Source organism: Streptomyces sp. NPDC028991, assembly GCF_055564775.1.
On the sequence record NZ_JBVHVP010000002.1, the window covers coordinates 111,737 to 168,164 of the forward strand.

Here is a 56,428-nt window from a genome sequence, read left to right on the forward strand (position 1 = left end):
GAAGCCCAGGACGTGCGGATACGTCACCGGAAGCGCGTCCGCCCCGGTCGGGAACCCGCACACTCTCTCGTAGGCGGCCAGCCGGGCGAGGTCCACGCGCAGGCCGGGCAGGACCAGCCGGGTGCGGGGGAACTCCGCGTCCGGGCGGGGGCGTTTGAGGGGGGAGAGAAGGGCGCCGCGCAGGAGCAGCGGCGGGAGGGCGGGGACGCCGGTCAGGGTGTGCGCCGTGGGCGCCGTGGCGGTCATCAGGCCCCCAGCAGGCTCTGGCCGCAGACCCGTACGACCTGGCCGTTGACCGCACCCGAGGCCGGGTGCGCGAGCCAGGCGGTGGTCTCGGCGACGTCGACCGGCAGGCCGCCCTGGGCGAGGGAGTTCATGCGGCGGCCGGCCTCGCGGATGAGCAGTGGGACCGCCGCGGTCATCCTCGTCTCGATGAACCCCGGCGCGACCGCGTTCACCGTCACCTCGTGCCCGGCGAGCGCGCGCGGGGCGAGGGAGCGGACCAGACCGACGATCCCGGCCTTGCTGGCGCCGTAGTTGGTCTGGCCCGAGTTCCCGGCGAGGCCCGCGATCGAGGCCGTCGCGACGATCCGGCCGCCCCGGTGCAGCGTGCCGGCCGCGAGCAGCGCGTCCGTGGTGCGCAGGACGCTCGCCAGGTTGACGTCCAGAACCGAATTCCAGCGTTCGGCGGGCATGTTGACCAGGCGCCGGTCTCGGGTGATGCCCGCGTTGTGGATCAGGATGTCGAGTCCGCCGGGCAGGGCGGCGGCGATGCGTTCGCCCGCGTCGGCGGCGGTGATGTCGAGGGCGAGGGCGGAGCCGCCGAGGCGCTCGGCGACCTTGCGTGCCTCCTCCTCGGCCGGTGGCACGTCGAGGACGACGACGTGGGCGCCCTGCCCGGCCAGCGTCTCCGCGACCGCCGCGCCGATGCCGCGCGCGGCGCCGGTGACCAGCGCGGTGCGGCCGGCGAGGGGGAGCCCCCAGTCGTCGGGGGCGGTGGCCGGGGTACGGGCGGCCCCGACCTCGATGACCTGGCCGCTGACGTAGGCGGAGGCGGGGGAGAGGAGGAAGCGCAGGGTGGACTCGGCGGCGCCGGCGTCGGTGAGCCGGACGAGGTTGACCGTCCTGCCCCGCCCGATCTCCTTGCCGAGCGAGCGGGTGAAGCCCTCCAGTGCCTGCTGGGCGGCGGCCTGATGGTGGTCGGCCGGGTCGAGCGGGGCGCCGAGCACCACCACCCGGCCGCTCGCGGCGACGGACCGGACGACGGGGTGCAGTGCGGTGTGGACCTCGGTGAGCGAGTCGACGTCCCGGACGCCGGTGGCGTCGAGGACGACGGCGGCGGGACGGCCGGTGCCGTCCGGGCCGAGCCCCGTGCGGGCCAGTACGGGGGCGAGGCCGAGGTCCGTCTTGCCGGCCGTGAGGTGGAGCAGGCCGCCGGTGAGTGAGCGGCGTTCGAGGGGGGCGGGCTGCGGCAGTCCCAGCCGGCGGGTGAGGAAACGGCCGGGCGCGGTGCCGGTGAAGCTCAGATAGCGGTCGGCCATGTCCTGTCTCCCCAACGACTCTGTCGTGTCCACAAGTGCTTACTCTCGAGTAAGGTTACCGGAGGTAAGCCTATGTCACGGTTGAGGAGCAGGTCGAGATGAGCCCTCTGGCGCCGCAGCCGGCGCGCCGCGTCGCGGTCATCGGCGGCGTACGCGTCCCCTTCGCCCGCTCGGACGGGCCCTACGCCACCGCCTCCAACCAGGAGATGCTCACCGCGGCCCTCGACGGCCTGGTCGAGCGCCACGGCCTCCAGGATCCGGGCGCCGTCGGCGAGTTCGTCGCGGGCGCGGTCCTCAAGCACAGCCGTGACTTCAACCTCGCCCGCGAGACGGTCCTCGGCTCGGCCCTGGACCCCCGCACTCCCGCGTACGACATCCAGCAGGCCTGCGGCACCGGCCTCCAGGCCGTGATCGCCGCCGCCAACAAGATCGCCCTCGGCCAGACCGAGTCGGCCGTCGCGGGCGGCGCGGACACGGCGAGCGACGCGCCCCTGGGCGTCAACGACACCCTGCGCCGCGTCCTGTTGGAGGCCCGCCGGGCGAAGTCCCTCGGCGGCCGGATGAAGGCGCTGGCCAAGGCCCGCCCGGGACACCTGGTCCCCGACATCCCGCGCAACGCCGAACCGCGCACCGGCCTGTCGATGGGCGAGCACGCCGCGGTCACCGCCCGGGCCTGGGGTGTCACCCGCGAGGCCCAGGACGAACTGGCCGCCACGAGCCACCGGCGGCTGGCGGAGGCGTACGAACGCGGCTTCTTCCAGGACCTGGTGATCCCCTTCCGAGGCCTGGCCCGCGACCAGAACCTGCGTCCCGGTTCGACGGCGGGGAAACTGGCCGAGCTCAGGCCGGTGTTCGGCCTCTCCGGCCCCGGCCCCACGATGACGGCGGGCAACTCGACGCCCCTGACGGACGGCGCGGCGACGGTGCTGCTGGCGAGCGAGGAGTGGGCCGAGGCTCGCGGACTGGAGCCCCTCGCCCACCTGACGGCGTACGAGACGGCGGCCGTGGACTTCGTCGGCGGCGATGCCGCGGGCGGCGAGGACGGGCTGCTGATGGCGCCGGCCTACGCGGTCCCGCGCATGCTGGAGCGCGCCGGGCTCGGGATGGAGGACTTCGACCTGGTCGAGATCCACGAGGCGTTCGCGTCCCAGGTGCTGGCCACGCTGGCGGCCTGGGAGAAGCGGGGGCTGACCCCGGTGGACCGGGCCCGCCTGAACGTGGCCGGGTCCTCACTCGCCACCGGCCACCCCTTCGCGGCGACCGGCGCCCGCATCGTGGCGACGCTGGCCAAGCTGCTCGCCGAGCGGGAGGGTCCGGGACGCGGACTGATCTCGGTCTGCGCGGCGGGCGGCCAGGGCGTCACGGCCATACTGGAACGAACGTGACTTACTGGCAGGTAACCCCCGAGACTGCACACCCCCGACGCGGGACCATCCCGGAACCCGCACCAACTCCCCACGTGGGCCCCGTACGATCCCGGGACTGACCGCCGGTAGCCCATGTCCGCGGAACCCGGCGATGAACGCCTCGGCGCGCGAGGCACGTACGTCATGCAGTCACGTCACGCGGTCACGTCACGCGGCAAGCAGCGCCGGCCGAGCAGCGCCGGCCGAGCAGCGCCGGCAGAGCAGCGCCGGCAGAGCAGTGACAGCACAGCAGTGACAGCACAGCAGTGACAGAGCACAGCAGTGACAGCACAGCGGTCTCGTCGCTGCACGTCCCAGGAGCCGCCCGTGTCCACCCCGCTTCCCTCCTTCGCCGCATCCGCCGCCTACGCCGACTCGCCCGGCCCCACCCTGGTGGCGCCCGAGACGCGGCGGCTGGACGGGGCCGTGCGGGAGGCGTACGTACCGCCCCTCGCCCCGCCGGTACGGCGCGGCTCGCTCGCCGACCTGCCCTTCGACAACGCGGCCGCGGTCGGGAGCCAGGTGGTCCTCAGCCGCAGGTCGCCGGACGGGCACTGGTCCGACGTGACGGCGGCCGGGTTCGCCGAACAGGTGCTGGCCGTGGCCAAGGGCCTGATCGCCGAGGGCCTGACGCCGGGCGACCGCATCGCGATCATGGCCCGGACGACGTACGAGTGGACACTGCTGGACTTCGCCGCGTGGGCGGCCGGGCTGGTCACGGTCCCCGTCTACCCGACCTCCTCCCTCTTCCAGACCCGCTGGATCCTCCAGGACTCCAGCGCCGTCACCCTGGTCACCGAGACCACCGCGCAGGCCGCGGCCCTCGGCCCCGAGCTGGACCGCATCCCCGACCTCAAGCACCTGTGGGTCATGGAGAAGGGACACGTCGAGCGGCTGGCGGAGCTGGGCGCGCGGGTGCCGGACGCCGAGGTGGAGGTCCGGCGGGGCATGCTGAGCCCGAGCACGATCGCCACCCTCGTCTACACCTCGGGCACCACCGGCCGCCCGAAGGGCTGCGCGCTGACCCACGGCAACTTCTTCGCCGAGGTCGACAACGCGATCGAGCTGCTCTACCCCGTCTTCAAGGCGAAGACGGGCGAGGAGCCCTCGATCCTGCTCTTCCTCCCGATGTCCCACGTCTTCGGCCGCATGGTCGCCGTGGCCTGCGTCCGCGCCCGGGTCCGCCTCGGCCACGCGCCGAGCCTGAAACCGGAGGACCTGCTCCCGGACCTGGCGGCCTTCCGCCCGACCTGCCTCCTCACCATCCCGTACATGCTGGAGAAGGTCTTCAACAGCGCCCGCGCCAAGGCGGAGTCGGGCGGCCGGGCCGCCGTCTTCGACCGCGCCGTCTCGGTGGCCGTGCGCTACGGCGAAGCCAGGGAGGCCCGCCAGACGGGCGCGGGCGGCGGCCCGGGCCGCGCCCTGAAGACCGCCCGCTCCTTCTACGACCCCCTCGTCTACCGCAAGATCCGGGCCGCCATGGGCGGCCGGGTCCGATACGTCATCTGCGGCGGCTCCCCGCTCGGCCGCCGTCTGGCCGCCTTCTACGCCGGGGCCGGCATCGAGGTCTTCGAGGGCTACGGGCTCACCGAGACCACGGCCGCCGCGACGGTGACGCCCCCGCTGAAGCCACGCCTGGGCACCGTCGGCTGGCCGCTGCCCGGCACCCGCATCCGGATCGCCGCCGACGGCGAGATCCTGGTCGCCGGCGACCAGGTCCTGCACGGCTACTGGGACCCGCAGGCGGGCGGCGTCGTCCAGGCCGCGCCGGACGGCTGGTTCGCCACCGGCGACCTGGGCAGCCTGGACGACGAGGGGTACCTGACGATCACCGGCCGCAAGAAGGAGCTGCTGATCACCGCGGGCGGCAAGAGCGTGGCCCCGGCCCCGCTGGAGAACTGGCTGCGCTCCCACCCCCTGATCTCCCAGTGCGTCGTCCTGGGCGACCGCCGCCCCTACGTGTCCGCCCTGTTCACCCTCGACCCCGACGGGGTCACCCACTGGCGCCGCATGAACGGCAAGCACCCGGTGCCGCCGGAGCTGCTGACCGACGACGAAGAGGTACTGGCGGTGCTCCAGCGCGCGGTCGACGAGGCCAACAAGCTCGTCTCCCGCCCGGAGTCCATCCGCCGCTTCGCCGTCCTGCCGAGGGACTTCACCGAGTGGGAGGGCCACCTGACCCCCTCGATGAAGCTCCGGCGGGACGTGATCATGCGGGACTTCGCGGAAGCCGTGGAGGGGTTGTACGGGGGGTAGGCGGGAGCGGACGGCGCGGGGCGGAGCGGGGGACGGGGCGAGGGCGGAGCGGGGGACGGCGCGAGGGGACGGCCGGTCTCAGCGGCGGGCGATCAGGCACGCCTGCGGGACCTTCGTGGAGGTGTCCTCTTCCTGCACGCGCACCGTCCGCGACAGCACGGTGAGGCCCGCCTGCTCCAGCAGCTCCGCCATCGGCCCGGGCCGCCGCCGTTCGAAGTCCAGGGCCACCGGGTGGCCGAACGGGCGGTCGGGGCGGTGGGGCTCGTCGCCGACCTGGAAGGCGAGAAGCAGATGCCCGCCCGGGGCCAGCACGCGCCGCACCTCGCCGAAGAGGTCCGGCAGTCGCTGCCACGGCGTGTGGATCGACGAGTACCAGGAGACGGCGCCCGCGAGGGAGCCGTCGGGCAGGTCGAGCTCCAGCATGGAGCCGTGCTCGAACCGCAGGCCCGGGTTCTCGCGGCGGGCGACCGCGAGCATCGAGGCGGAGAGGTCGAGGCCGAAGACCCGCAGGCCGAGCGAGGCGAGGTGCGCGGTGACCCGGCCGGGCCCGCAGCCGAGGTCGGCCACCTCTCCCTCCGTCCCCACCAGCTCGGCGAAGGCGCTCATCAGCGCCCGGTCCAGCGGGGTGCCGGCGCCCGCGGAGCGGAAGTGGTCCGCGTAGTCCTCGGCGATGGTGTCGTAGAAGGTCCGGGTGGTGTCCAGGAAACCGGTGTCGTGGGCCATGGCCGGGACCCTAGTGGCCGACACCGACAACGGGATTCACCAGGAACATTCACCGGGAACGCGGAAAGGGCAGGAGCCCCGTCGCCGAAACCGGCGCGGGGCTCCTTGGGTACTGCTGTCAATCAGACAGGAGTGACATTCTCCGCCTGCGGGCCCTTCGGACCCTGCGTGACGTCGAAGGACACCTGCTGGTTCTCCTCGAGGGAACGGAATCCCTGAGCGTTGATCGCGGAGTAGTGGACGAAGACGTCCGGGCCGCCGCCTTCCTGGGCGATGAAACCAAAGCCCTTTTCGGCGTTGAACCACTTCACGGTTCCGGTAGCCATAAGCCCTCCTTGGGCCCAAAGGGTTGCCCTGCTCCAGAACCAGCAAGTGTGAAGACTGGAATGCTGCACAACTGCATACGTCTGAGAACGACGAGAGCCCGCGGTCACATGCTCCGCAGGCTCTGTACTGCAAGGGAAACCAAACTGCAACTTGCTGTGAGCCTAGCACGCAGGCACCCGCGCGCAACAGAGGCCAAGATCACTTCACCCGAATGTTTGAACGCCTCCGCCGTTCGGCTGACGCCGGGGTCGGCGGCGGGTGGACAGCGGGGGAGGGCTAGCCTCGCGATGTGGACAATTCTCGCACCCGGCCGCGCGTCGGCCACATCCAGTTCCTGAACTGCCTGCCCCTGTACTGGGGGCTCGCGAGAACAGGCACGCTCCTCGACTTCGAGCTGACGAAGGACACCCCGGAGAAGCTCAGCGAGCAGCTGGTGCGGGGCGATCTCGACATCGGTCCCGTCACCCTGGTCGAATTCCTCAAGAACGCCGACGATCTCGTCGCCTTCCCCGACATCGCCGTCGGCTGCGACGGCCCGGTGATGTCGTGCGTGATCGTCTCGCAGGTCCCGCTGGAGAAACTGGACGGCGCCCGCGTCGCCCTCGGCTCCACCTCGCGCACCTCCGTCCGCCTCGCCCAGCTCCTGCTGGCCGACCGCTACGGCGTCACGCCCGACTACTACACCTGCCCGCCCGACCTGAGCCTGATGATGCAGGAGGCCGACGCGGCCGTCCTCATCGGCGACGCGGCCCTGCGCGCGAACATGATCGACGGCCCGCGCTACGGCCTCCAGGTGCACGACCTGGGCGCGTTGTGGAAGGAGTGGACGGGCCTGCCGTTCGTCTTCGCGGTCTGGGCGGCCCGGCGCGACTACGCGGAGCGCGAGCCGGTCATCACCCGCAAGGTCCACGAGGCCTTCCTCGCCTCCCGCAACCTCTCCCTGGAGGAGGTCGGCAAGGTCGCCGAGCAGGCGGCCCGCTGGGAGGCCTTCGACGAGGAGACCCTCGCGAAGTACTTCACCACCCTCGACTTCCGCTTCGGCACCCCGCAGCTGGAGGCGGTCACCGAGTTCGCCCGCCGAGTGGGCCCGGCCACCGGCTTCCCGGCCGACGTGAAGGTGGAGCTGCTCCAGCCCTGATTCCACCGGGGCCCCGGTGCGGGCGGCCCACTACCCTGCTCTCAGGCACCGGTGCACGGGGGAGGGGTGGGCGCCATGCGGCCGCTCGACATCGACGAACCCACCGTCGTGGGGCCCTACCGGCTGCTCGGCCGGCTGGGCTCCGGCGGTATGGGCCGGGTCTACCTCGGCCGCAGCGCCGGCGGCCGCACGGTCGCCGTGAAGATCGTGCACCCGCACTTCGCGCTCGACGAGGAGTTCCGGACCCGGTTCCGGCGCGAGGTGGCCGCCGCGCGGCGGGTGGGCGGCGCCTGGACCGCGCCCGTACTGGACGCGGACCCCGAGGCCCGCGTGCCCTGGGTCGCCACCGCTTACGCCGCCGGCCCGTCCCTGACGGCGGCCGTCGCGGACGGCGGCCCGCTGCCGGCCCACTCGGTACGGGCGCTCGGCGCGGGTCTCGGCGAGGCGCTGGCCGCGGTGCACGAGCTGGGCCTCGTCCACCGGGACGTGAAGCCGTCCAACGTCCTCCTCACCCTCGACGGCCCCCTCCTGATCGACTTCGGCATCGCCCGCGCCACGGAAGGCACCGCCTCCCTGACCTCGACGGGCGTCTCGATCGGTTCGCCCGGCTACATGTCCCCCGAGCAGATCCTCGGCAAGGGCGTCACGGGCGCGGCCGATGTCTTCTCGCTGGGCGCCGTCCTCGCCTTCGCGGCGACGGGCACGCCGCCCTTCCCGGGGGACTCCTCGGCCGCCCTCCTCTACAAGGTCGTCCACGAGGAGCCGCAGCTCGGCGCGCTGGACGGGGAGCCGAACACGGAGCTACGGGACCTGGTGGCGGCGTGCCTGGCCAAGGACCCGGCGGCCCGGCCGGCCCCCGGGGAAGTGGCCCGACGCCTCGCCCCCGAGGGCGCGGCACGCCTGGTGACCGGCGGCTGGCTCCCCGGAGCGCTGGTGGAGCGGGTCAGCCGGAGCGCCGTACAGCTGCTGAACCTGGAGGCGGCGGAGTCGTCGGCGGGTGCGGGACCGGGGCCCGTGTCGGGTCCGGGGCCCGTGTCGGGTCCGGGGCCCGTGTCGGGTCCGGGGCCCGTGTCGGGTCCGGGGCCCGTGTCGGGTCCGGTGGGCTTCAGCCGGCCGTCGGTGGGAGCGCCGGACTCGGGCGGCGGGGCGGGCTCGGGTGGCGGGGTGGACTTGCGCGGCGGGGCGGGCTCCGGCGGCGGGGTGGCGCCCGGCGCCTTCGGGCCCCCGCCGGTGATGCCCGCGCCGGTCACGCCCCTCCCCGGGCCGAGGGACGGCGATCCCCCGGCCCGGGGACCGAGGGACGGTGCCCCCTCGCCGGGCAAGTTGGCCCTGTCCGTCGCGGCGACCTCCACGCGCGGCGTCGGCGGACGCGGCCGGCGGCTCAGCTGCACCGTGGCGCTCGCGGTGGCGGGAGCACTGGCGGCGGTGACGGTCGGGTCGGTGTTCGTCCTGGACCTGCTGCCGGGCGAGGGCGGCAAGAACAGTTCGGGCGGTCGGGACACCGCCACCCAGACGCCCGCCGCCCCCCGCGCCGTCCCCGAGCGCTACGTCGGCACCTGGGAGGGCCAGGCCGTCGCCGTCGAGGGCAACCTGCCCCTCGGCACCTTCCGCCTCACCGTCCGCGAGGCCGCGGTCGGCGACAAACTGGGCACCCTGCGCCACACCGACATCTTCGGCGGCACCTGCGACGACGTACTGACCCTGAAGAAGGTGACGGAAAAGCAGATCGTCACGAGCGCCGTGGGAGCCGAGGGCAACCGCGACGTCTGCAACCAGGCCCTCCACACCGTCCGCCTCACGCCCGTCGGCGACGACCTCCGCTACGAGTCCGACAGCGAGGACTCGGGGCGGCCGAAGGCGCGGTTGTCCAAGGTCGAGTAGCCGCCGCCCTCACCCCGGCACCACGACCGTACGCAGCTCACCGTCCCCGAGGTGCAGCATGCCCTTGCCCGGCGCGACCTGGCCACCGACCATCCCGCGGGAGACGCGCAGGCCGATGAGGTCCCCGCTGGAGGACTCCTGCGGACAGAGCAGGATGCCGCGGCGGGCCTTCTTGGCGTCGACCTGCCAGCCGGAGAAGCCGCTGCACACGTCCTCCTCGTCACCGGCGATGACGAGCGCGAGACCGCGTTCGGCGCCCCGGGAGACGATCTTCTTCATCTGGCTCTCGGCGTCGCAGTCCTCGAGGATCTCGCCGTCGTCCACGAGGACGGCGATCGGCTCCTCCAGGCTCGCCTGGTCGATGAGCTCCTCGAACTCGTCCTCGTCGATGTCGTCCCCGGTGAAGACCTTCAGCACACCCTCCACACCGTCCAGTCGACGCAACGGCGACTGGCGGGGCGCCGCGACGACGAGGCGGGTGCCCTGGGCGAGGAAGGAGTTCGCGACGTTCATCAGCACCGTGGAGCGGCCCGACTTGGCCGGCCCCGCGATGACGAACGCCGGCACACCCTCCGCGAGATCGGGGCCGAAGCCGACGATCTCGTCGCCGCCGATACCGACCATCGCCCACAGCTTGGAACGGGACGCCTCCGGGTCACGCAGCTCCCACGCCTCGGTGAAGGAGATACGGCTGGGCAGGCTGTCGACGCGGAACGGCCGCCGGGCGCGCGGCACCTCCGCGTCCCGGGCCGCGGCCGCCTCACCGATCGCGGTGATCGCCGCCGCCTGTCCCTGACCGGTGGTGTCCTCGGCGAGCAGCGCGAACTGCGTCTCCGTACCGGCCTCGTTGCGGAAGGCGCGGCCCGGCGGGATCTCCTCGGGCACCTTGCGGGCCGGGATGCCGAGCGAGGAGAAGTCGCTGCGGTCGGCGAGACGCAGGCCGTACTTGTCCTCGGTGAGCGTCGCGATACGCCCGACGAGGAGCGTGCGGTCACCGGTGAGCACCAGGTGGATGCCGACGCTGGCACCCTCCCGCATCATCGTCTGCAACTCGTCGGTTAGCGAGCCGTGGTCGACCTCGCCGAGGGTGGGCACCCAGCCCTCCCAGCGGTCCAGCAGTACGACGATGTGCGGCAGCCGCTCGTCCTCCGCCACCGCCGCCCGCTGCTCACCGATGTCGGCGAAGCCCTTGTCGGCCAGCAGGTCCTGCCGCCGGGACAGCTCGCCCTTGAGCCGGTTGACGAGCCGCACCACCCGCTCGGTCTGGTTGCGGCCGACGACCGCGCCGCAGTGCGGCAGCCGGGTCAGCGCGTTGAGGGCGCCGTTGCCGCAGTCGATGCCGTACAGGTGCACGTCGGCGACGGAGTGCGTACGGGCCAGTGAACCCGCGATGGTGCGCAGCACCTGGGACCGGCCGCTGCGCGGGGCGCCGCCGATCATCAGGTGGCCGAAGCTCGCGAAGTCGACGACGACCGGGCGGCGCGCCTGGTCGGAGGGCAGGTCCTCGATGCCGAACGGGGCCGGCGGCAGCTTGCCCGGGGCGGTGCCGGCGAGGGCCGGGGCCTCGATCTCGTCCAGCAGCAGCGTCTCGTCGAGTGCCGGCAGCCAGGGGCTGTGCTGCGCGGGGATGCCGAGCGACCGGTTGGCGTCACGCACCGCGTCGACCAGCACCTTGAGGTCGGTGATCTCGTCGTCCTCGCGGGACTCGGTCTTCGGCTTGGCCAGCGCCGCCCGGCCCAGGTCCTCCCAGCTCAGCGGCCCGACCCAGGGCGCGAGCGCGGCCGGGTCCGCGGCGCCCGGCCGACGGCCTCCCACCCGCCCCGACTGGAAGGGAACGAGGGAGGAGTGACCCAGCCGCACATAGGCGCGGCCCGGGGTGCTCTTGGAGATGTGCCCGGCCTCCGGGGAGTCGATGACGTCGCTCGACTCGCCCCCGTCGGTCACGCGCAGCGCGATACGGAGGTTGGTGTTGGCGCGGATCTCGGGCGAGACGACACCGCTCGGCCGCTGCGTGGCGAGCAGCAGGTGAATGCCGAGGGAGCGCCCTCGCTGGGCGATGTTCACCAGGCCGGTGACGAAATCGGGCAGGTCCCGCACCATGGACGCGAACTCGTCGATGACGATGAGCAGCCGCGGCACGGGAGCGTGCGAGGGGTCTCGTTTGACGAGGTCCTGATAGTCCTCGATGTCCTTGGCGTCGGCGGCGGCGAGGATGTGCTCGCGCCGCTTCAGCTCGGCGCCCAGCGACTCCAGGGCACGCTCGACGAGATGGGCGTCGAGGTCGGTGACCATGCCGACGGTGTGCGGCAGCTTCACGCAGTCCTTGAACGCGGACCCGCCCTTGTAGTCGACGAGGACGAACGTCATGTTCTCGGGCGTGTTCGCGACGGCCAGCGCGGCGACGATCGTCTGCAACAGTTCGGACTTGCCGGATCCGGTCGTACCGGCGATGAGCCCGTGCGGTCCGTCCTTGCGCATGTCGATGCCGAAGGGGCCGTCGTACGACTCACCGATGACGGCCATCGTCGACTGTCCGCCCATCCGCCAGCGCGCGCTGATCGCGTCGGCCGTCGGCGGCTCCAGTTGCAGCACGTCGAGGAGCCGGCTGGAGCCGGGCAGCGCGGAGTCCTCGGTCTCGCCGCTGATGTCCCGCAGCGCGGACAGCGACCGCGTGAGCCGCAGACACCAGGCGGGCGTGACGAAGTCGGGCCGCACGTCCGCGATGCGCTCGGCACCCGCCTCCTCGACCCTGAGCCGCAGCTTCTCGGTCCGGGCCCGCTGTTCGGGCTGGGCGGCGGCGCCGGTGTGCCAGGCCTGGAAGGACGGAAACCCACCGGCGACCGGCTGCGCCTGCCGCTGCTCGTCGTTCTCGCGCCCGGTCTCCTCGGTCTTGGGCTCGGCGACGACGAACGCCTGGCACTCACCGGGCAGGAACCGCTCCTCGGCGTCGAGGCAGAGGGCGTACATGGACACGGACGGCCCCTCGCGCAGCAGCCGTACGACCCCCGGCAGGGACCGCAGCCGCCGCGACCCGTCCCACACCACGACGATGTCCGGATCGCTGAACGTCGACGCCTGCCCGCTGCCACCCTTCTGCTGGGCGGCCTTCTTGCGCGCGTCGAGGATCTGCGTCAGCTCGCCGATGCGGGCGCCGACGGTCTCGGCGTCGGTGCCGATGAGGATGTTGACGTCCTGGCCGCCGGAGGGCCGGGAGTGCGGCAGCCAGCGCACCCAGTCCCACTCGGCCTGCGCGGAGTTCTCGCTCAGCACGTAGAACTGCACGTCCATCGGGCTGTGCAGCGCGGCGGTCTGCGCGACGGCCCAACGCCCCAGCGACCGGGCGGAGTCCCCGGGCCCCGCGATGCCGATGACCCCGAGGCCGCGCAGGGAGAGCGCGACGGGAGCGTCCTCGATCTTCCAGGTGACCTGCCGGCGGTGGTCGTCCTGCTCGGGATCGTCGAGCACGACCTCGGAGGGCAGTCGCCCCGTACCGACCCTCAGCAGCAGATGATCACGGTCCGTCCGCCGCCGCTCCCACAACCGCGTCCGAGGCCCCGTCCCCACCGACAGCACGACCGCCGGATCGGGGATGGCGTGCCGCCGGTCGTTCCGCTCGGTGACGAGCGCGTCCTGCGCGTCCTTCTCGATCCGCGCCTTCTGCTCCTCGTACTCCTTGACCTGCTTGGCGTGGGACTTGCGCCCGTGCTTCTTGTCGTTGAAGTAGTTGGCGAAGAGCAGGATGGGACTGAGTCCCGCCATGATCAGGTAGTACCAGCGCCCGAAGATCGCCACGGCCACGACGGCGCCGACGATCGGCGTGAACGCCATCAGCCAGGGCAGCGGCCGGGGTTCGTACTCGCGGGGCGGCGACGGCAGCCGGAAATTCGTCTGCCGCTCCGGCGGACGCAGCCGAGGCGGCCGGTTGTAGTCCAGCCCGATGCCGTCCTCGGACCACTTGAGGGCGGCGTTGGGCGGCGAGTACCGGGCGAGTTCGACGAGCGAGTTCCCCACCGCTATCTGCGCACCGAGCGGCCAGTCGTCACCGTCCCGGTCCTTCACCGGCTCACCGTCGAGGGTGACCCCCTCCTCGTCGGCGTGCACGGCGACCTTGCAGGTGCCGTCGGTGGCCACGGAGAGGGTGAGGGCACGCGCGTCGACCTCGGGATCGTCGATACGGACGTACGACGCCGCCCCGCTGCCGATGTCGTACTTCCCCACGCCGAGCCGGTGCACGAACCCGGCGCCCGGCCCGCCGACCACACGCAACTCGACCAGCCCGCTGGGCTCCCCGGGCAGGCACCCCGACGGATCCTGGAGCGAGACGACCGCCCCTTCGCGAAGGGGCGACCCGATGACCGTGGCCGAGGGATCGACGGGATACCCGTCGACGTAGACGATCGGCGCGTTGCCCGCGCCCCCCTGCCGCTGATGCCCGATGGGAATGACCTGCGCACCCGCGACGCCGACCTGCTTGGCCAGCTCCTCGGCGATGTCCCCCACGGTGGACTCGGGATCGGCATCGAGCACGACGTCGGCGGTGCCCCCGCCGAACGGGTCGACGACGGTCAGGCTCAGTCGCACGCTTGTCCTCCCCAAACGGCCCCCGCGGCCGCTTCCGCGACACGGCTCACAGTGCAAGCGACGATATCCGCTGCGTGTCGCGGTGCGGCAACAGGGAGGTGACCGAACGTTCCCGAAGGCAACGCAGGGATGTGACACCACAAGCCGCCCCCGTAAGCTGCTGCCTCAAGAGCGGAAGATCACACCGGTCGTCTCATGCGACACATGCGACCGGTTCGACCGGTGCGCCGGTCCGGTCCGCAAACAAGGAGCCACGGGGGTTGGCCCTGCGGCGTTGTGAGAGGAAGCGGCTTCATGGCCAAAGACCTTGACATCACATACCAGGACATGCGGGATGCGGCCAAGCATGTCGTGAAGGAGAAGGAAAAGCTCCAGGAGAAGCTCGACGGCCTCCGCAAGTACATCGCCAACCTGGTCGAGTCGGGCTACGTCACGAAGTCCTCCTCGAAGGCCTTCGACGAGAACTTCGACGAGTTCACCAAGGGCGCCAAGACCACCCTCGACGGCCTCGACGGCATGGGCGACTACCTGACCATGGCCGCCGACAAGTTCGAGCAGATCGACGAGGAACTGGCGAAGCAAGCGCGGAAGTGACGTTCGCCTGAAGCGTTGTACGCCGGTGTGGCGAGGCACGACGCGTGCTTCGCCGCACCGGAGTCGGTAGGCCTCAACCGTGAGCCAATACGCGACTCAGGGCCCCAGCACCTGCACACCGGCACCGGCACCGGCAAGTGTGTCGACGATGGACCCCGCCCGCGGAGACCGGAACTCGATCGCCTCTCCTGAGCGAGGAGGACGTCCACCGAGTCCGCGGCCCACGCCACGCCGCTGGGGGCAGGGATCACACCCTCCACTTCGCCGAGCGGAACGTCGAGAGCCGCCCCGTCCGTACCCCGCAGGCGCAGCGCTCCGCCGTCGACCGCCAGGGCACCCGTAGGGGAAGGCCCGGCGTCCCAACTGGACGGCCTGGCAGTGTCGGCTGCCTCGGGCTGCGTCTCCGCCAGTCCGTCCTGATGCCGGCTACAGGCTTCTCATCGTCGGCGGAGGACTCATGGCGGCAGGAGGGCGGAGGACTCATGGCGGCAGGAGGTGTGCTCCTGCGGATGTGGTGGAGCTTCCGTTGACGAGCACCTGCAAGGCCGGCGGCTGGCCGCGGGCAATACGGTACATACTCGACGCACGTGGCTGTTGCCACTCTCCCTGAGGCCCGCACCAGGTCCGCCCGGCGAGAACCTTCGAGGTCGGAGTCAGCTCACCGCTTGCATCCCCCCCAGGCGGCGCCGGTCAATGGAGCGCCTCACATGGGGAGCCGAAGCGTTCGCGCGAAGGCGTCCATGGGCTCCATGGCTGCGGCAATCATTTCCGGGTCGTCGTGGTGCGTGCGGAGAAGGACGTCGGGGAGGCCGGGCGAGGTGTGCCAGTGGTACGTCACCGAGGTCATCATGATGGTGCTGTCCGCCGGGTAGGAGCGGGTGACGCGGATCCCGTCCGGGCCCAGGTGCGGAGATGTGAAAGCAACGCTGCCGGTTCGTTGCTGCCACTCGGGGATGTCCGGGTGCGGCACGGTGAGCGCGGTGATGCCCTCGCAGGAGGCCGCGTCAGGGGCTTCGCAGTGGAAGCGGGTGGCGTGCATCACCAGGGGCATGTAGGTGAGCGGAACGGGGTGGTAGATGAACGCCTCGTCGACCTGGAGTTTGTCCCGGAGCGTGACGATCGTCTGCTCGTAGAAGGTCTTGTGGAAGCGACGGAGTTTGCGGGTGAGTTCGATGTCGTGGATGGCGGCCAGGCCGGTCAGGTGCAGCTCCAGCCATTCCTTGAAGTTCTTCTTGTCGATCTGGAGGTGAAGGTAGCCCCAGAGGTCTGGGTTGGCATCCGTGTCGATGTGGAGCGGGGCGCCAAGGTCGGTGCTCCACAGGGTGCCTTCGGACATGAGTGGTCTCTTTCTTCGGGGGCACGGCGGAAGGGAGCCTCAGGCGTAGCTCCAGCGGAAGGTGCCCATCACGGCATCGAACAACTCCACGAGGGCGTCGTGGAAGGCGGGATCCGATCCGGGCGTGACCAGGGCGCTGAAGGAGAAGGTGACGTACTGGTCGGGAACACTGTTCGGGACCGGAACGAAGTACTCGACGCGGCGGTGAGCGACCTCGACGCCCTGGGCCGCGTCGGCGGGTACGTCCCGCTCCGAGCGCAGGACCGCGGTGTCGTCGAGCTCCCGCGCCTCGGCGCCGGGAGACACGGAGGCGAGCGCGGCCAGAACCGCTTCCGGGCCGCTGTCGGGCCGCACCCGCGGAATCTCGATCGGCTCCGAAGCCACGATCGAGACGGGCAGCGCGATGCCGTGGAGGCGTTCGGTGGGGAGATAGAGGGTCATACCCCCTTTGGCGCTGGCTCGGCGGACGACCTTCTTCATCTCCTGGGTGAGCTTCAGCCGGGCCTTCGGAATGTCGTCCTTGGGAAAGGCGACGGGCAGCTGTGCGACGGCCTTGCGGACCACACGGTCCATCGCTTCCTTGGTGCCCGTGCGTAGCGGAATCACGTCCCAGCCGGGCGGCGGCACCAGGTTGAAACCGTTCGGGGACGGGCGGTGCTCAGCGGTGCTCATTTCGCCCCCGCGCCACTTCCACGGCATAGGCGACGCCTACGAAGAGCGCCCACGCCGGAGCGGCGATCATGCCCGGCCAGAAACCGAAGAACAGCGAGGGCAGGAAGAAGCCGCCGCCCATGGCGAGATCCCGGGTGAGGTAGGGCGGGCGGCCCGCGTACCGGGGATACTTCGCGAAGACCCAGACGTAGTGCAGGAGGCAACCGATGATCCCGGCCTCAAAGACGTAGAGCACGTCGTTCATGAGCGACTTCGGCACCAGGATCATGATGCCCAATACCGGCAGGAACAGTGGCATTCCGATGATCAGCGTCAGCCGGAGCCGCCGGTTGGGGCCGGTGCCGAGCCCCGTGCGGGCGGCTTCGGCCTCGGCAATGCGTTGCGCCGAGTTCAGGTCCAAGATCATTCCTTACCAGTGGGTGTCGGGGGCGGGCTTCAGAGTGTTGTCCTTCCAGTCCGAGTACGCCGCGTTGTACGGCTTCTCGCCGGTTCCGAACTGCTCCTTGGTCCAGCTTGTCAGGTCGCTCTTTCCCAGCGCCTTGTCCATGACGTCCATCCCCATGCCGGTCCAGGCGATGCCGAGACCGACCTGGTAGGACTTGTAAGCCTTGTCCGCCGCGGCTCCCGCGGCCTCCGGGAAGGCAGCCTTGTTCGCCTGCAGCATCTTCGCCATGCCGGCCATCTCCTTGTCGCCGAGGTGCACCAGTGTCGACAACGGGCTGACCCTCAGCGGATTCTTGGCGACCAGGCCGACGTTCTGGGAGATGGATTTGCGCATCGCGTTACGGGCCGCCCCGAGGGCCTGCCGCCCCGGACCTGCCGGCATTTTGGTCATCATCCGCCCCGTGTCGTCCAGGATGCCCTTGACGCCCCTGAGCCCTCGGCTCAGGCCGGCGGTCCGGGCGGCCTGAGCGGCGCCCACGGTGGCTTTGGCGCCGCTGGCGAGCTTAGCGGCGGCCCCGAGGCCACCCACGACGAGCAGTCCACCCACGACGTCGAAGATGACATCCGTCCAGGTGGCGTCGCCGGATGCCACCAGCAGGAGTCTGAGTCCGATCGTGAGCGCCGCGATGCCAAGGACAAGAAGGTTCAAGCCGGGAATGGCGAGTGCCAGGAAGCCTGCCACCGTCGCGACCCAGCCGAGAGCATCGATGAAGGCCTTGATCCCATTCGCATTCTCATGGGCCCAGCCCTTGACGTCGTCCCACCACGAGTCTTCGATGACATCTTCGATCTCGTCGCGGATCTTCCCGGCGTAGTGGTTGGCGCGAGTGCTCCGGTTGCCGGTGAGGGTGTGCAGGGTGATTCGGTACGGCTGGATGGGGTCGTCGGCGGGGCTGGTGCCGCTGGGGGACGTCTGCGGGACGTCCTTGTCCTCCGAGGCGGCCTTCTTGGCCTTGTCGGCCTCGACCTCCTCCTGCTTCTCCTTGGCCTGGCGCAGGAGCTTGTCGGCGTCGCCCTGGAAGTCCTCCAGCTCGTTCGACCACTTGGTCAGATGGCCGTGAACACGCTCGTATCGTCCGGCCACCTCCCGCATGTGCTTCTCCAGCGTGGAGGACTCGTCGCGCAGGGTCTTTACGTACTTGCCCTTGAGGGTCTCGTCGTCGCTGATCGCCTTGAGGTTCTTGGCCTGGTCCCGGAGCTTCTTGGCCACCGAGATCATGTGCTTGACCTCGGCGCGGATCTCTTCCGGATCGCCGGGGACGGGATCTGATTCGCACAGCGGCTGCCAGTCCACCGGACGGCGCTTGGATGTCGGTGTCATGGCGTCACTTCTTCTGCTTCTTCTTGTTCGCCTTGGCCAGCTCGTCGTCGAGATCCTCGAACGCCTTCTTGCTGCCGGCCACGAGCTTGCCGACCGATTCGATGGACTCGACGAGCCTGGTGCGGTAGTCGTCCCAGTTGTCGACGAACTTCTCCATGGCTCCGGCCACGGCACCGGAGCCCCAGTGCTCCTTCATGTCGTCCCGGCGGTTCTCGATGTCCTCGAAGGTCTTCTTGAGCTGGCCGAGCTTGCGCTCGCAGTCTGCGAGGAAGTCGTAGTCGACCGTCAGGTCCGGCTCACCCATGCAGTTCTCTTCCCCCGTGTTTGATCATGCGGCCGTGATGGCCATCTTCCGCTTCTCGTCGTCCCGGTCCCGGGCGCGCTCTTGGGAGCTCAGGAGCCACGCCACAAAGTTCTCAAGGCAGCGAGTAACGTACGGGCGTTCTGCCCACAGCCTTGCGCACTTCCCGGGGCGGATCCGGGATTCTACTCAGCCGGCACCAGGCGGGGCAGCCGGCCTCAACTCCGAGTCTCGTCTTCGCGGTCTTCGCGAGGCCTGCGGCTCTCATCAGCGATTGACCGCCTGGATCTCCTGGACGGTGACCGCCTGGTCGTTGCCGAAGGTCCCGTCGGGCAGATCGCCGCCGGCGCCGCCGCTGCCTGTCCAGGTGACGTCCCAGGTGACCGTGGCCTGGAGCTTGAAGGTGCCGTCTCCCGAGGAGCGGAGGTACTTGATGCCGCAGGGCGGGTTCTGGTCCGCCTTGCCCTTGGCGTACGGTTCCCCGATCGAATCGTCATCGTTGATCGTGCACTCGCCGGAGGCGGGGTAGGTCTCGGCGTCCGGTGTGCCCGGCTCCAGCTTGAGCGAGACGGGGGTGGCGGTGGTGGTGGCCTGGATGTTCACGCCGCCGACGTCGAGCGACGCCGTGACCGACACCTCCTTGAACGTGGCCTGGTCCAGCCACGCCCAGGTCGGGAGGTTCACCTTGGTGGTTTCGGCGGGGGCGAGCGACACCTCGGTGGTCGGCAAGCGGACGCGGTTGTAGGCGAGTTCGGCGAGTACCTCCGGCGTCACGGCGTTCTCGACCGGCGGAGCATCCCCGTTCTCGACCCAGAAGGGCTCCTCGTCGCAGAGCTGTGCCTCGGGCTCCATCCAGCGGTCCTCGTCCTGGACGGCGACCCACCAGTTGCCCTCGTCCTTCACGTCCAGGTTGTAGTTCTCGTACTCGCCCTCCTTGTACTTTTCCCGGAACATGCCAACGGAGGTCTTGGCGTAGCTGTGCTGGCCCGGCGTGTTCACCGTCTCGCTGTACATGTCCTCCACGTACTGCGAGAACTCCTTGGCCGAGCGGGGCTCGTACCAACAGGCAGGCGGCGTCCAGTCGCCGACGGGGGTGACGTTGCCGCCGGTGTCCCCGCCGCCCGGGGAAGTGGTGGTGTAGGTGATCCTGGAGACCAGGTCGCCACCGGATCTGGTGCCCTCGGTGTCGATCTCGGACTCGGAGGCGCCAGGCCCCTTCGCCTGCGCGGTTCCGGCGGCCAGTGCCAACGCCGTGACGAGAGCGCTCGTCACGGCTATGCCTCGGGTCAGGGCGCGCACGTCTTGTCCCCCCTCTTCGACTGCACTTCCGTGGTCTGCCAGACGCCCTTGTCGTTCTTCTTCAACTGCGTGCTGTAAGTGACGTACGGACTCTCGTCGGAGGGCGTCTTGTCCACCTTGCCGGTCTCGCGGTTCTTGTTGTACGCCTTGCTCTCGTCGGCGCAGTACACGACCGCGGCCGTGTCCTTGTCGGCCACCTTGATGTCGGGCTTGAAGTACCGGGTGACGCCTGTCCAGGTGAGGCCCTCGTCCAGCCAGGCCTGGATCCACTTCTGGGCACTTACCAGGGCGTCGCCCTGGCGGTAGTACGCGACGGTCGCCGAGTCCGCGTTGCCCCGGAGGATGGCGTCGTCGACCGCGTTCACGGTCTGGGCCACGTCGGCGAGCACCGCGTCCTCGGTGGGCTCGCCCGTCTCCCAGTTCTCGAACTTGTTCTCCACGCCCTTGGGGAACGTGATCTTCGGCCGGTCGGCCGGTCCGGGAGGAGTGCTCTTGTCCGGCGAAGCCGGCTCTGTCGACTTGTCCGTGTCCGCACCAGCGATCTTGTCGTTCTCCTCGGACTTGCCGTCCCCGCCGCCGCAGGCGGTGAGGAGCAGCGCTGCCGTTGCAGCTAGCGCGGTGGCAACGGGCAAAGAACGGCGCTTCACAGTGGGCTCCCCGTGAGACAAAGATTCGGTCAAGGGATCTGACGGTAGTGGTGGGGTTACTGGTTTCGCCAGAGCGAACTTCCGCGAAAACACGGACAATGCCGGGCGCACCGTGCGCTCGGGGGAGTGGTCGTGTCCTGTCCGTGTCCCGATCGGTGACGGTTCAGGAGACGGTGAGCTCTGTCCGGGACAGGGATAGGGGGGAAGCGGGCCGACGGAGGAGAACTCACTTCGATGGGAGCAAATCCGACACCAGGGCCAACCGCTTCTTCGGGGGGTGCGGCGGAGGGGGCCTTCAGGCGTAGGTCCAGCGGAAGGTGCTCATGACGGTGTCGAACAGGTCCGCGAGGGTGACACTGCACAGTGTTGTCGCCGTCGTTCAGTCGCCGGCGAGGCTGGGGGGCTGGGCGTCGGTGCTGCCGAGGCGGGGCAGTTCCATCAGGTGCTTGTGGATCTCGCGGGGGCGGGTCCCAGCTGACATCGGCGGACGTGACGTTTCCCGCGCTGCCGTCCTTGGTCACGGATCCGGGTTCGGTCACCTTGATGTCGGAGCCGTACGCCTCGGGGTATGGGCGAGTCGTCGAGATCCCGTACGGCGAGCCGGTCTGCTTCACGCTGGCCACCGGGGAGCGGATTGAGATCGACACGGGGGCCTTCCGAGGCGCGAAGCGGGTCGAGCGTGATCTCTGACTGACGCCTCTGTTCCCGCTGGCAATTGCCGCGACGTCGTGCTCGTTAGGGTGGGCCCCCGGACGCGCGCGGTGCGACTGAGGGGCGAGGGGCCACGTGGCAGACGACATATCCGGGGCCGGGGCTACTGTTCGGCCGGAGCGGGGCGGTACGGGCGTGTGGTGGCGGGCGGATTGGGCCCGGTGGCTGCTGTTCAGTCTGGTATGCGCCGGCGGTTCGCTGGGGCTTTCCTGGCTGGGGCCCGTGGTGCCGCTCCCGTCTCTGCTGCGGGGCATAGGGCTCCTCCTCGCCGTCCTGGTGCTCCCACTGGCGTCGCTGCTGGTTCCGGTGTTCTTGTTGCGGCGGGTGCCGCGCAAGAAGAGGAGGGTCGCGTGGCAGCTCGCCGTGCCCCTGATCGCCGGGGTGGCCATGGGGGTGTTCGGCACGAGCGCTGGTGATCGGGCCGCCCTGGCGGACCGGGGTGAGTGGACCGACGCAGTGGTCGTACGCATGGACGACAGCGGAACGAACCACTGCGACCTGCGCTCGGTCGACGGGCGGGCGATATCCCCCTCGCTCTCGGAGGGTGACGGCTGCGAAGACTGGGTGTCGAAGGGCGACAAGCTGCGCGTGCGCTACGACCCGGAAGGTCTCGCCAGTCCGACCGAAGACCGGGACGGCGGCTCGTACGGAGGACTCCTCACGACGCTCTTCGGGGCGGCCGTCGTGATGGGCACGTGGGGTGGTGTACGTCAGAACAGGTGGGACCGGGAGTATGACGAGGGCCGGCCGAGAGTGGGGCGACGCGGGTGAAGGCACGCGACGTTCCGTTTCGGGCGCGGGACGGGGTCGGGCTTCTGCTGTTCGTCGTGATCGCCGGAGCCACGCTTGTCTATGCCGTCGGGAGCACGAGGTGGTTCGCGCGCGAGAGTGCTCCCGTCTTCTACGACCTGTCCGGAGGGTCCTGGGCAGTGGGCGGTGCTCTCGGACTGGTCAGCGTGCTCGGGTGGGCCGGCGCCGTGTCGGACCGGCTCCAGTGTTCTTCCGCAGTACGCACTGGCAGGCTGCCGCGTGTGGCTCGTACGGTTGCCCGTGGTGTCTGCTGGGTGGCCGCGATCGGGCCGGTCGCGTTCCTATTCAGTGGCCTGCGGGGCAAGAACTGCCGCTCGTACGAATCGGGTTGTGCCTACGTTCCGGGGGCCGGTCCGGCGTTGCTCGCGTACGTCGGCTGTGTGGTCCTCCTGGGTTGGCTCTGTTACCGGTGGCGCAGTGCCGCTGTGGCCGAGCGCAACGCTCGGGAGCGGGAGCGGGAGCGGCTGCGGAAGCTGCGCAAGAAGGGCAAGGGGAAGAGCCGCGCCGCCCGGCAGCGGTAGGTAGGCCTGGGCCTGTCGGGTCTCAGGCGAACGCCCCCTCCTCAGTGGACATGCGCCGACTCCCTCACCCTGTCTGCCATCCGGGAGATGCCGTCGCCGAGTGCCGAGAGCGGGCTGCCCTCCGGCTCCTCGTACGGCACCCGGGGGCCCGCCGGGCCGGGCAGTGTCAGCCACTGCTCGCGCAGCTCGCGGGGCGCGGCCACGGCAGCGTCGAGGCAAAGCGGGCAGAGCGACAGCATGCGCCGGGCGTTGCCCTCGGCGGAGACCCGTACGTGGCGGCGGCCGGCCGCGGGACCGTGCAGCGGGTTCACGCCGCAGCAACGCTCGTTGGCGTCGCCGTCGAGTGCCGCGCGGGCCGCACGGGCGAGGACGACGACCGCGAGGAGGGTCGCCGGGTCCGTGCCGGGTCGGCGCAGGCCGTCGACGTCGCCGCCGACGAGGAGCATCGCGGCGTCGAAACGGTTGCCGGCGGGGCCCGTCCGGGACGGCGGGGCGGGCTCGCCCGCGTCGGCGGTGGACGTGAACGCGCGTGCCGCCGCCCGGAGCTCGGTACGTGCCGTGCGGCGCAGGTACGCCTCCGACGGCTCCGTCGGGGACACCATCGGCAGCACCTGTGTCGGCAGCGGTGCCGGACTGCGTCGGCGCAGCACCGTGCCGACGATGGCCAGGGCGCCCGTCACCAGCGCGAGCAGCGTCAGGGCCGCCACGGCGCCGACGAACAGGCCCGGCCAGAAGTCGGTGGCGAAGAGCGGCGGGAGCGTGTCCTCGGCCTCGGCGTCGGCCGCGCGGGCGGGTTCGCCGGAACTGGTCGGTTCCTCGGTGCGCGGCGCCTTGTCGAGATACGTCATGAAGGCGTCGAGACGCTCGCCCATGAGGTGGTCTTCGGCCTCGTCCGCCTTGTCGTTCCCGTAGGTGATGGATTCGGGGATGTCGTAGAGGAGGCGGTAACTGTCCAGGCGCAGGCCGTGATTGAAGACGTCGATGTAGCCGCTCAGCGGATCGGCGACGACGTACACGCCGTCCTTTCCGTCCAGTTCCGCCCGTACCGCGGCTGCGAACAGTTCCGGGTCGCCGGCGGACTCGTCCTCCGGCAGGTGCGGGACGACGGAGACGAAGACAGGGCCGCCGCCCTCCGCACGCGCGAACCGCTCGATGCGGTCGTGGAGGCTGGTCAACTGGGCCGAATCCAGAACCCGGGGGCTCTCCGGATCGACGTAGACCGGGTCCCCGGCCAGGCCCGTCGCGACCCGCTCGACGCGTGCTGTCAGGTCGGCACTGGTCGGCGGGGGAGCGGCGCCGCTCCTCGTCTGGTCGAAGACGAGCGGGGCGGTGACGGCGACAGTGGCCGCCGTGATGAGTGCGAGGCCGGGAAAGAGGAAACGGCGCCAGGCCGGGCGGCCGGAGGCCGGTCGACGGCGCGGCGCGGCCCCGGGGAACCGGCGCAGCACCCGCCGTACGCACGGGACCAGCAGCAGGATCGTCAGAGGTACGCCGGTGAGCAGGATGCCCGTGAGGAAGGACTGGTTGCGGCGGTCGGTCGGGCCGATGTAAAGCTCCGCGGGCTCATCGTCCCCCCGGTACTTCTCGAGTGCGGCCTCCGCCCTCGCCGTCGCCTTCTCGGCGCCCTGTGCCACGACGTCCACGAAGCGCTCGAGGCTGCGCAGCGGTCCGGCGTCGTAGGGCAGTTCGTAGAGTGAGACGGTCACGGCCGCGTCGGCCGGGGCGTGCACCCCGTAGGCCGCGGCCTCCGTCACTCCCGACTCGTTTAGGCGCACGTACAGCCCGTCCCGCCCGAGCCGGTCGTGCACCGCGCTCAGCAGGCCGTCGTCGGAGGCGCTCTGGCTGGGCAGGACCAGCACGTACGTCGGTACGCCGGTGCGCTCGGTGAGCCGGGCGAAGTCGGGGGCCATGGAACGCGGGATCTCGCGGGGGAGCTGGTCGGTGACGTGCACCGGGCTCTCGCGGAGGCGGTCGGCCAGGTAGGCCGCCTGGGTGGCGGGCCGGTCCGCCGAGGTCTGGTCGGCCGAGGGCTCGGCGGCCCGGGCCGGGGCGGGCGCCAGGGCCGAGGCGGCGAGGAACAGGGCGGTGAGACCGCAGAGGGTGAGAAGCAGGCGGACGACCCCGGGGGCGGTGCGGTCGGTCGGTGGCCGTTCGTCCGTCATGGCGTCCGTCACGCACTCCGTCACGTCGTCCGTCATGAGCGTTGTCACCCGCGCATCCCCCGTCTTCCGGTCCCGTGTCCCCGGTGCCTGATCCCCGTCTTTCTCGCTCGCGGCACTCTAGTGTCGGCTTCGCTGCCGTGAAACCGCCCGCTCCCTCACCCCAGCTTCCCGTTCTGCGCCTTCACCACCGCCGCCGGCAGCTTCGCGTCGCTCGGCTTGGAGTTCGCGATGGCGCCGCCGTCGACCGAGAAGTACACGGCGAGGACGTCGCCGCTGCGCACGGCCTGGGTGTGCACGGTGTGGGTGACGCCACGGAATGTCAGCGTGGAACGGAACCCGAGGGGCTCGTCGCCGGCTGCCGCCACGGGCTTCTCGGCGGTCACCGAGTCGTACGCGCTCGTGTTCTCGTCGGACTTGGCCGTGAAGCCGCCACCGCAGGCGTCCACCGCCTTCGACAGACCGGACATCGCGGACTCGGCGCCGCCGGACTCGTGCGCCGTGAGCGTTACGTACGTGAACGCGCCGATGTTCGCGCCACCGCTGTCGATGACGCGCGTGAGGTCGGCCTGGGGTTCTCCGAGGGGGAGTTGGTTCATGGCCAGGGCCAGCGGGGCGCAGACGGGCTTGTCCACCGTGACCTCCTTCGCCGACTTGGCGAACACGAACTCGTCGTCGGGCTCCGTGACCTTCCTGTCGCCGGGGGCGTCCGCCTGCGTGATGGCGAGCTGCTTCAGCCGCTCCTCCGGCGTCGCCTGCTGTTCCTGCTGTTCCTGCGACGCGGTCGCCGCCGGCTTGTCCGCATCCGAACTGGAGCCGGAGTCCCCGCCGCAGGCGGTGAGCGCGGCGAGGGAGAGCAGGGAGAGGACGGAGAGGGCTGCCGTGGTGGGTCGGTTCATGGGGGTTCCTCGATGGGGGAGAGGGGGGTGCCGGCCGGTCGACCGGGGACGACGGTCGACCAGGAACTGTCCGGGTCCGGGCGGGGTGACTGTCAGAGGCCCGAGCTCCTCCCCCGGGTGGTGTCCTCGTGCTGCTGCCCCGGGTCACTGATCCGAGCGAAGATCATGGCATGGGGGATCCGGTCGGATCCGGTCCCCCGTGGGTTCTCTCGTGAGTGAATCGTGCAGGCATCATGGCCGCGCCGTGACGAACAGCACCCCGAGGGTGTCCCGCCGTATCGGTTTTGGATTCGCACGCGCACAGTTGAGGTGCTTGGTCACGGGGCGGTACTCAAAGGGGTTGTTGGGGCGTGAAGTTGCAGATGAATAATGGTGGGAGGGTGAGGGGGTAGAGGGCGGGCGCGCCTTGAGGGGCTTATGTGCTGCTGATACGGTGCGATGGCTTGACACTCGCCTCGCTGCTGGTTATTCGCCCAGGTCGGGCGGGTGCGTCAGGGGATGTCCCTGGACGCCACCGGTCGGGCGGGCACGGGTGAAGTGTCCTAATTGGCAATTGATTCTGCGCACTTGAGCAATATGTGCTCGAGAGTAGTTGCGTGGCAGACGATTTCTTGGGTGTACGGGGAGCGGTTGCGTGAAGATCCAGGAGCGTACGGGGGCGGGCGCGGGACGTTCCGCGGCTCCGGCTCAGCCGTCGGTCGGTGACCGGCTTCCCAGCCCTCCTCGCGAGCGCAAACCGGCGCTGGCCGCGCTGGCGGTGCTGCTGATCCTGCTGGGCGCGCTGGGCGCGACGATGCTGGTGCTGCGGGTCGGGGACCGGGTCGAGGCGATCCAGGTGACGGCCGACATCAGGGCCGGTGAGTCCATCACCAAGGACAACATCAAGGTCGTCATGGTGAATGACGACTCGGGCGCCGATTTCGTGCCGTGGGACCAGCGTGCGGGACTCATGAAGCTCCAGGCCAAGTCCACGATCTACGGGGGCACCGTGGTGGTCGGCCAGATGTTCGCCGACAAGACCGGCATGGAGCAGGGCAAGGCGACGGTCGGTGTGGCCCTCAAGGAGGGCCAGTACCCGTCCGGTCTGGGCTCCGGGGACAACGTCGCCGTCTACCGCGTCGGCAGCAAGTCCGCCGGGAGCGACGAGGACGGCTCCTCCGGGTCAACCGGTGCCGACAGCTCGCTGCTGGTCGAGCGCGCGGTGGTCGAGTCCGCCAAGCCGGCATCCGGTGACGCCATCAGCAGCACCAGCCTGCCCGTCACACTGACCGTCGACTCCGCCGACGCGGCGGCGGTCGCACAGGCCGCGGCCGCCGGCGAGGTCGCCGTCGTTCTGATCCCCGGCAAGTAGAAGGCGACCCCCGCAGCCATGGCCCTCATCGCCCTCGCCGCCGACAAGGGTTCCCCCGGCGTCACCACCGCGGCCGTCGCCCTCGCGGCGGTCTGGCCGCGCCGCGTCCTGCTCGCCGAGACCGACCCGGCGGGCGGCGACCTGGTGTACCGGTCCGCCGCAGCGCACGGCGGCCCGCTCAACCCGAACACCGGGATGCTGTCGATCGCCGCCACGGCGCGCCGTGGGCTGGTCCCCGACCAGCTCTGGGACCACGTGCAGCCGCTCAGCGGCGGCCTCGAAGTCCTCGTCGGCCTCGGCATCTCCGAGCAGGCCGCCGGTCTCGCGGGCCTGTGGCCCACCCTCGGCCGGGCCTTCGCCTCGCTCGCCGAGTCCCCGAACGCGCCCGCCGACGTCATCGCCGACTGCGGCCGCATCAGCGGGGACACCCCGGCCGCGGAACTGTTCCCGCACGCCGCGCTCGTACTCCTCATCTCCCGCACCGAGCCGGAGGCCATCGCCCGCGTCCGCGACCGCGCCGCCGCCCTGTCCGCCAGGCTGCACGGCGGCCCGCGCGGCGCGGCGAGCCTCGGCATGCCGATGATCGGCGTCGTCCTGGTCGCCGACACGAACAACGCGGCGAAGATCTCCGGCCAGGTCAACGACATGCTCGTGCACGCCCAGACCGGCGCCCGTGTGGTCGGCACGATCGCGGACGACCCGGCCGGTGCCGACCAGCTGGCCGGACGCAGGCGCGGGCGGCTGGAGAAGTCGCTGCTCATCCGCTCCGCCCGCAAGGTCACCTCGGACCTGTACCAGCAGTTCGGCGCCGCCTGGTCCATGCCCACCGGACCCGCCGGCGCCGACATGACCGGCCACGCGGGGGCCGGCCGATGACCGCTGTCGACCACTCGTTGGTCAAGCGGTTCCGGCAGGACGCCGGCGACCGCATCTCCGAGCAGCGCCGCCAGGACCAGGTCAGCGGCGTCACGCCGATGTCGACCGAGGACGAGCGGCAGTACGCCCGCGCCGTCATCGCGCAGATCCTGGAGGAGTACGCCCGCGCCGAGATCAACGCCGGGCGTACGCCGCTGGACGCGGAGACGGAGGAGCAGTACGCCGCCGCCGTGCACGCCGCGCTGTTCGGCGTCGGGCGGCTCCAGCCGCTCCTCGACGACCCCGAGGTCGAGAACATCGACATCAACGGCTGCGACCACGTCTTCGTCGGCTACTCCGACGGGCGCGAGGAGCGCGGCGAACCGGTCGCCGAGACCGACGAGGAGCTCATCGAGCTGATCCAGATCCTCGGCGCCTACTCGGGTCTGTCGTCCCGCCCCTTCGACTCCGCCAACCCGCAGCTGGACCTCAGGCTGCCCGACGGTTCGCGTCTGTCGGCGGTCATGGACGTCGCCCGGCGCCCGGCACTGTCCATCCGCCGCGCGCGCATGGGCAAGGTCTTCATCTCCGACCTGGTGGGCAACGGCACCCTCGCCCCCGAGCTGGGCCACTTCCTGGCCTGCGCGGTGCGCGCCCGCAAGAACATCATGATCGCGGGCGCGACGAACGCCGGCAAGACGACGCTGCTGCGCGCCCTCGCCAACGAGATCCCCCCGCACGAGCGGCTGATCACGGTGGAGCGGGCCCTGGAACTCGGCCTGGACACCTTCCCCGACCTGCACCCCAACGTGGTGGCGTTCGAGGAGCGGCTGCCCAACTCCGAGGGGCAGGGCTCGATCAGCATGGCGGAACTCGTCCGCCGCTCCCTCCGTATGAACCCCTCCCGCGTCATCGTCGGTGAGGTGCTCGGCGACGAGATCGTGACCATGCTCAACGCGATGTCGCAGGGCAACGACGGCTCGCTCTCCACGATCCACGCCAACAGCTCGCACGAGGTCTTCAACCGCATCTCCACGTACGCCCTCCAGGCCACCGAGCGGCTGCCGATCGAGGCCAGCCAGATGCTGGTCGCCGGCGCCGTCAACTTCGTCGTCTTCATCCAGCGGCGCAACAACTTCCAGAGCGGCGGACGCCTCCAGCGCGTGGTCACCTCGGTCCGTGAGGTGAACGGCGTCGACGGCCGCGTGCTGTCCAGCGAGGTCTTCGCCGAAGCGCCCGACGGCCGGGTCGTACCGCACGCCCCCATAGCCTGCCTGGAGGAACTCATCGCCTACGGATACCGGCCCAACGGAACGTGGGGGTGAGACGGAGATGACGACGGTCATGACGACGACCCCCACGACCACTCTGGCGGCACTGGACTCCCTCGGGTCCATGGGCGGCCTGTTCTCCACCACGGTCCTGTACGCGCTCGGCTGCGGCGTCGCCGTCGGCGGCGGACTCGCCCTCTTCCTGGTCGCCGTACGCGGACTGCCCGCCAAGCCCGAGCACGAGAAGCGCCAGGCCAGCGAACGGGCAAGCGAACTGATCCGCTGGGCGGGCCGGCGCGGCTCCCTCGCGGCCATCGTCGGCCTCGTCGTCCTGCTCCTCACCCGCTGGGCGGTACTGGGCATCGCGGCCGGCATCCTCGTCTTCTTCTGGGACCGCCTCTTCGGCGGCGCCGCCGAAGAACGCGCCGCCATGAAGCGGGTGGAGGCCCTCGCCTCCTGGACGGAGTCGCTGCGCGACACCATCGCGGGTGCGGTCGGACTGGAGCAGGCCATCCCGGCCTCGGCACGCGCCGCCGCCCCGGTCCTGCGCTCGCACCTGGACGCCCTGGTCGACCGGCTGCGCTCCCGCACTCCGCTGCCCGAGGCACTCCAGCACCTCGCCGACGAGATCGACGACGCGTCCGCCGACATCATCGTCGCGGCGCTGATCCTCAACGCGCGGCTGCGCGGCCCGGGGCTGCGCCAGGTGCTCGGCGCGCTCGCCAAGTCGGCGCGCGAGGAGGTCGACATGCGCCAGCGCGTGATGGCGCAGCGCGCCTCGACCCGCCGCTCCGTCCAGATCGTCGTGGCGGTGTCGGTGCTCTTCGTCCTGGGCCTGTCCATCTTCAACCGGGACTTCGTCGAGCCGTACGGCTCGCCCGTCGGCCAGCTCGTCCTGGCCTGCGTGTGCGGCCTGTTCGCGCTGGGCTTCTGGTGGATGCGCAAGCTGTCGACCATCGAGACACCCGACCGCTTCCTGGTCCGGGACGGCTCCGACGTCCAGTTCGTGCGCCCCCGCTCGCCGGGCCAGCCGGGCCACCCGGGTCAGCCCGTGCAGCGGCTGCCGCAACCGTCACAGCCGTCGCGGGCGTCTGGTGACGAGGGGGTACGACGATGAACCTGACCATGCCGGTACTGGTGGGCGCCGTCATCGGCCTGGGCGTGTACGCCCTGGTCCGCGCCCTCATGCCGAGCAGACGGAGCCCGATCCAGCAGGTCGCGCGGATCGACGCGATGCGAGCACGCGGGGCCGCGTACGAGTCGGCCCGCGCGGCGAAGGACACCAGCCGTCTCGGCTCGCTGCGCGCCCAGGTCGGCGCACGTGTCGCCGAGTTGTACCTGCAGCAGGGCTGGGAGCTGCGGTCGCTGCGTGCGGACCTGGCGGTGCTGGACCGCAGCTGGGAGAAGTTCCTGGCGACGAAGGCGCTGCTGAGCGTGGGCGGCCTGTTCTTCGGCCCGTTCCTGTTCGCGATCGTCTGGACGCTGGGCTTCGGCAGCAGCCCGGTCATCCCGGTCTGGCTGGCCCTGCTCTGCGCGGTGCTCTTCTTCTTCCTCCCCGACCTGGAGGTACGCCGGGACGCCGCCGACAAGCGCCGTGACCTGCGGCGCGTGATCGGTGCGTACCTGGACCTGGTGTCCATGAGCCTGGCCGGCGGGCGCGGCCTGCCCGAGGCCCTGATGGCGGCGGCGGAGGTGTCGGACGGCTGGGCGACCCACCGCATCCGCAACGCCCTGTCCGACGCGCGCATCACGGGCATCAGCCAGTGGCAGGCGCTGGGGCAGCTGGGTGAGGACCTGGGTGTCGAGGAGCTCAAGGACCTCTCCGCCTCGCTCGCCCTGGTGGCGGACGACGGCGCCAAGGTCCGCGAGTCCCTCTCCTCCCGCGCCGAGACCATGCGGCATCGCGAACTCGCCGAGATCGAGGGCAGCGCGGGTGAGAAGTCCCAGTCGATGCTCGTGGCCCAGCTCCTGCTGTGCGCCGGGTTCCTGGTGTTCCTGATCTATCCGGCGGCGATGCGGGTGTTTCAGGTGTGACGCAGCTTTCTCAGCTTCTATTCAGCAGCTCCGAGCCGCTTCGCTCCCAGAACTGATACGAGAGGACAGAACCCACCATGAACGGACGGAACCTCCGAACCGGCACCACGGGCGTCGTGCCCGTGGACTTCCTGATCACTTTCCTGCGGGCTCGCGTGGACCGCGCCCGCTCCGGCGAACTGGACCGCGGTGCTTCCGCGGTCGAGTGGGTCATCATCTCCGCGGTCGTCGTGGCGATCGTCGGTGTCGTGGCCGCCATCATCAACGCCGCGCTCAGCGAGGGCGCCAACAAGGTCGGCGACTGCATCAAGGGTGCGGACGCGGGCAGCACCTGCTGATCGCACGAACGGGGTTGACGGGGATGCCGGGCACCATGCTGAGACGGGTGCGCCGCAGGACGGAGGCCGCCCGCGAGGCGGCGGCCACCCGCGGCGACTCCGGCATGACCGCGATCGAGTTCGTGTTTCTCACGCCGGTCCTGTTCTTCATGATCTTCGCGACGGTGCAGTTCGGGCTGTACTTCTTCGCCGATCACGTGGCGCAGGCGGCGGCCCAGGCGGGGGCGCGCAAGGCCCGCGCGACGGCGCACGACCAGCCCGGCGGCTGGCGGGGCGAGGCGCGGGACGTGGTGGACAGCTACATCCGCCAGCTGGGCCCCCAGCTGGTCCTGTCACCGGACGTGAAGCTGCTCCAGCCGGAACAGGACACGGTCGGCGTGGAGATCACGGCACGCGTCCCGACGGTGTTCCCGGGCCTGGACCTGACGGTGCACGCGGAGTCGATGGGCCCGGTGGAACGGTTCGTGCAGGAGGGGGAGAACTAGATGGAACCCTCCCGTCCGACGCGGGACGGCCGCGGCGGTCCTGCCCGGGCGCCCGGCGACGACACGGGCCTGTCCACCATCGAAGTGGTCATCCTGGCCCCGGTGATGATCCTCTTCATCCTGGTTCTGGTGGCCTTCGGCCAGTTGGTGGACGGCCGTGGCGCCCTCGACGGCGCGGCCCGGGACGCGGCCCGCGCGGGTTCGATCCAGAAGGACCACGGTACGGCGATGGCCGAGGCGAGGAAGGCGGCCGAGGCCAACCTGGAGGACGTCTGCTCCGGCCCGGTCACCGTCGTCCAGAAGAGCGCGGGCTTCGAACCCGACACGCTCTTCACGGTCGAGGTGAGCTGCGAGGTGCGGGGCCTGGCCACGATCGGCCTGAACATCCCGACGACACTGTCGGCGAGCTTCAGCTCCCCGCTGGACCCGTACCGGAGGACGGCGTGAAGGCCCTCGTACGCGGCTGGCTCGCGGACCGGCGGACGCGGATGGACGACCGAGGCTCGGGCGCCGGCGCGGTCATCATCTTCGCCCTGGTCTTCCTCTCCCTGTCGGCCTTCGTCATCGACGGCGGCATGTCCATCTCCAAGCGGGAACGCGCCGCGGACATCGCCGAACAGGCCGCCCGCTACGCCGCCCAGGACATCGACCGCGAGGCCCTCTACGACGACGTGGGCGGCCCCGCCCCCATCAACTACGAGAACTGCGACGCGAGGGTCAAGGCCTTCGCCGCGGAGATGGACATGACCGGCCAGGACATCGCCGCGACGCACTGCGTGACGGCCGACGCCGCGCAGGTGCAGGTCGAGGTCCGGCTCACCTACTCCCCGGTCTTCACGGGGATGTTCTATGGCGGCGACGTGGTCGTCCACGGTCAGGCGGTGGCGGAGAACGAGGTGGGCTGACTCCACCGGTTTTCCAGCCGTGACTCATCCCCCCACCAACGGAGGTACTACTTCCATGCGCACACGTACGACGGCGGCTGCTGCCACCCTGACTACAGCGGTGGCGCTGCTGCTGTCCGGCTGCGGCGGATCCGAGACCGGCGACTCGGCCAAGGACGAGATCGCGGGAGCGGAAACGGGGGCTTCGGCATCCGCGTCTCCGTCTCCGTCTCCGAGCAAGGACAGCATCGAGCGGCCAGAGATCAAGCTGCCGTCCGACGTCAAGAACGTCTTCGAGGGTGGCAAGACGGGAGACGCGGTCAAGGACGCGGTGCTGGCGGACAACGAGCGGATGATCAACTCGATCGACGAGGCGATCACCGTGGACGCCAAGGAGCACCCGGCGCTGAAGTTCTACAGCAAGGACAACGCGCTGATGGCGGCCGCGTCATACGTCCAGTCCTTCTACGAGGCCGGCACGACCTGGACGGGATCCACGCGGTATTACGACCGTGAGGTGACTTTGAGCGGGCAGAGCGCGGCCACTGTGACCTATTGCGGTGACGAGACGAAGTCGTACAGCAAGGACCGTAAGACCAAGAAGGTCAAGAAGACGCCGGGCGACGCGGACGACTACGTCTCCTACAGCGCGCGTATGAAGAAGAGCGCCGAGGGTGTCTGGCAGACCGTCAACGTCGTGTCGGAGCGAGGAGCGGAGAAATGCCAGCCGTGAACCGTAGGCGTCGACGGATTCCCGTGATCGCCGCCCTGGTTCTACCGATGGCCCTGATGCCGACGGCCGCTCAGGCCGGTGGCAAGACGGACGACGGAAGCAGCCTGGGTGATGCCCAGGGGAACCGGCAGGGCCGGAACATCACGGTGGAGACCAAGGTCCGCACGACGGTCAAGGGTTCCTCCGACTCGGGCAAGACCGGCAGCCTCTCCTCGACCGACGGTGATTGGACGCCTCCGGCGTGCTGGTACGAGCCCGCTTTCTCGCCCGAGGAAATCCAGGCCACCGTCAAGACGTGGCGGGGCATCAGCGGACTGCCGTTCATCGGGAGTGTCGGCGAGCTTGTCGGCGACATGCTGGATCAGCGCTACAAGGACGGCAAGCCGTACAAGAACTACAACCTCGACAAGCAGGGTGAGGGCATGTTCTGGGCCGCTGCCATCAACCCGAATCGGAAGGACGATCCGGAGGCCATGGCGTGCGACAAGCCGCCATTCTGGGTGGACAACGGAGTCACGCCGCCCGAGCCGCTCGCGGTGTCTCCCCGGATCCTCGCCGAATACGCCTACGACGAACTCCCGGTCCCCGGCACCGAGATCGAGATGAGGCCGACCGAGGCCACGAAGGTGAACCTCCCCACCTGGATCTGGCTGGACAAGGCCAAGTTCAAGAAGATCTCGGTCACGGCCAGCCTCCCCGGTACGGGTCTCTCCGCGACCACCACCGCCGAACCCGTCTCCCTGCACATCGACCCGGGTACGAGCGACGCCCAGACGTACCCCGCCTCGGGCGACTGCGAGATCAACGCCGACGGCAGCATCGGCGAGCCGTACGCGAAGGGCAAGGCGAACGACACCCCACCCTGCGGCGTCACCTACCTCCGCGCCTCCGGCTCGGACGGCTCGTACCCCTTGCAGGCGACCGTCACCTGGAACATCTCGTGGACCAGCACCACGGGCGAGGGCGGCGACCTCCCGGAGGGCACGTTCGGCGCGACGCAGGACGTGACGGTGCAGGAGATCCAGGCGGTGAACCGCTGACACGACGGCAAGGGAGGGAACAGCCATGGGTGACCAGGAAGCGGACATCGACCGGATCCGGGAGAGCGCCCGGGCGCTGAAGCGGATCCGGGGCACCTTCGCCGAGCGCGCCAACCCGGCCGAGGGATACGGAGTGGGCGAGATCGGGTCGGAGAAGATCCTGGACGCCTTCGAGAAGTTCGGCAGTAATTGGAAGATCCACCGTAGACAGCTGACCGACGAGTTGGAGAAGCTCCACGGGATCACCAAGGGCGCGGCGGATTCGTACGACAAGATCGACCACGAACTGGCCGAGGCGCTGCGCCGGGCGGACGAGAAGGCCAAGGGCGGCAAGAAGGGGGACGGGAAGTGACGCGTCCCGCAAGCCACCGCTGGGCCGTTCTCGACGAGGGCTCCGACCCGATACCGGGCGACCCGGAAGAGGTGGCGCGGCTCGGTCGGCAGCTGCGCAAGACCGCCGAGGCCATCGACAAGGAGGCCCGCGAGATCAAGGAGTTGGCCTCCGTCGAGAACTGGAAGGGCAAGGCCGCCACCGAGTTCCGGGGAGCGGCCGAAGGCGCCGGGGACAAGCTCCGCAAGGCGTTCAAGCGGTACGACGAGGCAGCCGACGTGCTCGGCATGCGTGTCGTGGACGGGGTGTGCAGCACCGAGTACGCCTCCGAACTCCACCGCGCGCAGCAGATGGCCGACAAGGCGCTGCGCGACGCGGAGGCCGCGGACGGCGACCTCGGAGCCGCCCAGCGCTCGCTCGACGGGCAGCCCGACGACACGCCGAAGGACGACCCGGACACCAAGAAGTACAAGGAGCAGAAGGAGAACGCGTCGTCGGCTCTGTCGGCGGCCAAGGACGCTCTGCGGACCGCCAAGGAGGTCCGTGACACGGCAGCGCGCCGGGCGGCGGACGCGATCCACGACGTCATCGAGAACGACGGGCTCAAGGACGGCTGGACGGACAAGTTCAAGAACTGGGTCCACGAGAACGCGGGCTGGCTCACCCAGATCTCCAAATGGGCGGGACGTATCGCACTGTGGGCGGGGGTGGCGGCGCTCGCTCTGGGCTGGATCCCGGTGATCGGGCAGGCCATCGCGGTCGTCGCGAACGCCGTGGCGCTCCTGGCCGGCGTCGTCGCGCTCGCCACCGACCTGGTGCTGGCACTGGGCGGAGAGGGCAGCTGGAAGTCCGTGATGCTGGACGCCGTCGGGGTCGCCACCTTCGGCCTCGGCCGGGCGGCGATGGCGGGAGCCAAGGGGGTGGCCGCCGGCAGCAAGGCGCTCGCCCGGAGCAACCTCTACAAGAACGCCGTCGCCTCCGGAATGAAGTCCAACAAGGCGTGGAACCTCGCCAACCGGGGAGCCCAGGGGTCCGTCCGGGGCAAGGACGCCGCACGGGCGATGGCCGACATGCCGAAGGGGAAGTTGCCCAGCTGGAGCAACCTCAAGGAGGGGTTCAGCCCCGTCTCCATGTACCGCGATAGCGTCGACGGCGTGAAGTCCATCGCCAACGCGTTCTCCAAGCAGGGCTGGCGGGACGGTCTCCGGGGGATGGCCGCGCCCCGTTCGGCGGGCACCCTCGATCCCGACCTGGCCAGGGCCGCCGCCGGCCTCGACGGCATCGCGCCTGCCGCGACGCAGATGCCGGCGGTCAGCAGTGCGCTGGGTAACTTCTCCGGCCAGACCAACGTCTGGGCGGGGGCGACCGCCACCGGCGTGGCCGCCGGTTCCGAGGGCGCCTACGGCGCCGTCACTTCCCTGTACGACGGAGCCACGGGATGACGGCCCCCGAGCCCGCGCTCAGACCCGCGGCATCGCGCGGCCCCGGCCTCGAGCGGTGCCATGTCTCCCGGCTCTTCGCACACGACGGCGAGCTGGTGCTGCGTACCCGCCGTCGCACCACCCGCTGTCCGGTGGGCGGGAACGGCATCGCGCGAGCGGTGTTCGTCGACGCTCCCGGCGAGGACGGGGAACGCATGGGGCCGACTCTCCCGGGCTCCTGGGGAGAGGTGCAGCTGCAGGACGCGGAGGGAGCGTTGATCGGCCGGTTCGACGTCGAGGACTGGCTGCCCGAGTCGCCCGTGCTGCCCAAACGGTCCGTCCAGGGCGAGCAGCTCCTCAGCCGCTCGGGTGTGACCGGCCTGCTCAAGGCGGCGGGCATCCCCCTGCACGTGGTGCGGGACAGAAACGATCCGCTGGTGGCCTCGGGCGGAAGGGGCACGGTGCTTGGACCGGGTGGCGCCTTCCCGTCCTGGTACTGGGGTGTGCGTGCCGCCGCGGGAGGCCTGTGGTTCGCCGCGTTCACGGTCGTCGTCTTCTCCGGCACCACGGCGCCCTGGGCCGTCCTGCTGCTGGCCGCCACTGCCTTCGTCGCCCCCGTGGCACGGCTGGCGCTGCGCGCATGGTCCCGGCTGCGCCTCGGAGGTCACGATCCCGTGGTCCGTGAGCGCGTCAGTCCCTCGCCCGGCAAGGGCGTCGGCGCGACGGTCAGGTTCTGCCGGGACAGCGAGCTGCGGGTCCAGGACCACGACCTCGTCCTGCGCGACCTGGGCGGGCAGGAGTACTGGTTCCCCCTGACCGGCTCGCACGCGGTGACGTCGCTGGTCCGGGTGAGCGACCGCTTCGGCGCCGTGATCGGGGTGGAACTGCGGGGTCCGGGTGATCAGGTGCGGGCCGTGCTCCCGTGGGCTGCCTGGTTCGGCGGCGAGACGGGACCCGACGGGTGGGCACGGTTGCGCCGCGCCGCCGGGCTGGCGGTGTCCGAACGCCGACTGAGCGGAAAGGCCGTCTGGCCCAAGGGGCCGGTGCTGGGCCTGCGCCTGCTGCCCGAGTCGACCCGGGCGGCCCGCCGCATGTCGCGGTTCCCTGGGACCATCGCAGGAATGTCGTCCACCGCCGTCATGGCCTTCGGTTCCGTGTTCTCCGTGGTCCAGGGACTGCGGATCACGGACTCGCACCCCGGTGCGTCGCTCGCCGCGGTGCTCATGGGAGCGGTCGGCCTGGTCCTGCAGGGCACGCCGTACGCGGCCCACCAACTACGCAGTCGCCTCCGCCTCGACCGGAAGGCCCGGGAACGGACATCCAAGGAGGGTGCAACGTGACCTCTAGCGAGAAGCCCGTGAACTCCTCCGAGAACCCCGCGGCTCCTGCCGACTACCGACTGCTCCTGCCCGAGGGCTGGTTCCGGATCCTGCTCGACCCCGACCGGCGGGACAGGTCCGTCGACGCGCTGGTGGAGCGCCAGTTCCACGGCATCGACAACGCTCCGCACCTCAAGGAAGAGCTGCGTGCCGACCTGCGCCGCCGTGCGGCCAAGGCGCACCGCAGCGGTGGGATCGAGCTCTACCTGAGCCTCCAGGAGGTGGGCCCGTTCACCATCCCCGCCTCGCTGCTGGTCAGCCTGGCACCGCTGCGTCACGCCGAGCCGTTGCCCGCGGAGGACCTGGCGCGAGCCTTCGCCGAGGAAGCGAAAGAGGAGGATCCGGGCGAGGCACCGGAAATCACTGTCGAAGAACTGGCCGCGGGAACCGCAGTACGGGTCCGCAGACTGTCTCGGCAACCCGGCGAGAACGGGCCGGACAGGGACCACGTCTCCGTCTCGGTGGAGTACCACCTGCCCGTCCCCGGCACGACGGCTTTCCTGCTGCTCACCTTCTCCACGCCCCTCGAGCCGATCGCCGACGCCATGGCCGGCCTCTTCGACGCGATCGCCGGCTCGCTGACCTGGACGGAGTGATCACCGACATGACCACCGACGACCTGTCGAACCTCGGCCTGGAGTGCTCGGAGGACTGGGTGCCGTTCCCCGTCGCCGGCACGCTCGACCTGGACTACTGGGCGAAGCACCAGGCGGGGGATCTCGTCGAGCGGTACGAGCGCGACGGGGAGAAAGGGAACGCCCGCCTCCTGGCCCGCGACCTCAGACGCGCGGCGGCCGACAGCCGTACGCGTGAGCCACTCGGTGCCTTCGGCTGGTACATCAGCGGTCATCACACCGTCGCGGCCGTCCTCGAACTCGACGCGATCCATCCGGACGGCACCTTCCCCGAGGTCACCCTCCCGCTCCTCACCGAGCACATGTCGGCGCGCGACTTCGGTGAACCGGACGTCCGCGAGGTCCGGCTGCCGCTCGGCGACGCGGTCCGCATCCGGCAGAACCTGATCGAGGGAAAGAAGCGCCTCCTCGGCCCGCGCCCCGTGGTCCGCACCCTCTTCTACGGCGTCCGTCCACCGGCGACGGACGCCGCCGTCACCCTGCTGGTCTCCTGGACGGAGCCGGTACTGGACGAACCGCTGGAGGGCATCGTGGACGGCATCGCTCACACGCTGTCCCTGTGAGGCCCGAGCGGGGCCCCACCGGCATGCCCGGTCCTTCAGACGTCCCGTCGGACCCTGCCGTACCGCTCCTCGGCTAGGCCGGCCTCCGCTCCCAGCAGGCCGAGGGCCCTGCGGCGCCGGTACCCGGAGAGCGCGCCGCTCACCGCGCCCGTAGCGATCGAGGCGGCCGAGAGGTAGCTCAGCTCCCGCTCCGGACTCGGGTTCTCGGGGCGGCTCAGCCGCGCTCCGGCATCGTCCAAGGGGTCGGCGAAGACCCGGGTGTGGTCTCCCGGCCGGAGGCGGCAGTCGCCGAGGGTCGTCTCCAAGGGACGTACCCCTGGAGCGGTGCCCACCTCACGCAGGGCGCAGTGAGGGGTCCCGCGCGAGGTGGGCTCGTCCCTGGAGACCACGACGACATCCGCCCAGCGGCCACGCTCGATCAGTACCGAGGTGTGAAAGGTGACGGCCGCACCGAAGAAGAGGTAGAGGCCGCCGAGGACGATCAGAACGATGGGGCCGGGCCGACTGCCGTAGTGCGCGATCTCGGGCAGTAGAAGAAACAGCAGGCATGTCGCGGACGTCACCAGCAGCGGCCACAGCAGCGCGCCACCGACTGTTGCGGGGACGGCGAGGAGGAGCAGGGGCGGCAGCCAGGCGGGCACGCTCACCGCGAACGCGGCGCACAGCACGGCGGCGCGCGGGAGGACGGGGACCCGGCGGGTGAGCCGCCCGCTGAGACGGTGCGGGGCGCGGGGCGTGGCCCGCTTGGGGTGGAGCCGCCGCATCCGGTCGCGGTACTCGTCCTGTGTCATCTGCCCGTGCTCCGGCAGGAGGGCCCGAGCCCGTGCGGCACCCCGGTCGCTACATGGGCCGTCACCGTCACCGTCACGTCACGTGCCGCCGCCACCCTTGCCGCCCCGCTTGTCCTCCGTCTTCACGGCCTCGTTGACCTGCTTCGTCAGCTCGTCGTCGAGCTTCTTGAACTCGCGGACGACGGCGTCCGACATGTCGCCGAGCGCGTCGAGCTGCTGGGTGATGTCCTCGCGGCCGTCCTCCCAGTTGGACTCGAAGTCTCCGAGGGCGTCGTTGACGCTGCCGTCGCCGATGTCGTCCTTGTACGACTCGAAGAGCTTCTTGGTGTGGTTCAGCCGCGTCTTGAGCGAGCGCAGTCGGCGCCCGTAGTCCTCCAGCTCGGTCAACGGCAGTGCGAGGTCGCTCTTGCCCATGGCTCGGAGTCCTCTCTGCAGGGTCGGGTCGGTCAGCTCAGACGAATCGAAAGGTGCCGGTCACAGCGTCGAAGATGTCGTGGAACGCCTCGGCGAGGTCCAACACCGGGCTGGCCCCGGAGACGAGCACGACCTGGTCGGTGGTTCCCGGTACGGGGATGTACGTCTGGGTCAGCACCATACGCAGGGTACGACTGTCGCCCTGGGCGACGGGCACGTCCTCGACGCCGTACGTCCGGGCGGCCGTGCCCACTTCGGGAACGTCGACGGTCGTGACCTTGCGCCAGGCGTCGCCCTCGCGTCGCGGGGTGATCGTACGGAGGCTCTCGGCGATGGCTCGGGGGTCGGTGGAGAGGGCGACGCCCTGCTTGTTCTTGGCGCCGAGGACGGACACGGTGACGGTCGCGGAGAGCGGGACGCCGTCGAAGTTCTCGGCCATACAGCCCATATAGAGGCCGCCGGAATCGTGGGCGTCCTTGGCCATTTTGCGAAGCATCGCGGTCAGGTCTGTGCGATACCGGGCCAACTCAGGGGACTCTCGCACTCGCTCGTCCACCAGCGTCCGTACCGTCGCTTCACGTCCCTCCGGGCGGATGTCGAACTCCCACCAGGAGTCTGGGAGGGCCAGGGAGAAACTCGGCATCACTGTCTCTTTCTGCATGTTCTGTGAACGACTAACCGAGGTCCATTCCGAGATCCTCAGTGGCGATCTCGGTGAGTCTGCTGTCCGGTACCTTCGGGGGCGAGTAGTTCAAGGCTCTGATCCGGATGAGGAACTTTAGGGGGAGGGCGACATGATGAGTGGATACGTAATGTGATAGATCTCCGCGCCAGATCCATTCGCCATCTGTGTAGAGGGAGCCGATACCGGTCAACAGCGGTCCATCAGGATTAAGTACGTCAGGCCCGGCGCTCATCTCGCTCCATAGCCCTGTTCCATTCACGAGGTAGGAAACGATGTCCGACTCGTCCGGCTCGCCAGATGGTCGCACTGCATCTTTGATCGAGCCGTCTACCGGCAATCCCCAGCCGGGAAGGAGTTCTGCGAAGAAGCCTGCGGGGCGAATCATTGGAGCTCCTCGTTGTTGCGGCGCGCTCAGACCATGGGGAGGAAGGTGAGCCACACTCCACCGTCTTTGATGTGAGGGGTGAACGGGCCCTCCCCGAAGCTGGGAACGCCTACCGCGTTGGTCGGCGCCTTGACTGGTACGCCAAGGGAATTGGCTATGTTTTGGATTACTTCGGGCTGGGCGGAGCCTGAATGGCAGGTAAGCATACGTACAGGTTCACCGTTGTAACCGGGCGTACGGTTTATCGTATCAAGGACGTGATTGGGGTGAACGTCGTGTCCACCCGCTCTCTGTCCTGCACGGTTCACCTGTCCCGCGACCATCCGACCATCGGTCGTGCCATGAATAATCACGTCTTGATATCCAGGGAGCCGCTCTGCGACATCGAAATTCCGAAGGGTCGCTGGATCGTATCCAATCGCGGTCGCCCCCGGCTTGTGGTAGACGGGCATGTCAGAGGGCAGGGCATCATCGGCGCGCCGGCCCGGCGGGCCGACATGTGGAGAGTCCGCTTTCCACCATCGACTCTTGCCCATCATGCTGAACAGTGAGAAACGTACGTTCCTCAAGTTGCGAACTCCATCCGCCAGATTCTTCAGGCCTCCGCCTATGCCTCCCATGAACCCGGAACCGAGAGCACGTAGGCCGCCCGCTTTCCAGAGTTTGCCGAGCTTCGCGAGGCTTGTGAATCCTTTGGTCGCGGGTATGCAGTCCAGCGCCGCCCATAGGAGGTCGCCCCAACCCGCTTCACCTTTGATGACTTTTCTTATCGTGTCGGCCATCACCACAAGCGCCGCCGCGAAGACCAACCACCCCAGCGGTCCACCGACGATCATCACGATGATCCCGGCGATGGCCACGACCCACTTGCAGATGGTGACGATCTCGTCCCAGTGGTCGGAGACCCAGTCGCCGATCTCCTCCCACCAGTGCCGGTTCGGGATACCGGCGTCGGAGGCCTCCTTGAGCTTGGTCACCGTCCGTCGGGCCGCTTCCTCGCGGAGGCCCTTCGCCTGACCGGCCAGCTTCTTCGCAGCGTCCAGGGCGCTCTGCGCGCTTTCGACGTTCCGTTGGGCCGCGGCCTGGCGGGCGTTCGCGTGCTGGGCGTCGCGAGTGGCGCGGCGGACGTCGGCCTCATCCGGTTTCGGGACGTCTTTGCCGCCGCTCTTGGCGGGGTCGTAGGAGTCCACCTTCTCGGTCGCGGTGCGGACCCAGTCGTTGGCTCCCGACAACGCCGTCTGCGCGGTGGTGAGTTCCTCACGGGCCTTGCGGCCGTCGCGCAGCGCCTTGTCGGCCTTCTCCTGTGCGTCCTGGAGATCGGGCCAGAAGGTGGCCAGCGCGTCTCCGGCCAGGTCGTACGACTTCTTCAGCTTGCGCAGCTTCTTCGGGGCGTCCTCGAACTCCTCGGCGAACACGTCCGCCGTCTTGCCCGCCCAGGAGAGGATCTCCTCCTCCTTGGCGATGCCCTTGAGGTCGCGCAGGACGTCGGACACGTCGTCGGCGAAGTCGTGCAGGGTGCCGGCGAGTTTGCGAATGCGGCCCGGGTCGCCCGGCGTCGGATCCTTCTCCAGGTCCAGTACATGCCAGTCCGCCGGTCTGTGCGACACCGTGTTCTCCCCCGTACACGTGCGATGCCTACCGCTTGGAACGCGCGTACGAACTTATCGCATGTGCTGTCGCACCGTGTGCTGGGTGGAGCGGGATCAGGTCAGGTGGAGGCCGTCTTGAGGCTCTGGATGAGGGCGGTGAAGGATTCGACCGGGACGGTCACCATGCCCTTGGACGGGTCCTTCGAGTCGCGTATCGCGACGCGGGTTCGCAGGGGTGCGACCTCCACGCAGGTGTTGCCGTCGCCCCCCTCCGAGTAGGAGGACTTCTGCCAGCGCTTGGGTCCGGTCACGCTTCTTGCCTCACAATTCCTTCGCCAAGTGGTGGATGAAGTCCCGCGTCCTGGTGGGGTCGAGTGCCGCTTTCTCCACTTTACGGAAGAGCGTTCGGAAGCGCTCCAGTTGGGATTCGGCATCCAGGAATGCCGTGCCGCTGGGGGAGTCGCGGAGCACGGTGTCCAGGCGCGGGAGGGGTCCGCCCACATGCATCATGGCGGCGCTCGCGCCGGCGAAATGGTCGGTTTCGAAGGGGACGACCCGTACCGTGACGTGTTCCCTCTCCATCTCGTCCAGGATCCTCCGAAGCTGGGTGAGAGTCACCCGGCGGTCGCCTACGCGGATGCGCAGCGCGGCCTCGTGGACGATTGTTTCGTACGGGACCGGCAGGTCACGGTCGATGACTGCCCGGCGCCTCATCCGGTGCTCGACACGCGGAGTCAACTCGCTGTCGGGCAACTCCGGAACCATGTAGCCGAAGACGGCGCGGGCGTAGTCCGGGGTCTGCAGTAGTCCCGGTACGTGGGTGATCACGACTTCGTGCAGGAACGTCGCATGATGTTCCAGCTCGGCCACGTCCAGGAACACTGGGGGAAGGATGCCTCGGAACTCCTCCCACCAGCCTTGTGTCCGGTCGGTGGCCATGGTCACCAGAGCGTCGACCAAGTCCTCGTCGGCGCAGGCGTAGTGAGCGGCCAACCTGCGCACGCGCTCTTCACTCGCTCCCGCGAACCCGGCCTCGACCTGGCTCATCTGGGCCGAAGTGGAGCTGAGCAGCCCCGCCACCTCGGGCATCGTCATTGTCGCGACGGTTGTGGCGAAGCCACCGGCCAACATCCCTTCTCTGAACGGAGTTCGCCCATGCCCGAAATCCCGCCGACCGACCCAGCCGCCCCCTGGGAGTACACCCTCTACATCCCGAACGACCTGCGCGCCGTCACCGTCTGCCGCCCACTCTCCGGCTGATCCTCACGATGCACGGCCTCATCCGCCTGGTGGACACCGCCGAGTTGCTCGCGACGGAGTTGGTCTCCAATGCCGTACGGCACACCAAGGGCCCCGCCGCGCTCCGGGTGCGGTGGGCGGCCGGCGTGCTGCGGATCGGGGCGTGGGCTACCGATCCGGAACCGCCCGAGCCGCCCGGGAGGGCGGAGGCGCACGCCGATGCGGAGGAGGGGCGAGGGCTCGCGCTCGTGCGGGCGTGCGCGGACGTGTGGGGGTGGCAGCCGCTGGCCAGGGGCGGGAACCGGGGCAAGTACGTGTGGTGTGACGTTGTCGCGGCGTAGCGCGTTGATCACGCCGTACCGGGAGCGCGTGCTCGACTGCTACGTCCTCGATCAGCTCGAAGTCCTGGCCCGGCGCGCGATGACGGTGGAGCGCGCCGAGGATCTGTTCAGCGGTTGATGGACTGGATCTCCTGGACTTCCATGTCCTGCGTCGTCTCGAAGGTGCCGTCCGGCAGGTCACCCGCGGCTCCGCCGTTGCCCTCCCAGGAGATCTCCCAGGTGACCGATGCCTCCAGCTGGTACGGCGCCCCGTTCGACGCGCGGAGGTAGCGGATGCCGCAGGGCGGGATCTCGTCGGCCTTGCCCTTCGTGTACGGCGTGCCGATGGAGCCGTCGGCGTTGATCTCGCAGTCGCCGGAGGCGGGGAAGGTCTCCGCGTCGTCCGTGCCGGGTTCCAGGTGGAGGGCGACGGGCTTCGCGGTCGTCTCGGCCCACAGGCCCGTGTTGGGCAGTTCGGCGCGGACCTTGACCTCCTTGAAGGTGCCCTTGTCCAGCCAGATCCAGGTGGGGAGGTTGACGGTGGACTTGGCTGCCGGCTTCGCCTCGATCTCGGTCGAAGGGACCTCGACCTTGTCGTAGGCGTACTCGGCGAGGATCTCGGGGGTCGGAGCGTTCGGCACATCGGGGATCTCGCCGGCGTCCTGCCAGAACATGAGCCTGTTGCAGAGGGACGTGTCGTCGAGAGCGGAGAGGCTCGGGGCGACTCCGCGCCAGAAGAACCCCCTCTCCCCGAGGTTGTAGTCCTTGTAGCCCTTCACGGACGACGGGGTGCCGAAGTAGTTGGTGGCGGCCTTGCCGTCCTTGAAGTGGTCGGTCCACAGTTCGGATCCGTACCACCCCTGGCGGAGACTGACGTCACCGCCACCGTCGGTCTCCGCGAAGTCCTTCAGTTGTTCGGGCGTGAATACGGGTTCGTACCAGCAGGGTGGGGGCTCCCAGTTGACGTCGGTCGACACCAGGTTGCCCCGCCGTCCGCCGGTGGGGCCGCTCACTTGCGTGATCTTGATGCTCGTGTGCTGTGCCGAGGCGGTCAGTTCACTGCCCTCGGCTTCGCCTCTCGTGCCGGAACCGCCGAAGGCGTGGGCAGGAGCGGAGCAGCAGACTGCGGTGACCAGTGACGCGGTGAGCACGGGCAGCCCTTTATGACGGGACCTCACTTCGCGCACTCGCCCCGCTCCGAACGGACAGACGCGTTCTGCCACACGCCCTGGCTGCTCTTCCTGAGCGTGACCAGGTAGTACACCTCGGGATCCATGTCCGCGGGATTCCCTTCGACCTTGCCGGTCTTCCGGTGCTTGGTGTACGCCTCACTCTCGTCCGTGCAATAACCGAGAGACGCCGTCGTGCCGCCGTCGAGCACGGTGACCTTGGGGTCGAAGACCGGGAGCTTGCCGATCACCGTCACGTTCCTGTCCGTGTACGACTTGATCCACTTCTTGCTCTGCGAGCGGCCGGAATCGGTGTCGTAGAAGGCAACGGCTTCGCTGTCGGGATCGTTGGCGATGATCGCGGCGTACCCCGCCCGCAGCTCTTCCTTGGCGTCGTTGAGCACGGCCTGTTGTTGAGCATCGCTGCTCGTCCAGTCCTGGAAGGTCAGTTGGAAGCTACTGGGAAGCTTGATCACCGGTCGCTCGACGCCGGGCGGCGGTGCCGAGGATGCCGTAGCCGACGGTGCGGAGCTGCCCGCCCCCGTCCCCGCCCCTTTGATGTCGTCCGGCGCCGAGTCGTCGCCGCCCCCGCCGCAGGCGGTCAGTAGCAGGGCCGCTGTCGCGGTGAAGGTGGCGGCGGTGGTCGTGAGGGCGCTGCGGGCCACGGTTGGTTCCCCCCGGGGTACGGCGTGTGCGACAGGGAACGAAGCTATCAGGGCGAGGTGCAGGGGCCCTGGGCGGTTTCCGGGGATTGTGTGGGGGGCGTGAAGGGGTGACCGACGTGTGGTCGACGTCATGGGACAAAGGCCGTAAAGGGGAGCGGGGTTGCGACGGCGTCTCGCGGTGGCCCTTCGACGGTGTCGGTGTGAGTCCATAAGATCTCTGTAGGCTCAGCACACCCCTCATACCGGACGCTCCAGCCGCCCTCCACATACGTCCACATACACCCACACACGACACACGACCCGGGAAACCCGCCATGCCTCGACGCCGCACCACCAGCTCGTCAAGCTCGACGGGCTCGACGGGAAGTTCGCCGGCTCCGAGGAACCGGACGCCCCAACCGGTGCGGGTGCGGCGGCGGTCGTTCGGGGACTTCGTCAAGGCGTTCCTCGCCTTCGTCGTGCTGCTCGTGCTCGTCGCCGGGGTGCCCCTCGCGCTGGCCACCCAGATCGGCTGGCCCCTGCCGGACGGCATGCCCGGCCTCGACTGGCTGCAGCGTGAGATCACCGTCAGCACCTTCCTGCACATCCTGACCGTCGTCGTCTGGTTCGCGTGGGCGCAGTTCACCGCCTGCGTGCTCGTCGAGGTCAAGGCCGCGCTGTCCGGCGTCGGGGTGCCGGGGAGAGTGCCGGGGTCCGGGCCCAGCCAGCTGCTCGCCCGGCAGCTCGTCGCCGCCCTGCTGCTCGTCGGTGCGACCGCGGCGAGCCTCACGCCGGGGCTGTCGCAGCTCGGGCAGAGCCTGGAGGGGAACCAGCAGCCGTCCGTCGCCGCCGCCCAGCAGACGCCGGGGATCTTCGCCCAGCAGCAGGAGCAGGCCGCCAGTACCGCGAACGCCCTCGCCGAGCAGGCCGGGCAGGCCGGACAGGCCGCCGCCCGCGCCGACGGTGGCTCCGCCGCGCACGGCGACACGAAGTACTACCGGATCCAGCCGCCCGAGGGACGTCACCACGACTCCCTCTGGGAGATCGCCGACCGGCACCTCGGCGACGGACGCCGGTACAAGGAGATCTTCGAGCTCAACAAGGACCGCGTGCAGCCGGACGGGTCCAAGCTGTCCGAGGCGTCCCTGATCCGGCCGGGGTGGATCATGGAGATGCCCGGTGACGCCCGCGGCGGCGAGCTCGTCGAGATGCCCGACGAGGCGCCGAACGTTTCCGAACAGGTGCAGCAGCAAATTAGCGACTACGCGCAGACGGGTGATCACGCGCAGGGCAGTGGCGGTTCCGGGGCCCAGGGAGGCGGCGGGGACGCCCAGGTCTCCCTCCCCGAGCAGCGGCCCGCGCCCACCCCGGTGACGCCCGCGACCCCGGCCCCCGCACCCGACGCCGGGCGGGAGCACGCCACCCCCGCCGGACAGTCCGGGCACTCTTTCGGGCTCCCCGAGGCCCTCCTCGCCGCGCCCCTGCTCGCCGCCGGTCTCCTCGGCGCCCTCGGCCGCCGGCGCCGGCAGGCACTGTGGCAGTCGGCGCTGGGCAACGTCGGCGGGCGGCGCGGCATGGAGCCGCCCACGCCGACCGGTGCCGCCCAGGACGCGCAGGACGCGCTGCTCGTCGGCGCCGACCCCGAAGGCGTACGCCTGCTGGACCGGTCGCTGCGCGGACTGGCCGCCGCCCTCGCCGCCGAGTCGCGGCCGCTGCCCGTCGTGTACGCGGCCTGGATGAGCAGCAACGGCGACCTGCACCTCCAGCTCGCCCAGCCGGCCGGCAAGCCGCCGACGCCCTGGCAGCTCGGGCAGGACCAGACCTTCTGGATGCTGGCCCGCGCCGACGCCGAGGGGTACGAGGACGCCGACACGGCCGCGCCGTACCCGGGTCTCGTCAGCCTCGGCACCATGGACGACTCGCGGTTGCTGCTCAACCTGGAGGCCGTGCCCGGCCTCGTCTCGCTCAGCGGTACGGAGGCCGACCGGTCCGCCGTGTTCGCGTCGGTCGCCGCCGAACTGGCCACCAACGGCTGGTCGGACCGTATGACCATCACGCTCGTCGGGTTCGGGGACGACCTCACGCCCCTCGCGCCCAACCGGATCCGCCACCTCGACGGGTTCGAGGACCTCTTCGAGACCATGTCCGCCGAGACCCGACAGCGGCGCGGCGCCCTGGGTGCCGCAGGTCACGACTCCGTGCTCACCGGCCGTACCGGGCCCGCCCAGCACACGCGTTGGGCGCCGCACCTCGTCCTGCTCGCCGCCCAGCCGTCCGACGAGGACGCCCTGCGGCTCGCGGAACTCGCGGCCGACGCCAGTCGCCTCGGCATCGGCTACCTCGTCGGCACCGAGGGCACCGATCTGCCCGGCGCCGCCTGGGAGATGGAGATCACCGGAGAGGGGAAGCTGCTCGCGCCGCTCCTCGGGCTGGAGCTGGAGGCCCAGTTGCTTCCGGCCGCGCAGCAGCGGGCCGTCGTCGAACTGTTCACCGACGCCGACCCCGAACGCGGGCCCGGCGGACCGGCCAACACCCCGCCGTTCCTCGTCGACGTCAGCGAGCAGGGGCGGCCCGCGGTGTACGCCCGCCTCGTCGGGTCGTACGAGATCATCGGCCTGGACGCGCCCGACGGGGACCGCAGCGCCCAGTTGCACGAGGCTCTCGCCCTGCTCCTGCTGCACCGTGAGGGCGTCCACCCGCGTGTGCTGGCCTCGGCGCTGTGGCCGCGCGGCGTGACGGCGGACGTGCGCGACGCGCTCCTCGAGCGGCTGCGGGCCTGGCTGGGCACCGACCCCGACGGCAGCGCACGACTGCGCACGGACGCGGGCGGACGGCTCACCCTCGCCAAGTCCGTCGTTTCCGACCTGGACGTACTGCGCTCCCTCTACTACGAGGCCACGCAGGGGCGGGGCGTCGGCAGCCGCCAGGTGCGCGGCCGGCTGCTCACCGACGCGCTGGTGCTGGTGCGGGGGCCGCTGCTCGCCGACCGGCCCGAGGGCCGCTACCGCTGGCTCACCCACGAGATCATCGACGCCCAGCTTCCGCTGCTCGTCGCGGACACCGGCCTCGCGCTCTCCGAGTTCCACCTGGAGAAGAACCGGGCCGAGAAGGCCATCGAGGCGCTGAACGCGGCGCTGCGCACAGCCCCCGCTGACGAGCGCCTGTGGCACGAGCTGCTGCGCGCCACGCACGCCACCGACGACGCCGGCCGGCTCCACGCGCTCGCCGCCGATCTCATCGGCCGCAGCGGCGCGCGCGGTCTGCCGCCGCGCACCGAGGCGCTGCTCGACGAGCTGCTGCCGACCTGGCGCGACGGCGTCGCCGCCGCCGGGTGACCATCGATCTCCCGGTGAACACCGATCTCCTGATCGTCCTGGCCGCCGCGCTCTGGGGCGCGGCGGCCGGCGCGCTGCTGCCCCGCGCGGCCTACCGGTTCTCCGCCCCCTCGGGGGAGGCGTGGCGCGAACGGTGCCCGGACGGCGCGCATCCCGTCCGGGGCTGGCTCGGGCGGGCGCGGTGCGGGCAGTGCGAGGCCGGGGCGGCCTGCTACGGCCCCCGCACCGCCGTCCTCGCCACCGCCACCGCCCTCGTCTGCGCCGCCCTCGCCGCCGCCACCGGCACCCGCCCCGAGTTGGCGGTCTGGCTGCTGCTCGCCCCGGCCGGCGTGCTCCTCGCGGTCGTCGACCTCCGGGTACGGCGGCTGCCCGACCCCCTCACCCTGCCCCTCGCCGGCACCGCACTCGTCCTCCTCGGCCTCACCGCCCTCGTGCCCGAGCACGCCGGGGAGTGGACCACCGCCCTGCTGGGCGCGCTCGCCCTCGGCGCCGGTTACCTCGTGCTGTTCCTCATCAACCCGGCCGGCATGGGCTTCGGCGACGTGAAACTGGCCCTCACGGCCGGAGCCGTCCTCGGCTGGTACGGCTGGCCGACGCTGATGCTCGGCACCTTCGCCGGGTTCCTGCTCGGCGCGCTCTACGGCGGTGCCCTCGTCGTCGCCCGGCGGGCGGGCCGCAAGACGGCCATCCCGTTCGGGCCGTTCCTGATCGCGGGCGCCTTCCTCGGCGTCCTCGCGGGGGCCTACGCGGCCTGAGCACCGACCCGTAGAGGGCCTGGCGTAGGCTGGGCGGGTCCGTCCACAACCCTTACGAACTCTGCGAAAGGGACGCCGGTGACCGAGAAGGCCGACCTTCAGCCCATCCTCGACCGCGCCGCCGCCGGTGGTCGGATCACCCCCGAGGAGGCGCTCGTCCTCTACCGCGACGCCCCGCTGCACGCACTGGGCGCCGCCGCCGACGCCGTACGCAGGCGCAGGTACGCCGGTACCGAGCACATCGCCACGTACATCATCGAGCGCAACATCAACTACACGAACGTGTGCGTCACGGCGTGCAAATTCTGCGCCTTCTACGCCGCCCCCAAGGACACCGCCAAGGGCTGGACCCGCGACCTCGACGACATCCTGCGCCGCTGCGCGGAGACCGTCGAGCTGGGCGGCACGCAGATCATGTTCCAGGGCGGCCACCACCCGGACTACGGCGTCGAGTACTACGAGAAGCACTTCGCCGCCATCAAGAAGGAGTTCCCGCAGCTCGTCATCCACAGCCTGGGGGCGAGCGAGGTCGAGCACATGGCGCGGATCTCGAAGGTGTCGGTCGAGGAGGCGATCCAGCGCATCCACGCCGCCGGGCTCGACTCCTTCGCCGGTGCGGGCGCCGAGCTGCTGCCCGAGCGGCCGCGCAAGGCCATCGCGCCGCTGAAGGAGTCCGGCGAGCGCTGGCTGGAGATCATGGAGATCGCGCACCGGCTGGGTGTCGAGTCGACCTCCACCATGCTCATGGGCACCGGCGAGACCAACGCCGAGCGCATCGAGCACTTGCGCATGATCCGGGACGTGCAGGACCGCACCGGCGGCTTCCGCGCCTTCATCCCGTACACCTACCAGCCCGAGAACAACCACCTGAAGGGCCGCACGCAGGCCACGCTCTTCGAGTACCTGCGGATGATCGCCATCGCCCGGCTCTTCATGGACAACGTCGCCCACATCCAGGGCTCCTGGCTCACGACGGGCAAGGAGGTCGGCCAGCTCTCCCTGCACTACGGCGCCGACGACCTCGGCTCGATCATGCTGGAGGAGAACGTCGTGTCGTCGGCCGGTGCCAAGCACCGCTCCAACCGGCTGGAGATCATCGACCTGATCCGCAAGGCGGGACGCGTCCCGGCGCAGCGCGCCACGACGTACGAGCACCTCGTCGTGCACGACGACCCGGCGAACGACCCCGTCGACGAGCGCGTCGTGTCCCACATCTCGTCCACGGCCATCGAGGGCGGCACGGCCCATCCGGAACTGAAGCTGCTCGCCTCCAACTGAGGACCGTCGTTTCCGTGCTGACGATTCACGTCGCCCAGGCCTCGCCCGAGGCGGCCGTCCTGGTCGACGGCGCGCACGTCGCCGCCGTCGGCCCGTACGAAGAACTGGCCGCCGACCACCCTCGGGCGCGGGTGCGGCGGTGGCCCGGCATCCTGACGCCCGGGCTGCTCAACCCGTACGGCCCAGAACTGCTGGAACAGGCGTACCACCCCGATCCGCGCGAGGCGGGCCGGCTCGGCACCGAGCCGCTCTTCGGGGAGCGCGCACGGGTGCTGCTGCGCGCCGACGCGTCGGCGCCGGGCGCCAGCGCACGCCGCGGGGTGCAGCGGATGCTGGCGCACGGAACGGTCGCCGCCGCAGGTGAGCTGCGTGTCCGCGGCGCCTTGGACGCGGTGCGTCGGGCGGGGCTCGCCATGGCCGCGCGCCCGGCCACCCTGCCCGGCCCCCCGTCGTTCTCGCCGGTACCGCTCGTGCTGCTTCCGGCCCTCGGCGCCGGCAAACCCGCGCGGTTCGCGGTGTTCGACGTACCCGACCGGGCCGCACTCGTGCGCCATGGCGCGTCGACGTGCGTGGCCACTGTCGTGGGCGGCCGCCTGGTGTACCGGCGGGCGTAGGCGCGGGGGCTGTCTGGTGTACCGGCGGGCGTAGGCGCAGGGGGGCGCCTGGCGGACAGGCGCGCGTTGGCGCAGGGGGCCGCCCGGTGGACAGGCGCGCGTTGGCGGAGGGGGTCGCCTGCCACAATGGGACCGTGACCCGAGCCAGCCTGAACAAGCAGCCGCACGAAGTCGCCTCGATGTTCGACCACGTCGCGGAACGGTACGACCTGACGAACGCCGTGCTCTCGCTCGGCCAGGACCGGGCGTGGCGCAAGGAGGTCGCCAGAGCCGTCGACGCCCGTCCCGCGCAGAAGGTCCTCGACCTCGCGGCCGGCACCGCGACGTCCTCCCTGCCCTTCGCCCGCACCGGCGCCTACGTCGTCCCCTGCGACTTCTCCCTCGGCATGCTCCAGGTCGGCAAGGAGAGACACTCCTGGCTGCCGTTCACCGCGGGCGACGCGACCCGGCTGCCGTTCAAGGACGACACCTTCGACGCGGTCACCATCTCCTTCGGGCTGCGCAACGTCCAGGACACCGACGCCGCGCTGCGCGAGATGTACCGGGTGACGCGGCCCGGCGGCCGGGTCGTCATCTGCGAGTTCTCGCACCCCACCTGGACGCCCTTCCGGACCGTCTACACCGAGTACCTGATGCGCGCCCTGCCGCCGGTGGCCCGCGCGGTGTCGTCCAACCCCGACGCGTACGTCTACCTCGCCGAGTCCATCCGCGCCTGGCCCGACCAGCCGGCGCTCGCTCAGCGGCTGGGCAAGGCCGGCTGGTCCCGGGTGGCGTACCGGAACCTGACGGGTGGCGTGGTGGCGCTGCACCGGGGGTTCAAGGAGAGCTGAGAACCGCGCCGCGGGGCGGCTCGCCCGGCTCGGCCAGCTCCCGCCGGAGTCCGCCCCGGGGCGGACCCGGCACCCGCGGCTCCCGGATGCCCCTGCCGCCCTCGCCCTCCCCGAAGTCGAACCATACGTACACCCGCGACTCCCGCGACTCCCGCGGCACGTGCGCGCCGGGCTGCGGGTACTGGCGTACGATGTAGTCGACGACGGCGAGGTGGGGGCCGGGCCGGTCCGGCGCGTGCGGGGACAGACCCTGCGCCCGGGCCGCCTCCCGCGCGTCCACGGCCATCGGGCCGGCCAGGCGCGGTACGCGTACGTCGGATTTACCGGGTACCAGGCGCACGGACGTCACGGACGTCACCCCCCAGCGGTACCCGGCAGAGTAGCTCCGCGGGGCACCGCCGGGAAGCGCCAAGTGGCTTACTGTGACAGTCGCTTACTTACTGTCATGCCCGTGTGAGGGGCAGCCGGTACGTGTAAGGGGAAGCCGGTAGCAGTGCCCCTGCTGCTGCGAGGCCGGGGTCGTGAAGACCTCATCGAGCCGCATGCCCAGGCGCTCCGTCACCGCGATGGACCGGGTGTTGCGCGCGTCGACCATCGCGACCACCTCCGCCACACCGGCCGCCCGCACCCGCTCCAGGGTCTGCCGGGCCGCCGCCGTGACATACCCCTTGCCCCAGTGCGCCCGCCCGAGACGCCAGCCGATCTCGATGTCGCCCTTGGGACCCCAGTCCTGCGGCCACGGCTGGGCGCCGGTGAAGCCGACGACCCGGCCGTTCTCGTCCACCATGGTCCACAGGCAGAAGCCGTGCTCGGCGTCGTGCCGGCGCTGGCGGGCGGTGAGCTCCTCGTAGACGGACAGCTCCGCGGACCTCCCGCCGTGGAACTCCATGACGTCCGGGTCGTCGAAGATCCGATGCCAGGCGACGGCGTCCTCGTCGGTGGGGACGCGCAACCGTACAACGGGGAGAGCTCGGTTCACTGGGCAGCCCTTCAGCCGGGTGGTCGGTGACGCTGAATAGACTGCCCATGTCCAGTGCCCGTCGGCACGCAGATTTTCGAACCTGGGGAGATCCCGCCGTGACCGAGCCCCTCTCCGACCACACCGCCGATGTGATCGTCGTGGGCGCGGGGCCAGCCGGCTCCACGACCGCGTACCACCTGGCCAAGGCCGGGCTCGACGTCCTCCTGCTGGAGAAGACCGCGTTTCCCCGGGAGAAGGTCTGCGGTGACGGTCTGACCCCGCGCGCGGTCAAGCAGCTCGTCGCCATGGGCATCGACATCTCCGAGGAGGCCGGCTGGCTGCGCAACAAGGGCCTGCGCATCATCGGCGGTGGCTCCCGCCTCCAGCTGGACTGGCCGGATCTGGCCTCCTTCCCGGACTACGGACTCGTCCGCAAGCGCGACGACTTCGACGACCAGCTCGCCCGGCAGGCCCAGAAGGCCGGCGCGCGCCTGTACGAGCGCTGCAACGTCGGCGCCCCGGTCGTCGACGACCGCACCGGCCGCATCACCGGCGTGCACGCCAAGCTGGGTGAGGACAAGCGCGAGGTCACCTTCCACGCTCCGCTGGTCGTTGCCGCCGACGGCAACTCCACGCGGCTGTCCCTCGCGATGGGCCTGCACCGCCGCGAGGACCGTCCGATGGGCGTCGCGGTCCGCACGTACTTCACCTCGCCCCGCCACGACGACGACTACCTGGAGTCCTGGCTGGAGCTGTGGGACCGCCGCGGCGCCCAGGACCGCCTCCTGCCGGGCTACGGCTGGATCTTCGGCATGGGCGACGGCACCTCGAACGTCGGCCTGGGCGTGCTGAACACCTCCAATTCCTTCAAGGAGATCGACTGGCGCGAGATCCTCAAGGCCTGGTGCGCCTCCATGCCGGAGGACTGGGGCTACACCCCGGACAACATGACCGGCCCGATCCGCGGCGCCGCCCTGCCCATGGCCTTCAACCGCCAGCCCCACTACACCAAGGGCCTGCTGCTCGTCGGCGACGCCGGCGGCCTGGTGAACCCCTTCAACGGCGAGGGCATCGCCTACGCCATGGAGTCCGGCCAGATCGCCGCCGACGTCATCGTCCAGGCACACGCGCGGACCACCCCGGCCCAGCGCGAGACCGCCCTCCAGCGCTACCCGCGCGTCCTGAAGGACACCTACGGCGGCTACTACACGCTGGGCCGCGCCTTCGTGAAGCTCATCGGCAACCCGAAGGTCATGCAGATCGCGACCCAGCGCGGCCTCACCCATCCCATCCTGATGAAGTTCACCCTCAAGATGCTCGCCAACCTGACGGACCCGACGGGCGGCGACGCGATGGACCGCATCATCAACGGACTGAGTAAGGTCGCGCCGAAGGCCTGACGGGTCTGGTGCCTCCGGTCAGCCCCGGAACCCGGTGAGGCCGCCGGAGTCCCCCTCGAGGGCCCGGGCGTTGGCGGCCCGGCGCGCGAAGACCTCCTCGCGCCGGTCCGCCGACTGCCGCAGCGCCGCCTTGCGGTCGCGCGCGGAGAGCCGGTCCAGGTACACGTAACCGTTCACGTGGTCGGTCTCGTGGGCGAGGCAGCGCGCGAAGTATCCGGTGCCCTCGACGACGAGCGGCTCGCCGTCCTTGTCGAGGCCCCGTACGACGGCCCGGTCGGGGCGCGGTACGGCCATCGTGGCACCGGGCACCGACAGACACCCCTCGCCCTCGTCGAGCAGCCGCCGCGCCGCCGGATCCAGGGACTCCAGCACCGGATTGACGATGTGCCCGACATGTCGGACACCGTCGTCGTCCGGGCAGTCGTACACGAACAGCCGCAGACCGACGCCCACCTGATTCGCCGCCAGCCCGGCTCCCTCGGCGACGTACATCGTGCGGAACATGTCGTCGATGAGCGCGGCGAGGTCGGGCCCGAACTCGGTGACGTCCCGGCACGGCTTGTGCAGGACCTCTTCGCCGACCTCGGTGACACGCCGCACCGACCCGCGCCGGGCCTCGGGCGCGAGCGGAGGGTAGGCGGTGGCGGGCCGCCCCTGTACGAACACACTGGGCATGACGTTCTCCCCTTCGGGTCGTGGACGGGGCCGGTGGAGACCCGGCCCCGTCCACGAGCATGTCAGGAGCGCCCGCAGGGCCGCGGCCCCGAGAGGCTGCGGCCCTGCGTCAGTCGTATCCCGGGCTCCGCCGGAGCCCGTGCGTGTGTGCGCCCTAGAGCACGCGCACCGCGCCGCTCGGCGGGTCGTAGTCCAGCGACGCCTTGACGACACCGGTGGAGGAGTTCTGCGCGCCGACGAACATGCCGTCGCCGACGTAGACGCCCACGTGGTACGCGCTGCCCGCACCGCCCCAGTACAGGATGTCGCCCGGCTGGAGGTTGCTCAGCCCCACCTGGGTGCCGGCGGTGGACTGGGACTGGGAGACGCGCGGCAGGTCGACGCCGACCGACTTGAAGGCGGCCTGCACCAGGCCGGAGCAGTCCCAGGAGTTGGGGCCGGTGCCGCCGGAGACGTA

The 56,428-nt window shown here is 70.5% G+C and carries 57 protein-coding genes and 1 pseudogene (2 of these 58 cut by a window edge); 31 read left to right on the top strand and 27 right to left on the bottom strand.

All coding sequences use genetic code 11. The features are described 5' to 3' along the window. A protein-coding gene (locus tag ACZ4V1_RS04580; RefSeq protein WP_468329274.1) for a MaoC/PaaZ C-terminal domain-containing protein crosses the window boundary here: on the bottom strand, positions 1-246 show its start. Its footprint begins 633 nt before the window's first position; only the first 246 of its 879 coding nucleotides appear in the window; its start codon is at positions 244-246; the stop codon falls past the left edge of the window. Beyond that, positions 246-1,541 (bottom strand): 3-oxoacyl-ACP reductase, encoded by a 1,296-nt coding sequence (locus ACZ4V1_RS04585; RefSeq protein ID WP_468329277.1) that lies wholly within the window; start codon positions 1,539-1,541, stop codon positions 246-248. The genes ACZ4V1_RS04580 and ACZ4V1_RS04585 overlap by 1 nt, the downstream gene beginning before the upstream one ends. Before the next feature lie 98 nt (positions 1,542-1,639). On the opposite strand from ACZ4V1_RS04585, the gene ACZ4V1_RS04590 reads away from it, so the two are divergent. Together ACZ4V1_RS04590 and ACZ4V1_RS04595 are read left to right on the top strand one after the other, a co-directional pair. Next, entirely contained in the window at positions 1,640-2,926 is a 1,287-nt protein-coding gene (locus ACZ4V1_RS04590; RefSeq protein WP_468329280.1) for an acetyl-CoA C-acetyltransferase, read from the top strand. Positions 2,927-3,274: 348 nt separating this feature from the next. Then, entirely contained in the window at positions 3,275-5,203 is a 1,929-nt protein-coding gene (locus ACZ4V1_RS04595) for an AMP-dependent synthetase/ligase (protein WP_468329283.1), read from the top strand. Between the two features lie 78 nt (positions 5,204-5,281). Here the strand turns inward: ACZ4V1_RS04595 and ACZ4V1_RS04600 are convergent, their stop codons facing one another. Continuing rightward, complete coding sequence (locus ACZ4V1_RS04600) at positions 5,282-5,926, bottom strand: class I SAM-dependent DNA methyltransferase (RefSeq protein WP_468329286.1); 645 nt, start codon at positions 5,924-5,926, stop codon at positions 5,282-5,284. 122 nt (positions 5,927-6,048) lie between these two features. Continuing rightward, a complete protein-coding gene (locus tag ACZ4V1_RS04605) occupies positions 6,049-6,252 on the bottom strand; it encodes a cold-shock protein (RefSeq protein WP_003974443.1) in 204 nt (67 codons plus the stop codon). 290 nt (positions 6,253-6,542) lie between these two features. Between ACZ4V1_RS04605 and ACZ4V1_RS04610 the strand changes: the two genes are divergently transcribed. Both ACZ4V1_RS04610 and ACZ4V1_RS04615 read left to right on the top strand, forming a co-directional pair. Then, positions 6,543-7,391: a menaquinone biosynthetic enzyme MqnA/MqnD family protein gene (locus ACZ4V1_RS04610; protein ID WP_468329289.1), complete on the top strand. Its 849-nt coding sequence runs from the start codon at positions 6,543-6,545 to the stop codon at positions 7,389-7,391. A gap of 75 nt (positions 7,392-7,466) precedes the next feature. Continuing rightward, complete coding sequence (locus ACZ4V1_RS04615; RefSeq protein ID WP_468329292.1) at positions 7,467-9,272, top strand: serine/threonine-protein kinase; 1,806 nt, start codon at positions 7,467-7,469, stop codon at positions 9,270-9,272. Positions 9,273-9,281: 9 nt separating this feature from the next. On the opposite strand, the gene ACZ4V1_RS04620 is transcribed toward ACZ4V1_RS04615, so the two are convergent. After that, a complete protein-coding gene (locus ACZ4V1_RS04620; RefSeq protein ID WP_468329295.1) occupies positions 9,282-13,853 on the bottom strand; it encodes an FtsK/SpoIIIE domain-containing protein in 4,572 nt (1,523 codons plus the stop codon). A 294-nt stretch (positions 13,854-14,147) separates the two neighbouring features. On the opposite strand from ACZ4V1_RS04620, the gene ACZ4V1_RS04625 reads away from it, so the two are divergent. Next, a complete protein-coding gene (locus ACZ4V1_RS04625) occupies positions 14,148-14,447 on the top strand; it encodes a WXG100 family type VII secretion target (protein WP_310871863.1) in 300 nt (99 codons plus the stop codon). Between the two features lie 703 nt (positions 14,448-15,150). Here ACZ4V1_RS04625 and ACZ4V1_RS04630 read toward each other — a convergent pair. The 7 genes from ACZ4V1_RS04630 to ACZ4V1_RS04660 form a co-directional block, all read right to left on the bottom strand. Further along, positions 15,151-15,783, bottom strand: a complete 633-nt coding sequence (locus ACZ4V1_RS04630) for a hypothetical protein (protein ID WP_468329299.1) — start codon at positions 15,781-15,783, stop codon at positions 15,151-15,153. A gap of 39 nt (positions 15,784-15,822) precedes the next feature. Next, positions 15,823-16,455, bottom strand: a complete 633-nt coding sequence (locus tag ACZ4V1_RS04635) for a hypothetical protein (RefSeq protein ID WP_468329302.1) — start codon at positions 16,453-16,455, stop codon at positions 15,823-15,825. Continuing rightward, positions 16,442-16,855, bottom strand: a complete 414-nt coding sequence (locus tag ACZ4V1_RS04640) for a hypothetical protein (protein ID WP_468329305.1) — start codon at positions 16,853-16,855, stop codon at positions 16,442-16,444. The genes ACZ4V1_RS04635 and ACZ4V1_RS04640 overlap by 14 nt, the downstream gene beginning before the upstream one ends. A gap of 9 nt (positions 16,856-16,864) precedes the next feature. Further along, the gene (locus ACZ4V1_RS04645; RefSeq protein WP_468329307.1) at positions 16,865-18,193 is read right to left on the bottom strand and encodes a hypothetical protein; all 1,329 of its coding nucleotides are present in this window, start codon (positions 18,191-18,193) and stop codon (positions 16,865-16,867) included. Positions 18,194-18,224: 31 nt separating this feature from the next. Further along, positions 18,225-18,524, bottom strand: a complete 300-nt coding sequence (locus ACZ4V1_RS04650) for a hypothetical protein (RefSeq protein ID WP_386312774.1) — start codon at positions 18,522-18,524, stop codon at positions 18,225-18,227. A 264-nt stretch (positions 18,525-18,788) separates the two neighbouring features. Further along, positions 18,789-19,793, bottom strand: coding sequence for a hypothetical protein (locus ACZ4V1_RS04655; protein ID WP_468329312.1), 1,005 nt, complete (start codon positions 19,791-19,793; stop codon positions 18,789-18,791). 14 nt (positions 19,794-19,807) lie between these two features. Further along, entirely contained in the window at positions 19,808-20,467 is a 660-nt protein-coding gene (locus ACZ4V1_RS04660; protein ID WP_468329315.1) for a hypothetical protein, read from the bottom strand. Positions 20,468-21,010: 543 nt separating this feature from the next. Here ACZ4V1_RS04660 and ACZ4V1_RS04665 point away from each other — a divergent pair. Then, positions 21,011-21,157, top strand: coding sequence for a hypothetical protein (locus ACZ4V1_RS04665; RefSeq protein WP_468329318.1), 147 nt, complete (start codon positions 21,011-21,013; stop codon positions 21,155-21,157). 96 nt (positions 21,158-21,253) lie between these two features. Beyond that, entirely contained in the window at positions 21,254-21,949 is a 696-nt protein-coding gene (locus ACZ4V1_RS04670; protein WP_468329321.1) for a hypothetical protein, read from the top strand. Positions 21,950-22,550: 601 nt separating this feature from the next. On the opposite strand, the gene ACZ4V1_RS04675 is transcribed toward ACZ4V1_RS04670, so the two are convergent. Both ACZ4V1_RS04675 and ACZ4V1_RS04680 read right to left on the bottom strand, forming a co-directional pair. Beyond that, entirely contained in the window at positions 22,551-24,707 is a 2,157-nt protein-coding gene (locus ACZ4V1_RS04675; protein WP_468329324.1) for a hypothetical protein, read from the bottom strand. A gap of 119 nt (positions 24,708-24,826) precedes the next feature. Further along, positions 24,827-25,567 (bottom strand): hypothetical protein, encoded by a 741-nt coding sequence (locus ACZ4V1_RS04680; protein ID WP_468329327.1) that lies wholly within the window; start codon positions 25,565-25,567, stop codon positions 24,827-24,829. Between the two features lie 634 nt (positions 25,568-26,201). On the opposite strand from ACZ4V1_RS04680, the gene ACZ4V1_RS04685 reads away from it, so the two are divergent. From ACZ4V1_RS04685 to ACZ4V1_RS04760, 16 genes are all read left to right on the top strand, one after another. Then, positions 26,202-26,918 (top strand): hypothetical protein, encoded by a 717-nt coding sequence (locus tag ACZ4V1_RS04685; RefSeq protein WP_468329330.1) that lies wholly within the window; start codon positions 26,202-26,204, stop codon positions 26,916-26,918. 18 nt (positions 26,919-26,936) lie between these two features. Continuing rightward, a complete protein-coding gene (locus ACZ4V1_RS04690; RefSeq protein WP_468329333.1) occupies positions 26,937-27,794 on the top strand; it encodes a hypothetical protein in 858 nt (285 codons plus the stop codon). Then, on the top strand, positions 27,791-29,098 hold the full coding sequence (locus ACZ4V1_RS04695) for a CpaF family protein (RefSeq protein WP_468329336.1): 1,308 nt from the start codon (positions 27,791-27,793) through the stop codon (positions 29,096-29,098). The genes ACZ4V1_RS04690 and ACZ4V1_RS04695 overlap by 4 nt, the downstream gene beginning before the upstream one ends. 19 nt (positions 29,099-29,117) lie before the next feature. Continuing rightward, a complete protein-coding gene (locus ACZ4V1_RS04700) occupies positions 29,118-30,161 on the top strand; it encodes a type II secretion system F family protein (protein WP_468329339.1) in 1,044 nt (347 codons plus the stop codon). Next, positions 30,158-31,078 (top strand): type II secretion system F family protein, encoded by a 921-nt coding sequence (locus ACZ4V1_RS04705; RefSeq protein ID WP_468329342.1) that lies wholly within the window; start codon positions 30,158-30,160, stop codon positions 31,076-31,078. The genes ACZ4V1_RS04700 and ACZ4V1_RS04705 overlap by 4 nt, the downstream gene beginning before the upstream one ends. Before the next feature lie 77 nt (positions 31,079-31,155). Next, the gene (locus ACZ4V1_RS04710; protein ID WP_468329345.1) at positions 31,156-31,416 is read left to right on the top strand and encodes a hypothetical protein; all 261 of its coding nucleotides are present in this window, start codon (positions 31,156-31,158) and stop codon (positions 31,414-31,416) included. A 35-nt stretch (positions 31,417-31,451) separates the two neighbouring features. Next, positions 31,452-31,901, top strand: coding sequence for a TadE family protein (locus tag ACZ4V1_RS04715; RefSeq protein ID WP_468329347.1), 450 nt, complete (start codon positions 31,452-31,454; stop codon positions 31,899-31,901). Next, positions 31,902-32,348 carry a TadE/TadG family type IV pilus assembly protein gene (locus tag ACZ4V1_RS04720; protein WP_468329350.1) on the top strand — a complete coding sequence of 149 codons (447 nt, stop codon included), beginning with the start codon at positions 31,902-31,904 and terminating at the stop codon, positions 32,346-32,348. It begins immediately after the preceding gene. Next, positions 32,345-32,806, top strand: a complete 462-nt coding sequence (locus ACZ4V1_RS04725; protein ID WP_468329353.1) for a TadE/TadG family type IV pilus assembly protein — start codon at positions 32,345-32,347, stop codon at positions 32,804-32,806. The genes ACZ4V1_RS04720 and ACZ4V1_RS04725 overlap by 4 nt, the downstream gene beginning before the upstream one ends. A 55-nt stretch (positions 32,807-32,861) precedes the next feature. Beyond that, positions 32,862-33,518, top strand: a complete 657-nt coding sequence (locus tag ACZ4V1_RS04730; protein ID WP_468329356.1) for a hypothetical protein — start codon at positions 32,862-32,864, stop codon at positions 33,516-33,518. Beyond that, a complete protein-coding gene (locus ACZ4V1_RS04735; protein ID WP_468329359.1) occupies positions 33,506-34,558 on the top strand; it encodes a hypothetical protein in 1,053 nt (350 codons plus the stop codon). Before ACZ4V1_RS04730 ends, ACZ4V1_RS04735 begins: the two co-directional genes overlap by 13 nt. Positions 34,559-34,583: 25 nt before the next feature. Beyond that, entirely contained in the window at positions 34,584-34,910 is a 327-nt protein-coding gene (locus ACZ4V1_RS04740; RefSeq protein ID WP_337304357.1) for a hypothetical protein, read from the top strand. After that, on the top strand, positions 34,907-36,331 hold the full coding sequence (locus ACZ4V1_RS04745; protein WP_468329362.1) for a putative T7SS-secreted protein: 1,425 nt from the start codon (positions 34,907-34,909) through the stop codon (positions 36,329-36,331). The genes ACZ4V1_RS04740 and ACZ4V1_RS04745 overlap by 4 nt, the downstream gene beginning before the upstream one ends. Further along, complete coding sequence (locus ACZ4V1_RS04750) at positions 36,328-37,650, top strand: hypothetical protein (protein WP_468329365.1); 1,323 nt, start codon at positions 36,328-36,330, stop codon at positions 37,648-37,650. Before ACZ4V1_RS04745 ends, ACZ4V1_RS04750 begins: the two co-directional genes overlap by 4 nt. Beyond that, complete coding sequence (locus ACZ4V1_RS04755) at positions 37,647-38,285, top strand: hypothetical protein (RefSeq protein WP_468329368.1); 639 nt, start codon at positions 37,647-37,649, stop codon at positions 38,283-38,285. Before ACZ4V1_RS04750 ends, ACZ4V1_RS04755 begins: the two co-directional genes overlap by 4 nt. 8 nt (positions 38,286-38,293) lie before the next feature. Further along, positions 38,294-38,887, top strand: a complete 594-nt coding sequence (locus tag ACZ4V1_RS04760) for a hypothetical protein (protein WP_468329371.1) — start codon at positions 38,294-38,296, stop codon at positions 38,885-38,887. A 35-nt stretch (positions 38,888-38,922) separates the two neighbouring features. Here ACZ4V1_RS04760 and ACZ4V1_RS04765 read toward each other — a convergent pair whose 3' ends face one another. The 7 genes from ACZ4V1_RS04765 to ACZ4V1_RS04795 all read right to left on the bottom strand — a co-directional run bounded on the left by ACZ4V1_RS04765 (position 38,923) and on the right by ACZ4V1_RS04795 (position 43,882). After that, positions 38,923-39,678 carry a hypothetical protein gene (locus ACZ4V1_RS04765; RefSeq protein WP_468329374.1) on the bottom strand — a complete coding sequence of 252 codons (756 nt, stop codon included), beginning with the start codon at positions 39,676-39,678 and terminating at the stop codon, positions 38,923-38,925. Positions 39,679-39,756: 78 nt separating this feature from the next. Continuing rightward, entirely contained in the window at positions 39,757-40,092 is a 336-nt protein-coding gene (locus tag ACZ4V1_RS04770; RefSeq protein WP_121748557.1) for a hypothetical protein, read from the bottom strand. A 37-nt stretch (positions 40,093-40,129) separates the two neighbouring features. Next, positions 40,130-40,735, bottom strand: coding sequence for a hypothetical protein (locus ACZ4V1_RS04775; protein ID WP_468329377.1), 606 nt, complete (start codon positions 40,733-40,735; stop codon positions 40,130-40,132). 31 nt (positions 40,736-40,766) lie between these two features. Next, a complete protein-coding gene (locus ACZ4V1_RS04780; protein ID WP_468329380.1) occupies positions 40,767-41,162 on the bottom strand; it encodes a hypothetical protein in 396 nt (131 codons plus the stop codon). Between the two features lie 26 nt (positions 41,163-41,188). Further along, positions 41,189-42,769 carry a WXG100 family type VII secretion target gene (locus ACZ4V1_RS04785; protein ID WP_468329383.1) on the bottom strand — a complete coding sequence of 527 codons (1,581 nt, stop codon included), beginning with the start codon at positions 42,767-42,769 and terminating at the stop codon, positions 41,189-41,191. A 101-nt stretch (positions 42,770-42,870) separates the two neighbouring features. Next, entirely contained in the window at positions 42,871-43,062 is a 192-nt protein-coding gene (locus ACZ4V1_RS04790; RefSeq protein ID WP_468329386.1) for a DUF397 domain-containing protein, read from the bottom strand. A 10-nt stretch (positions 43,063-43,072) separates the two neighbouring features. After that, positions 43,073-43,882 carry a DUF5753 domain-containing protein gene (locus ACZ4V1_RS04795; protein WP_468329389.1) on the bottom strand — a complete coding sequence of 270 codons (810 nt, stop codon included), beginning with the start codon at positions 43,880-43,882 and terminating at the stop codon, positions 43,073-43,075. A gap of 24 nt (positions 43,883-43,906) precedes the next feature. On the opposite strand from ACZ4V1_RS04795, the pseudogene ACZ4V1_RS04800 reads away from it, so the two are divergent. Then, positions 43,907-44,331 (top strand): annotated as a pseudogene (locus ACZ4V1_RS04800) (ATP-binding protein). Continuing rightward, positions 44,318-44,449 carry a hypothetical protein gene (locus tag ACZ4V1_RS04805; RefSeq protein ID WP_468329391.1) on the top strand — a complete coding sequence of 44 codons (132 nt, stop codon included), beginning with the start codon at positions 44,318-44,320 and terminating at the stop codon, positions 44,447-44,449. Before ACZ4V1_RS04800 ends, ACZ4V1_RS04805 begins: the two are co-directional and overlap by 14 nt. On the opposite strand, the gene ACZ4V1_RS04810 is transcribed toward ACZ4V1_RS04805, so the two are convergent. After that, positions 44,439-45,461 (bottom strand): hypothetical protein, encoded by a 1,023-nt coding sequence (locus ACZ4V1_RS04810; protein ID WP_468329394.1) that lies wholly within the window; start codon positions 45,459-45,461, stop codon positions 44,439-44,441. The genes ACZ4V1_RS04805 and ACZ4V1_RS04810 overlap by 11 nt on opposite strands. Positions 45,462-45,484: 23 nt before the next feature. Beyond that, entirely contained in the window at positions 45,485-46,144 is a 660-nt protein-coding gene (locus ACZ4V1_RS04815) for a hypothetical protein (protein ID WP_468329397.1), read from the bottom strand. A gap of 314 nt (positions 46,145-46,458) precedes the next feature. Between ACZ4V1_RS04815 and ACZ4V1_RS04820 the strand changes: the two genes are divergently transcribed. The 5 genes from ACZ4V1_RS04820 (at position 46,459) to ACZ4V1_RS04840 (ending at position 52,935) form a co-directional block, all read left to right on the top strand. Continuing rightward, positions 46,459-49,458 carry a BTAD domain-containing putative transcriptional regulator gene (locus ACZ4V1_RS04820; protein ID WP_468329400.1) on the top strand — a complete coding sequence of 1,000 codons (3,000 nt, stop codon included), beginning with the start codon at positions 46,459-46,461 and terminating at the stop codon, positions 49,456-49,458. 14 nt (positions 49,459-49,472) lie between these two features. Further along, positions 49,473-50,213 (top strand): prepilin peptidase, encoded by a 741-nt coding sequence (locus ACZ4V1_RS04825; RefSeq protein WP_468329403.1) that lies wholly within the window; start codon positions 49,473-49,475, stop codon positions 50,211-50,213. A 78-nt stretch (positions 50,214-50,291) separates the two neighbouring features. Next, positions 50,292-51,491, top strand: coding sequence for a cyclic dehypoxanthinyl futalosine synthase (gene mqnC / locus ACZ4V1_RS04830; RefSeq protein WP_468329406.1), 1,200 nt, complete (start codon positions 50,292-50,294; stop codon positions 51,489-51,491). Between the two features lie 14 nt (positions 51,492-51,505). Further along, on the top strand, positions 51,506-52,105 hold the full coding sequence (locus ACZ4V1_RS04835; protein WP_468329409.1) for an imidazolonepropionase-like domain-containing protein: 600 nt from the start codon (positions 51,506-51,508) through the stop codon (positions 52,103-52,105). Positions 52,106-52,239: 134 nt separating this feature from the next. Then, positions 52,240-52,935 carry a demethylmenaquinone methyltransferase gene (locus ACZ4V1_RS04840; protein WP_468329412.1) on the top strand — a complete coding sequence of 232 codons (696 nt, stop codon included), beginning with the start codon at positions 52,240-52,242 and terminating at the stop codon, positions 52,933-52,935. Here ACZ4V1_RS04840 and ACZ4V1_RS04845 read toward each other — a convergent pair. Further along, positions 52,922-53,275: a PASTA domain-containing protein gene (locus tag ACZ4V1_RS04845; RefSeq protein ID WP_468330896.1), complete on the bottom strand. Its 354-nt coding sequence runs from the start codon at positions 53,273-53,275 to the stop codon at positions 52,922-52,924. The two genes, ACZ4V1_RS04840 and ACZ4V1_RS04845, sit on opposite strands and share 14 nt — an antisense overlap. A gap of 93 nt (positions 53,276-53,368) precedes the next feature. After that, on the bottom strand, positions 53,369-53,914 hold the full coding sequence (locus ACZ4V1_RS04850; protein WP_468329415.1) for a GNAT family N-acetyltransferase: 546 nt from the start codon (positions 53,912-53,914) through the stop codon (positions 53,369-53,371). A 47-nt stretch (positions 53,915-53,961) separates the two neighbouring features. On the opposite strand from ACZ4V1_RS04850, the gene ACZ4V1_RS04855 reads away from it, so the two are divergent. Next, complete coding sequence (locus ACZ4V1_RS04855; RefSeq protein WP_468329418.1) at positions 53,962-55,296, top strand: geranylgeranyl reductase family protein; 1,335 nt, start codon at positions 53,962-53,964, stop codon at positions 55,294-55,296. An 18-nt stretch (positions 55,297-55,314) separates the two neighbouring features. On the opposite strand, the gene def is transcribed toward ACZ4V1_RS04855, so the two are convergent. Next, positions 55,315-55,971 carry a peptide deformylase gene (def, locus tag ACZ4V1_RS04860; protein WP_468329421.1) on the bottom strand — a complete coding sequence of 219 codons (657 nt, stop codon included), beginning with the start codon at positions 55,969-55,971 and terminating at the stop codon, positions 55,315-55,317. Between the two features lie 154 nt (positions 55,972-56,125). Next, positions 56,126-56,428: the end of a C40 family peptidase gene (locus ACZ4V1_RS04865; protein ID WP_468329424.1), read on the bottom strand. 540 nt of this gene lie beyond the right edge of the window; the window shows 303 of its 843 coding nt (coding positions 541-843); its start codon lies beyond the right edge, outside the window — the gene reads right to left on this strand; its stop codon occupies positions 56,126-56,128.

Bases quoted from the DNA above. Each gene is read 5' to 3' on its own strand.
- ACZ4V1_RS04750 (WP_468329365.1), top strand. From the start codon at position 36,328: ATGACGGCCCCCGAGCCCGCGCTCAGACCCGCGGCATCGCGCGGCCCC.
- ACZ4V1_RS04705 (WP_468329342.1), top strand. From the start codon at position 30,158: ATGAACCTGACCATGCCGGTACTGGTGGGCGCCGTCATCGGCCTGGGC.
- ACZ4V1_RS04780 (WP_468329380.1), bottom strand. From the start codon at position 41,162: ATGATTCGCCCCGCAGGCTTCTTCGCAGAACTCCTTCCCGGCTGGGGA.
- ACZ4V1_RS04585 (WP_468329277.1), bottom strand. From the start codon at position 1,541: ATGGCCGACCGCTATCTGAGCTTCACCGGCACCGCGCCCGGCCGTTTC.
- ACZ4V1_RS04820 (WP_468329400.1), top strand. From the start codon at position 46,459: ATGCCTCGACGCCGCACCACCAGCTCGTCAAGCTCGACGGGCTCGACG.
- ACZ4V1_RS04615 (WP_468329292.1), top strand. From the start codon at position 7,467: ATGCGGCCGCTCGACATCGACGAACCCACCGTCGTGGGGCCCTACCGG.
- ACZ4V1_RS04675 (WP_468329324.1), bottom strand. From the start codon at position 24,707: ATGACGGACGACGTGACGGAGTGCGTGACGGACGCCATGACGGACGAA.
- ACZ4V1_RS04715 (WP_468329347.1), top strand. From the start codon at position 31,452: ATGCTGAGACGGGTGCGCCGCAGGACGGAGGCCGCCCGCGAGGCGGCG.
- ACZ4V1_RS04695 (WP_468329336.1), top strand. From the start codon at position 27,791: ATGACCGCTGTCGACCACTCGTTGGTCAAGCGGTTCCGGCAGGACGCC.
- ACZ4V1_RS04760 (WP_468329371.1), top strand. From the start codon at position 38,294: ATGACCACCGACGACCTGTCGAACCTCGGCCTGGAGTGCTCGGAGGAC.
- ACZ4V1_RS04730 (WP_468329356.1), top strand. From the start codon at position 32,862: ATGCGCACACGTACGACGGCGGCTGCTGCCACCCTGACTACAGCGGTG.
- ACZ4V1_RS04700 (WP_468329339.1), top strand. From the start codon at position 29,118: ATGACGACGACCCCCACGACCACTCTGGCGGCACTGGACTCCCTCGGG.
- ACZ4V1_RS04635 (WP_468329302.1), bottom strand. From the start codon at position 16,455: ATGAGCACCGCTGAGCACCGCCCGTCCCCGAACGGTTTCAACCTGGTG.
- def (WP_468329421.1), bottom strand. From the start codon at position 55,971: ATGCCCAGTGTGTTCGTACAGGGGCGGCCCGCCACCGCCTACCCTCCG.
- ACZ4V1_RS04770 (WP_121748557.1), bottom strand. From the start codon at position 40,092: ATGGGCAAGAGCGACCTCGCACTGCCGTTGACCGAGCTGGAGGACTAC.
- ACZ4V1_RS04765 (WP_468329374.1), bottom strand. From the start codon at position 39,678: ATGACACAGGACGAGTACCGCGACCGGATGCGGCGGCTCCACCCCAAG.
- ACZ4V1_RS04590 (WP_468329280.1), top strand. From the start codon at position 1,640: ATGAGCCCTCTGGCGCCGCAGCCGGCGCGCCGCGTCGCGGTCATCGGC.
- ACZ4V1_RS04775 (WP_468329377.1), bottom strand. From the start codon at position 40,735: ATGCCGAGTTTCTCCCTGGCCCTCCCAGACTCCTGGTGGGAGTTCGAC.
- ACZ4V1_RS04720 (WP_468329350.1), top strand. From the start codon at position 31,902: ATGGAACCCTCCCGTCCGACGCGGGACGGCCGCGGCGGTCCTGCCCGG.
- ACZ4V1_RS04735 (WP_468329359.1), top strand. From the start codon at position 33,506: ATGCCAGCCGTGAACCGTAGGCGTCGACGGATTCCCGTGATCGCCGCC.
- ACZ4V1_RS04665 (WP_468329318.1), top strand. From the start codon at position 21,011: ATGTCGGAGCCGTACGCCTCGGGGTATGGGCGAGTCGTCGAGATCCCG.
- ACZ4V1_RS04795 (WP_468329389.1), bottom strand. From the start codon at position 43,882: ATGTTGGCCGGTGGCTTCGCCACAACCGTCGCGACAATGACGATGCCC.
- ACZ4V1_RS04600 (WP_468329286.1), bottom strand. From the start codon at position 5,926: ATGGCCCACGACACCGGTTTCCTGGACACCACCCGGACCTTCTACGAC.
- ACZ4V1_RS04740 (WP_337304357.1), top strand. From the start codon at position 34,584: ATGGGTGACCAGGAAGCGGACATCGACCGGATCCGGGAGAGCGCCCGG.
- ACZ4V1_RS04605 (WP_003974443.1), bottom strand. From the start codon at position 6,252: ATGGCTACCGGAACCGTGAAGTGGTTCAACGCCGAAAAGGGCTTTGGT.
- ACZ4V1_RS04855 (WP_468329418.1), top strand. From the start codon at position 53,962: ATGTCCAGTGCCCGTCGGCACGCAGATTTTCGAACCTGGGGAGATCCC.
- ACZ4V1_RS04625 (WP_310871863.1), top strand. From the start codon at position 14,148: ATGGCCAAAGACCTTGACATCACATACCAGGACATGCGGGATGCGGCC.
- ACZ4V1_RS04690 (WP_468329333.1), top strand. From the start codon at position 26,937: ATGGCCCTCATCGCCCTCGCCGCCGACAAGGGTTCCCCCGGCGTCACC.
- ACZ4V1_RS04650 (WP_386312774.1), bottom strand. From the start codon at position 18,524: ATGGGTGAGCCGGACCTGACGGTCGACTACGACTTCCTCGCAGACTGC.
- ACZ4V1_RS04680 (WP_468329327.1), bottom strand. From the start codon at position 25,567: ATGAACCGACCCACCACGGCAGCCCTCTCCGTCCTCTCCCTGCTCTCC.
- ACZ4V1_RS04630 (WP_468329299.1), bottom strand. From the start codon at position 15,783: ATGTCCGAAGGCACCCTGTGGAGCACCGACCTTGGCGCCCCGCTCCAC.
- ACZ4V1_RS04710 (WP_468329345.1), top strand. From the start codon at position 31,156: ATGAACGGACGGAACCTCCGAACCGGCACCACGGGCGTCGTGCCCGTG.